Source organism: Aeromonas sp. FDAARGOS 1402, from assembly GCF_019046925.1.
Lineage (GTDB): Bacteria > Pseudomonadota > Gammaproteobacteria > Enterobacterales > Aeromonadaceae > Aeromonas > Aeromonas caviae.
In genome coordinates this window covers 2,948,883-3,005,191 of the sequence record NZ_CP077201.1, presented here as the reverse complement: position 1 = coordinate 3,005,191, position 56,309 = coordinate 2,948,883, and the positions used below count along the sequence as shown (strand labels likewise).

Genomic DNA, 56,309 nt, shown 5'->3' with positions numbered 1-56,309 from the left:
CCGATGGTGGCGACCCCGGCCGCAAACGGGCTGATGTCGATGTAATCGGGCAGCAGGGAGACCCACTCCTGGTTCGGGTTGCTCGCCAGCAGGTGGTTGTTGTAGGCCTCGTTGACCCAGGTGCAGATCCCGTTGATGAGCACCTGGCCACCGAAGAAGAGCAACATCATCAGCACCAGATCCGGGATGCCGCGAATGACGGTGGTGTAGGCCGCCGCGATGCCGCGTGCCCACTTGTAGGGAGAGAGCTTGGCCAGGGCCCCCAGCATGCCGAGCACCAGGGCCAGCAGCAGGGAGGCAAGCGCCACCTCCAGGGTGATCCAGGCCCCCTCCAGCAGAGAGGTTTCGTATCCTTTCAAATCAAACATATGCAATGCAGCTCCATCGCAATCGGGCCCGTCACTCCCAGCGGAAGGCAACGGGCCCGATGACTACTGACGGGATCAACCTGTCGTTGTTCGCCTGACGTCGGCTTACTCGCCGTACACGTCGAAGTCGAAGTACTTGTCGTTGATTTCCTTGTACTTGCCATTGGCACGCAGGGCCAGGATGGCGGCATTGAATTTCTCTTTCAGATCCTTGTCGGCCTTGCGCACCGCGATGCCGGCACCCTCGCCAAACCACTTGGGATCGGTCAGTTTCGGGCCGATGAACTCGAAGGCATCGCCCCCTTCCTTCTTCAGCAGGCCGTCGCTGATGGCGGCGGAGTCGGCCATCACGTAGTCGACACGGCCGGATTTCAGATCGAGGTAGGCTTCATCCGCAGTGCCGTAGCGCTTGATGGTGGCGTTGGGGAAGTTGTCGGTGATGTAGGTGTCCATGGAGGTGGCACGCTGCACGGCGATGGTCTTGCCGTCCATGAAGGCCTTGTCGAGCTGGATCTCGGTCCCTTTCTTGGCGGCGAAGCGCGCCGGGATGTGCTGGTACTTCTGGGTGAAGTCCACCTTCTTCTTGCGCTCTTCGGTGATGTCCATGGTGGCGATGATAGCGTCATACTTGCGCGACAGCAGCGCCGGAATGATGCCGTCCCAGTCCTGCTTGATCAGGGTGCACTTCACCTTCATCTCTTCGCACAGGGCGTTGGCGATGTCGATGTCGAAGCCTTTCACCTCGCCGCTCGGCTCGGTCCAGGAGAAGGGGGGATAGGCCCCTTCCACCCCGATCCGGACCTCTTTCCACTCCTTGGCCATCAGGCTACCGGAACACAGGGCCGTCATCACGGCAGTCGCCAGCATCAGCTTGTTCATGTATCTCTCCTTGATAAACACGTCGATCGTTGAAAGTACGGATGGTTGAAATTGAATCCCGTCCATCAATAGATGGACGAGATGAATTGCTTGAATCGCTCCGACTTGGGATGGGCGAAGATCTCCTTGGGATTGCCCTCCTCCTCCACGCGCCCCTGGTGCAGGAACATCACCTTGTTCGACACGTCGCGGGCGAAGGACATCTCGTGGGTCACCACCATCATGGTACGCCCCTCTTCCGCCAGCTCGCGCATCAGGCCAAGGACCTCCCCCACCAGTTCAGGGTCGAGGGCCGAGGTAGGCTCGTCAAACAGCATCACCTCGGGCTCCACCGCCAACGCCCGGGCGATGGCAGCCCGCTGCTGCTGCCCGCCGGAGAGGTGACCGGGATAATAGTCGCGACGCTCCCACAGCCCCACCCGGTTGAGCAGGTGCTCCGCCTTGGCGATGGCCTCGGCACGGGGCACCTTGAGTACCTGGATGGGCACTTCGATGATGTTCTGCATGATGGTCATGTGGGACCAGAGATTGAAGCTTTGAAACACCATGGCCAGTCGGCTGCGGATACGCTCCACTTGGCGCATGTCTTCCGGCAGGCGTTCGCCGGAACGGCTGGTTTTCATCCGGATCAGCTCCCCGTGGAGGGAGACGCTGCCCGATGAGGGGGTTTCAAGCAGATTGATACAGCGTAGAAAGGTCGACTTCCCCGAACCCGAGGAGCCGATGAGGGAGATCACATCCCCCTTGTGGGCCGTCATATCGATGCCCTTGAGCACTTCGTGGGTGCCAAAATACTTGTGCAGATCACGAACTTCCAGTGCGGCAACGTCGCTCATCCATTACAACCTTGTCTGTCCCTAGACGCCGCTTCGGCGTGACTCCACCATCGTCCATTTAACAAAACGTTAACCGATGGCAACCTTCAGCGAAAATATCATTGAGGTAGTGAAAAAACAATACAGAACCGAGGTATTTGGTGTTTTATCTGTATTTTTATTGGCCTATTGAGTATTTTTCAGCACTTTGTCTGCATAAAATCCATTTTTTGTCGCACCTTCCCTACCGCTCTTTTATACCCGCAGCGCACTGGTAGCAAGCATATTTCACCATATCCGCCAGATGTCACCCCAAAGGACTTTATTCACCCGGGCAGATTCCCCTTCTCTCGTCATTTCATGGGGATGAAATTGATTTTTCAGGTGATGTGGCCCTCTTTCCCCGTTTGCATACAGAGCCGACTGTCATCAAAAAACACAACAATATGATAAAAAAGTCCCGTATGGGCCATGCTGATGCACAGATCCGTGACACAGGTGCAACAAGTCGTGATAAGGTGCCGTTTTTCCACGTTTTGTGATCGAGGCCCCGATGTTGCTCAATGTGTTGCTGATCCTGCTGCCGCTCGTGATCGGCTATCTGGTTCCCCTCTCTTCCGCCCGTCTGATCAAACTGGTCAACCAGTCCCTGGGCAAGATGGTCTACCTCATCCTGTTCCTGATGGGGCTGGGGCTGGCCTATGTGGAGAACCTGGGCAGCAACCTGGCAGTGATCTTCAAGGTGGCAGGGGTGATGCTCGCCGCCATTACCCTCTGCAACCTGCTGGCCCTGTGGTGGCTGGACAAGCGCAGCCCCCCCACCCACGAGGCCAGTGACGGCAAGATGCCGAGCAAGCTGCACCTGTTATGGGAATCCCTCCAACTCTGTTTCGTGGTGCTGGGGGGCGTCTTGCTGGGGCTGGTGGTAGACCTGCGCGCCCTGCCCATCGACAAGTTGAGCGAGTGGGCCCTGATGCTGCTGCTCTTGCTCATCGGCATCCAGATGCGCAACTCCGGCATGCGCCTGCGCCAGATCCTGCTCAACCCCTGGGGCATGAAGATCGCGCTCACCGTCATCCTCAGCAGCTGGCTCGGCAGCCTGCTGGCCGCCCAGCTGCTCGGCATGCCCTTTGCCCATGGCCTCGCGATGAGCTCCAGTTTTGGCTGGTATTCGCTCTCCGGCATCCTGGTAGCGGACAAGCTGGGCCCGGTGCTGGGCTCCGCCGCCTTCATCAATGATCTGGGGCGCGAGCTTATCGCCATCCTCATCATCCCGGTGCTGATGCGCCGCCACCCCAGCGCCGCCATCGGCTACGGCGGCGCCACGGCGCTGGACTTCACCCTGCCTGTCATCCAGAAATCCGGCGGCATCCAGGTGGTGCCGGTGGCCATCGTCTCCGGCTTTATCCTGAGCCTGCTCGGCCCCATTCTGATCCTGGGGTTCCTGGCCATCTGAACCCCATGGCACGACAAAGCCCGGCACTGCTGCCGGGCTTTTTTTGATGAACTGAGCAGGCTGGATGACAAGCGCCGGTATTCAGGTGCGCCACCGCCCCCCACTCATCACCCGCTCGATGGCGAACGTATCAGGATCGATCAGCAGCAGATCCGCATCCTGCCCCACCCCCAGGGTACCCTTGCTCGCAAGCCCCAGCGCCCTGGCCGGATTGGCCGTCACTACCGCCAGTGCCGTCTCCAGTGCCACCCCCTTGCCGCAGGCCGCCACCACCTCCTGCCACAGGCTCCCTATCTGGCCACAGCGCAGCTCGATGAGCCGCCCCTCGCCGTCAAAGCGCGGCAGACTGGCGTTGGCGTCCGAGCTGAAGCTGATGCGATCCACGGGCACGCCCGCCGCCAGCAACGCCACCAGGGCGTCGGCCGCGAGCCGCTCCCCGTCATCCAGCAGATCCGGGAAGCTCGACGTGGTGAGGTCGACCCAGCCGCCTGCCCGACCCCACTCGATGGCCTCGGCAAAGAGCCAGGGGTTGCGGTTGCAGTGGGTGGGGTAGAGCTGGCGTTGCGGGATGTCGGTGCCGTCCCGCAACGCCCGCAGGGGCGCCAGCGCCCCGCGGCCATCCCCCAGGTGAAAGAAGCTGACGCCACTTTTACCCGACAACAGCCCGGCCACCCGCGCCTCGCTCGCCAGCCGCGCCAGCTCGTCGTGGGTGGGGGCGCTGGACCTGTGATCGCTGATGGCCACCTCCCCCACCCCCAGCACCTCGGGGATCAGCATGATGTCCGACTCCACCGTGCCGGTGAGGGTCTTGACCGGCAGGTGGTAAGAGCCGGTGTACATGAAGGCGCTCACCCCGGCGGCGCGAAACTCGCGTACCTTGCCGAGCACCTGGGCCGGGCTGCGGGTCAGGCTGTCGGTGCCGAGGGCCGCCACGAGCGTGGTAACCCCCGCCGCCAGAGCTTCCCTTGCCGAGAGCTCCGGCGTGCGAAAGCCGAAGCCTCCCTCGCCTCCCCCTCCCGTGATATGGGCGAGCGGGTCTACCAGTCCGGGCACCAGATAGCGGCCGCCAGCGTCCACCCGCGTCAGTGGCCAGTCGACCGGAACCGTCAGTCCCTTGCCCATCCAGGCGATGCGGCCATCCGCCACCAGCAGATCCTGCTGGCCGAGCGGGGCCGGACTATGGATCTGTGCACCCTCGATCAGGGTCAACATGGGGTCTCTCCTTGCTGCATGAAAAAGGAGGGAGCAGGCTCCCTCCGACTGTTACCCATCAACCGCCATAGATATCGTACTTGAAGTACTTCCGGTTGATCTCCTGATACTTGCCGTTGGCGCGCAGGGCCTTGATGGCGTCGTTCAGCTTAGCCCTGAGATCCGGATCCCCCTTGCGCACCGCGATCCCCATGCCGTCGCCAAACCATTGACGGTCGGTCAGGGCCGGCCCCACATAGTCGTACTTGTCGCCCCCTTCCTTGCCAAGCAACCCCTGTTCGATGGCCGAGGCGTCGGCCAGCAGGGCCAGCACCCGTCCCGCCTTCAGGTCGAGGTAGGCTTCATCGGCACTGCCGTAACGCACTATGGTGACGCTGGAGCCGAAGTTGTCGGTCAGGTACTTGTCGTGGGTGGTGGCCCGCTGCACGCCGATGCGCTTGCCCGCCATCCCTTCCGGCGTCAGCGTCAGTTCGGTGCCCCTGGCCGCCACGAAGCGGTTGGGAATGTGAGCATATTTCTCGGTGAAGTCGACCTTCTTGCGCCGCTCGTCGGTGATCGACATGGCAGCGATGATGGCGTCGTACTTGCGCGACAGCAGGGCCGGGATCATGCCGTCCCAATCCTGGGCCACCAGCTCGCACCTGACGGCCATCTGCTGGCACAGGGCGTTGGCAAGATCGATGTCAAATCCCTTGATCTCTCCGGACGCATCGGTCCATGAGAAGGGGGGATAGGCCCCCTCCACGCCAAAGCGCACCGTCTTCCACTCCTTGGCGGTGACGGGGGTGGCGAGCAGACAGGCAGCAACAAGGGCTGACAGGGTCAGTGTGGTCTTCATCGTGAGTACTCCATTACATAAAAAGCGCACAGGCGCGGTCAAGGCATCGCAGGCAGAGGCAAGCGATGGCCAACAAACGGCAAATTGCAGATGAGCGGGATTACGCCGCCATGGGCGTCAATGAACTGCTCCGGGGCCTCGACCTATTCGTCGAACCACTCGGAGAGATAGAAAGGCTTGAAGTAGAAGGCCAGAAAAAAGCCTCTGGCTTTGCGCATCATGGTGATTTGTCGCGTCCTGTGACAAAGATGGCAAGCACCTTACCACGCCTCAAATTTGCCCGGCAAGGGGACTTGGGGATGAAACATCCTGCCCATGGTCAATCCGGCCACGATTCGTTAGGCTCGGATCACCCGTTCACGCCCAGGCACGCGAGCCCCATCCCATGAATTTTCTCGCCCACCTCCATCTGGCGGCCCATACCGGCAGCTCCCTCACCGGCAACCTGCTGGGGGACTTCATCAAGGGCCCGCTGCCGACGGGTCTGGCTGACCACTTCGACGAGGGGATCTGGCTGCACCGCAGGATAGACGCCTTCACCGATGCCCACCCGGCCCATCGGGCCGCCGTGGCGAGCTTCGACCCCCCCTGGCGCCGCTTCGGCGGCATTGTGGTGGACATGCTCTACGATCACTGGCTCAGCCAGCACTGGCAGAGGTTCAGCGCAGCCCCCCTGCCCCACTTTCTGGCGCAGAGCTATGGTCAACTTCTCCTGGATCATCACAGCCTGCCACAGGGCCTGCCGATGGCCCTGCGGCACATGGCCGAGCAGGACTGGCTGGCCTCCTACCTGTACCGGGAAGGGGTGGGGGCGGCCCTCAACGGCATCGGTCGTCGGCTGCGCCGCCCCGTGCCGCTCGGGGAGGCGCTCCACGCCCTGGATCAGGCTCGCTGGACCGAGGCCGAGCACGCCTTCCTGCACTTCTACCCGGAGCTGATGCGCTTTTGCGAGGCGCAGATCGCCGCCCACCGCACTGCCACCTCATCCCCACCATAAAAAACGCCCCGAGCGGGGCGTTGTCATCGGGGGAATGCTCAGGCCTTGGGGCTGGCCGGCAGGAAGCGAAACGCCTTGGCCGGGACGAATTTCTCCGCCGTCTCCCCCGCATAGAGCTGCTGCTCGGTCAGGGGCAACTTGCGCACCGGGGCCCCCGCGGCGAGATCCAGTTTGTCCATGCTCACCCAGAAGGTGTTGGGCAGATGGGTCAGCTCGAAGAAATAGCGGCGATGCTGCTGATCCGCCACGCTGCGCCACAGGGTGGTGGAGATGTTGGGCTGATCCGGGGTGCTGATCCCCATGGGTACCGAGACATTGCGCATCACGCTCATCACCCCGGCCACCGCCTCGTTGGCCTGGTCGGTCTTTGGCAGGGTCTTGATATAGAAGGAGGCGCGGGCAAAACGATCCGCCGAGCGGTTGGTGCCGGGCAGCATGGTGAGACCGCCAATCTCCTCCCAGTAGTCGTTGAGAGCCAGTTGCTTGTCAAAGGTCGGCGAGTTGGTCATCACCTGATAACTGCGGTCGTGGTAGATCTGCAGCTTGCCCCCCACGTACTGGAAGATGGCGGAATCGCCGCTCGCATCCGAGAGGGAGAGGTGTAGCTGGCCCGGCTTGCCATCCGGGGTCAGGGTGGTCACCACATAGAACTCATCTCTGGAGAGGGCCTCGACCGCATCGGCCACGGTGGCGAAGTTGTCCAGCGCGTACTGGGCCCAGAGCGAGATGGAGAGAGTCTTGCGCGGATCCTTGTCGCTCGGGGTCACATACTCGGACTCGGTCAGATAGAGGAGGTTGGCCACCAGCCCCTTCTCGTTCATGCCGTCGGCGGTGCCCGCATCGAAGCCTGCCGCCACCACGGAGCCGTAGCGCGACGTCCACGTCATGGAGTGCGCACCGGCCTCCCCTTCCCGCGCGATGCCACGGGGCAGCGCCCAGAGATTGGTCGGCATGGCGCTGCGCCAGTCCATGGTACGACCGGTCACCACCAGCGCTCCCTCCCCCTGATAGACGGCGCGGGTACAGGCATCAGCGAGGGAACTGACGGAGAGGGAGACGGTCAGGGCCAGCAGGGTCTTGTGCAACAGGGGGGAACGCAGGATTGTCATATGGATCACTCGAGTCTGTTGAAAACACAAGCATACCCCTTTTTGCATAACAGGGGCTGACTGAGGCTGGCAAACCAGGTGACAGATCTGTCAACAGAGGTGCTACCCTGCCAATCAGCGATCAATATCCATAAATTAATCAAAGAGATAAGCAAGCCACTTCGGGGCGATACCGCCAGATGCCAATCGCTGGCTTGCGTCGGTTTCAGACACATACCCTGCCCGCCAGCAGGCGGACAGGGAGGGGCTCAGCCTTCCTTCTTGCGGATACTCAGCCCCAGCTCGCGGCCGCGCAGGCGGGCATAATAGATGGTGCCCACAAACGCCAGGGTGGTGAGCACCAGCTCCACCACCGCCAGCCACCGCTCCCCCTCATCCGTGGTGATCAGGGTCAGGGCGTGCAGGAAGTAGGGCATCAGCACGAAATTGCCCCAGGCGTGGGTGTAGGGATTGCCCTGCACTATGCCCTTGAGGGGGAAGAGCAGCGGCACCGTCCAGATCACCGGCAACAGCCAGGGATTGAGGTCCGGGTGAGGCGAGAGCCACAGATGCCAGAGCAGCACCCAGGCCAGCAGGCCGAAAAAACCGGCCAGGGTCAGCAGGCGAGCGAAGCGGGTGCTCACTTGAGGATCTCCAGCACCTGCTCGGGCGGACGACCGATGCGGGCCTGCCCGTTCTTGATGACGATGGGGCGCTCGATGAGCTTGGGGTGCTGGTGCATGGCACGAATGAGGTCATCGCCGCTCACCTCGCCGAGCCCCAGCTCCTTGTAGAGATCTTCCTTGGTGCGCATCAGCTGTCGGGGATCCGTGAAGCCAAGCTGACTCAGGAGGGTGCGGATCTGTGCCTCGCTCGGTGCCTGCTCCAGATAGAGCACCACCTCGGGGGCGACCCCGTGCTGTTCCAGCAAGGCCAGGGTTTCACGGCTCTTGGAGCAGCGCGGATTGTGGTAGATTTGGGTCTCGCTCATGATAACTCCCTGATTAATCGCAAGATGGGACAAGAAATGGCGCTATTGTAGGGGAAACGGATGGTCAGGGTAAGCGGGAAGGCTATGGAAATGAAACGGATCTGTTGGCTGATTGTGGCAACCCTGATGGGGGCCTGCAGCCCGGCACCCGACTTCACCGACGGCGCGGGAAAGAAGGTCAGCCTCGCGGATCTCGGTGGCAAGCCGCTGCTGGTCAACTACTTCGCCCCCTGGTGCGCCCCCTGCCTGCGGGAGATGCCCCTGCTGGCAACATTGCACCAGGAAGGCCAGATCCGGGTGATCGCCATCAACTATGACCCCGCCTCCCCCACCGAACTGACCGAGCTGGCACAGCGCCACGCCATCAGGGTTCCCCTGATGATCCCGGATGACGACGCCCGCCTCCCGTTCCCAAGGCCCGGGGCGCTGCCCACCAGCTATCTGCTCGATGCCAGGGGCACGCTGCTGGAGACCCTGGTGGGGGAGCTGGACGAGCAGAAGATAGGCGAGATAAAACGCCGCCTGGCGAGCGCCCAATAGCAGAGCCATCCATCACATTCATTTCTTCATCATCAAGATGCGTTGAAACCGATGAAAGGCCCTATTTTAGCCTGCAAAACAAGGCGGGGTGCCCCCAAAGGAGCACCCCGCCTGCCATCAACCCGCTCCGGACTCAGCCCTTGAGGCTGTCCAGATCCTTCTTGGCCCGCTCCAGCTGGGTGATGCGCGCCTCGATGCGGGCCAGGGTCAGCTTGTCGCTGGTGGTGCCCCGCGCCACGATCAGTTCGTCGATGGCCGCCTGATAGTCACCGCGCAGGGAAAGGGTCTCCGCCCGTGCCATGTGCAGGTCCGTCATCCTGCCCGCCTTGCGGTAGGCGTCCGACAGCAGGCTCCAGGCCAGGCTGTTCTCGTCGTGCTCCCGGGCATAAGGGTCCAGGATGGCGATGGACTTCTTGTAGTTGCCCCCCTCCAGATAGGCGTTGCCGAGGTTCACCACCACCACCTCGTTGTCCGGCATCCGGGTGCGGAAGCGCTCCAGTCTGGCGATGGCCTGGGCGCTGCGCCCCTTGGCGAGATCGATGTCGGTCAGGGCATCCACCACGAAGAGATCCTCCGGGTGACGGGTCGCCAGCTCCTGCATCAGGGTGTCGGCCTCGTCGGTGCGCTTGAGCTGCAACAGGGCCAGCGCCTTGCCATAGATGGCGGCATCCTTGAGGGGGTAATCCCCCTTCTGCAGGCGGCTGTCGAAGTAGGTGAGCAGCGCCTGGGGCGTCTCGGTGCCATAGCGCACCTGGATGCGCACCTTGGCCAGCCAGAAGTCCAGGCTCGGCGGCAGGGCGCGCGCGCCATAACTCCCGGCCCGGGCACGGGCTTCGCTGATCCGGGTCTCCGGCAGGGGGTGAGTCAGCAGCATCTCCGGCGGCTTGCTGGCGTAGCGGTACTCCGCCGCCAGCTTCTGGAAGAAGTTGGCCATGCCCATGGGATCGAACCCGGCGTCATACAGCGTCTTCATGCCGATGCGATCCGCCTCGTATTCGTTGTCCCGGGTGTAGTTGATGGCCGACTGCATCGACAAGCCAAGCGTGGTCTGCAAGGCCGCGATGCCGGCGGTGGGGTTGATCACCGCGAGTGCAATGGAGCCCACCAGGCCGGCCAGGGTCATGGCGGAGCTGCTCGCCTGTGCCTCCATGTAACGGGCGATGTGACGCTGGGTCACGTGGGTGATTTCGTGGGCCAGTACCGAGGCCAGCTCGCTCTCGCTCTCGGCGTAGAGGAAGAGGCCGGTGTGCACCTTGACCCGGCCACCGAGGAAGGCCGCCGCGTTGATGCTGGGATCGTTGATGAGGAAGAAGGTGAACGGGAAGCGCACCCCGTCGGCATTGGTCAGCAGCCGCTGGCCCAGATCGTCGATGTATTCGTTCAGCACGGGGTCATCGATGATGGGCAGGCCCGCCCGGGCAAAACGCATGAAGGCGTTGCCGTAGCGCACCTCCTGCTCGATGGGCAGTGCGGCGACCCCGGCGGTACCGATGTCGGGCAACTGGTTGCTCCCCTGGGCGTGGAAGGTCGCCCCCATCAGGGTGACCAACAGGGGAAGCGATGCTATCAGGGGGGAAAAACGTGCCACGTTATCTCTATCTCCAATCAGACCCCAGCGGGCATCGGCAGAATACCCTTGCCATTCAAGGCCCACAAGCGTTGTTTCATCCTCTCATCACGGCCATAATGACCGCCACGCACGCGATGGAGTTCTCATGGAACAGCTCGACCTGACCCCCTGGCGTTGTCCCGAGCCCCTCATCCGGCTCAAGCTCTGGTTGCGCCAGGCCCGGCCCGGTCAATCCGTGTGCATCCAGCTCGGGGATGCAGGCTCCCGGCAGGACATTCCCGCCTATCTGCGCCGTCAGGGTCACCATGTCCAGACCCGGGAAGAGTCAGCTGCCCGCCTCTCCCTGCTGCTCGTCGTTGCCCGTCCCCCCCGGGACGCCCTGCTCGCCCCCGAGCCCATGCCACCCACCCCGTGAGCCGCCATTCAAGGAAGCCTCGATGTTAGATGTATTGAAGCGCTGGTATCAGACCCGTTTTTCCGACCCCGATGCCGTCACCCTCTTCCTGCTGCTGGTCTTCTGCTTTGCCGTGCTCTGGCTGTTTGGGGATCTGCTGGCACCGCTGCTGGTGGCCCTGGTGATGGCCTATCTGCTGGAGTGGCCGGTGAGTCGCCTGCAACGAGGCGGCCTCTCTCGCACCGTCGCTACCAGCCTGGTCCTGCTGTTGTTCATCACGGTGACGACCCTGATGCTGCTGGGCCTCATCCCGACGCTGGTGAGCCAGGGGGTCAACCTGGCCAAGGAGGCCCCCGCCATGCTGGCCCATGCCCAGGACTATGTGCGCACCCTGCCGGAAAAATACCCCGAGATCATCGACGTCAGCCTGGTGGAAACCATCATCGACAACATTCGCCAGCGCATCCTGACCGGCGGCGAACAACTGGTGAGCGCCTCTTTGAGCTCCCTCATCAACGTGGTGGCCATCCTCATCTACGCCATCCTGGTGCCCCTGATGGTCTTCTTCATGCTCAAGGACAAACAGGTGCTGATGGGGGGCCTGCGCCGCTTCCTGCCCCGCAACCGCACCCTGGTGAACCGGGTCTGGGTGGAGATGAACGACCAGATCATCAACTACATCCGCGGCAAGGTGATCGAGATCGTCATCGTCGGCATCGCCACCTATGTGCCCTTCGCCCTGATGGGATTGCGCTACTCCGCCCTGCTGGCGGTCGCGGTGGGCTTCTCCGTGCTCATCCCCTATATCGGTGCCGCCGCGGTGACCGTGCCGGTGGCCATGGTGGCCCTGTTCCAGTGGGGGCTGACCCCCGACTTCGCCTGGCTGATGGTGGCCTATTTCGTGATCCAGGCCCTCGACGGCAACCTGCTGGTCCCCCTGCTCTTCTCCGAGGCGGTCAACCTGCACCCGGTGGCCATCATCATCGCCGTGCTGGTGTTTGGCGGTCTGTGGGGCTTTTGGGGCGTCTTCTTCGCCATTCCCCTCGCCACCCTGGTCAAAGCGGTGCTCAACGCCTGGCCCAAGCGGGAAGATCTCCCCCGCCCCGCCCCCTGACCCTGGCAAGGGGCGAGGCCGGGTCTCGCCCCTTCCAGATACCGGCCACCAGCAGCACCTCCGTGACGCTGGCTCATGCTTGCCTTGTCGGGTTTAATTGAAAACCGACATCCGTTTTGACTTGCTACGCCGGTCTGATTCGTTCCCACTGCCCACCCACCGACAAGGATCTGTCATGTCCCCAGTCCCTGCCCTGCGCCATGCCTCTCTGGGTGCCTTTCTGGCACTGCTGTTCTGTTCTCCCGTCCGGGCAGACCTCGATATAGGGGCCCTCAGCGCCTTCTCCAGCGACAGCCCTGACAGCCCCATTCCCAAGGGGCTGGTGCTGGGCGGGGCCGTCATCGGCGGTCAGGCCCTTTACCAGCACCAGGACGACACCCTGATGCCCATCCCGGGGGCCCTCTATTTTGGTGACAACCTGATGTATTTGGGGGATCGGGCCCGCTACTACCTCAGCCGCAATGGCAACCTCTCGACCTATGCCTTCGGCCGGATGCGCTTTGGCAACCTGGACCCGGACGACGATCCCTTCCTCCATGGCATGGAGAAGCGCAAGGGGCAGTTCGAGGCCGGTGTTGGGGCCGATCTCATCACTCCCTACGCCCTCTGGAGCGTGCGGGCCACCACGGATGTGACCGGCACCAGCAACGGTCAGGAGCTGATGCTGTGGGCCAACTTCCCCATCATCCGCGGTCCCCTGCTGCTGATGCCGGGAGCCGGCGTCATGCTGCGCAGCCACAACCTCGCCAACTACTACTTCGGCGGTGTCTCGCAAGACGAAGCGAGGGCGGACAGGCCGGCGTGGAACACGGGCACCACCCTCTCCCCCATGGTCTCCCTCATCGGCAGCTATCGCTTCAGCGCCAACTGGATTGGCGGCTTTGGCATCAACTACGAGCGCTACGACGACGACATCGCGGACAGCCCCATCGTCCAGCATCAGGGAGAACTCTATGCAGGCTTCGGGGTGGGCTACATCTGGTAGCCCCGACTGGGCAACAAAAAAGGAGCCCATGGCTCCTTTTTTACGGCTATCCGGCGCAGCGTCACCCTGCCACTTCGGCGAGAAATTCGGCGAGCGCCCGGTTGATGAACGCGGGGTTCTCCAGGGTCGAGATGTGACCGGCCCCCGGGATCTCCCTGAACGGGCACCCCAGCACCTCGGCCATCAGATACCCCTCCAGCACAGGGCGAGCCTTGTCCTCGCACCCCGTCATCACCAGTGCGGGCAGCCTCATCTCTTCGAGCCAGTCGATGCGATCCTCCCGGGTCACGAAGCTGCGCCCCACCGCCACCAGGCTCGCCACCTTGTCGGCGGGCCATTGGGCCAGCCGGGCCTTGAAACCGGCCATCAGGGCCGCGTCCGGTTGATGGGCAAAGAAGAGCGGCGCCACCTGATCGGCGATGGGCGCAGGCACGGCGCCGACCTGTTCGATCATCGCCAGCATGCCGAGATAGCGCTCGCAGGTAATCTGGGGTTCAAGGCCGACGAAGCTGTCCATCAGCACCAGGCCCTTGAGGCGAGCAGGCGCCATGCGCGCCAGCTCCACGCCCCACATGCCACCGATGGAGAGCCCCACCAGCACGCACTCGTCGATGCCGAGGGCATCGAGCAGCGCCAGATGATCCCGGGCCAGGGCCGCCAGGGTGCAGGGCCCCTCGGGCAGCACATCGGAATCCCCGTGACCCCAGAGCTCGGGCACGATGCAGCGATAATGCTCCTTGAGGGCCTCGATTTGCGGTGCCCACATGGCACTGTCCCACAGGTAGCTGTGGCCAAAGAGCAGTGCCGGACCCTGCCCCTCGTCCAGATAGGCCATGCGGCGGCCCGCTATCTCCATAAACTGCTTCATGTTTTCTCCTGTTGCCAGCGGCGATGAAACTGGCTTTCCTGTTTTTCTGTTGCCAGCGGCTGATGAGGCGGCAGTGTAACACGCCACCCTTGGCAGGGGTGCCCGCCTGGTGCAAGCTGGAGAGACTCACAACGAGGAGTCACCAAGGAGAGGATGATGGCCAAGGAAAAGAGCAAGAAACGCCCCCGTCTGGACAAGAAGACCTACGAACATCACCTCGCCCACCTGCAGGAGGAGCTGGTCAAGTTGCAGGAGTGGGTCAAGCAGGAGGGGCTCAAAGTGGTGGTGCTGTTCGAGGGGCGCGACGCCGCGGGCAAGGGGGGCGTCATCAAGGCGATCACCGAACCCCTCAACCCCCGGGTCTGCCGGGTCACCGCCCTGCCCGCCCCCTCGGATCGGGAGCGCACCCAGTGGTACTTCCAGCGCTACGTGGCGCACCTGCCCTCGGCGGGCGAGATGGTGCTGTTTGACCGCTCCTGGTACAACCGGGCCGGGGTCGAACGGGTGATGGGCTTTTGCAGTGACGACGAGTATCGCGAATTCCTGCGCGCCTGCCCCGAATTCGAGCGGATGTTGATCCGCTCCGGCATCACCCTCATCAAATACTGGTTCTCGGTCAGCGACGAAGAGCAGGAGAAACGCTTCAAGGAGCGCATCAACACTCCCATCAAGCGCTGGAAATTCAGCCCCATGGATCTGCAATCCCGCTCCCGCTGGGTCGAGTATTCCCGCGCCAAGGATGACATGTTCACCTACACGGATACCGAGGATTGCCCCTGGTTCGTGGTGGACGCCGACGACAAGCGCCGCGCCCGCCTCAACTGCATCTCCCACCTCCTTGGCAAGGTGCCCTACGAGGCGATCCACTACGAGCCCATCACCCTGCCTCCCATCAAGACCGAAGGGTATGAGCGCCCTCCGCTCACCAGCCAGCACTTCGTGCCGGACGTCACCGCCGCCCTCGAGTCAGACAAGCACGGACAGTGACGGGCCCCGGCCAGCCGCACCCGCTGGCCGGAACCCGGGCCTCGGATGACGGGCAATAAAAAGCCGGTCTTGCGACCGGCAAAAGGCATTGAACGTATAGAAAGGAAAACCTGGCACTCTCGCCCTCTCAGGCGCGGATATATTTGGCCGTGCGCGGGAACGCCTGCTCTTTGGCATCGAACAGGTAGCAGGCTTCGGCCGGGATGCCGACGCTGTACTCCTGGCCGGTGGCCACGTCGATGTCGGAGCTCGCCTTGACGGTGAAGTCATGACCATCCACGTCCATGTAGACGAAGGATTCTGCCCCCAGGTGTTCGGCTACCTGCACCACGCCGCTCACGCGGCTGTCGGCATGGGCATGACCCAGCGGCACCAGGTGCTCGGGGCGAATGCCCAGCTCCACCTTGTCGCCCACCGCGCCGCGACGGGCATCCACCCGGGCACGCACGGTATCGCCGGAGGTGAGCTTGACCACGCACTCCTGCTCCCCGATCTCCACCAGCTCGCCCGCCAGGAAGTTCATCTTGGGGGAGCCGATGAAGCCTGCCACGAACTTGTTGTCCGGGTTGTGGTAGAGCTCGAGGGGGGTGCCGAACTGCTCCAGGTTGGTGGCCGCCTCGCCCTTGAGCGGGCTCAGCACCACGATGCGGTTGGCTAGCGTCATGGCCTCCACCTGGTCGTGGGTCACGTAGATGATGGTGGAGTTGAGCTCCTTGTGCAGCTTGGCGATCTCGATGCGCATCTTGACCCGCAGAGCGGCGTCGAGGTTCGACAGGGGTTCGTCAAACAGGAACACCTGCGGCTGCTGCACGATGGAGCGGCCGATGGCCACCCGCTGACGCTGACCGCCAGAAAGGGCCTTGGGCTTTCTGTCCAGCAAAGGCTCGAGACCCAGGATCTCGGCGGCGCGCATCACCCGCTTGTGGATGTTCTCCTTGTCCATCTTCTTGAGCTTGAGGCCAAAAGCCATGTTCTCGTAGATGTTCATGTGCGGGTAGAGGGCGTAGGACTGGAACACCATGCCCACGTTGCGCTCCACCGGCGGCACGTCGTTCATGTAGCGCCCGCCGATGGTCAGCTCGCCGCTGGTGATGTCTTCCAGACCCGCGATCATCCGAAGCAGGGTGGACTTGCCGCAGCCGGACGGGCCGACGAAGACGATGAACTCCCCTTCCTTGATGTCGAGGTTGATGCTGCGCAGGGTGTCCTTGTGGACAGCCGGGTCGTAATTTTTGCGAACGTTGTTGAGTACTACTTCAGCCATGTCGAGCTCCGCTCTTGAATCTTTGCAAATCGTGATGACGGGGGGAGCCAGCTCCCCCGGCCATGAACCGTTAACCTTTCACGCCGCCTGCGGTCAGACCGCCCACCAGCCAGCGCTGGGCGAGCAGGAAGACGACCGTGATGGGGAAGCCTGACAGCACGGCGGCTGCGGCGAAGTCACCCCACAGGTAGTTCTGCGGATAGAGGTACTGCTGGGCCCCGACCGCCAGGGTCAGATTGTTCACATCCTGCAACAGGATGGAGGCCATGGGCACCTCGGTGATGGAGCCGATGAAGGCCAGGATGAACACCACCGCCAGAATGGGCACCGACAGGGGCAGCAGGATCAGGCGGAACGCCTGCCACGGAGTAGCGCCATCGATGGCCGCCGCCTCCTCCAGGGAAGAGTCGATGGTCTCGAAGTAGCCCTTGATGGTCCAGACGTGCAGGGCAATGCCCCCCATGTAGGCCAGGATCAGGCCGCCGTGGGTGTTGAGACCCAGCCAGGGGATGTAGTCACCGATCTTGTTGAAGAGCGCGTAGATGGCCACCAGTGCCAGCACCGCCGGGAACATCTGGAAGATCAGCATGCCCTGCAGGATGGTGGACTTGCCACGGAACCGCAGACGGGCGAAGGCGTAGGCACAGGTGGTGGAGAGCACCACTATCATCAGGGCGGTGATGCCCGCCACCTTGATGGAGTTCCACAGCCAGGTCAGCACCGGGAACGGCGGCGGCGTGATGCTGCCATCGGCGTTGGTGATGGACATGCCGAGCGCCAGCTTCCAGTGATCCAGGGTCGGATTGGTGGGGATGATCTCCCCCACCGAGAAGTTGCCGTTACGGAACGAGATGGCGATGACCATGATCAGCGGGAAGATGATCAGTGCCAGGAAGCCCCACATCACCAGGTGGGTTGCCCACACCCGGTATTTGACTGATTTGGGTTGTACGATTGCCATGTTGAAGCCTCCTTACAGTTGCTTGTCGGCTTTGGACAATTTCAGGTTGAGCAAGGCCAGCGCACCCACGATGAGGAAGATGGCGGTGGCGATGGCACTGGCCAGACCGTAGTCCTGACCACCCGAGCCCTGGAACGCGATCCGGTAGGTGTAGCTCACCAGCAAGTCGGTGGTCCCGGCCGGCGTGGTGGCCCCGATGATGTCCGGCGCCCCGTTCGTCAACAACTGGATAAGTACGAAGTTGTTGAAGTTGAAGGCAAAGGATGCAATCAACAGCGGTGTCAGCGGCTTCATCAAGAGCGGTACGGTGATCTTGAAGAAGTTCTGTACCGGCCCCGCCCCGTCCATGGCAGACGCCTCGTAGAGATCTTCCGGAATCGCCTTGAGCAGGCCCATGCAGAGGATCATCATGTAGGGGTAACCGAGCCAGGTGTTGACGATGAGGATCATCACCTTGGCCAGGAAGGGATTGGTGTACCAGTCCGGCTTGATGCCGAAGGCCGCTTCCAGGAACAGGTTGATTTCACCGAAGTTCTGGTTGAACAAGCCCTTGAACACCAGGATGGAGATGAACGCCGGTATCGCATAGGGCAGGATCAGCATGACCCGGTAGAAACCACGCCCCCTGAGCTGCTCCCACTGCACCAGACACGCCAACACCATGCCAATCGCCAGGGTGAACGCCACCGAACAGGCGGAGAAGATCACGGTCCAGACGAAGATCTGCATGAAGGGACTCTGGATACCCGGGTCCGTCATGATGCGCATGAAGTTTTTCCAACCCACGCTCACCACGAAACCGGGGGCAATGCCCTTGCCGACGAAGTGACCTTCCGCATCGATGTACTGGTAGAAGCCGGTGTCACCGTTGGGCTGCATCAGCTCGCCGCTCTGGTTGTCACGCAGCAGGTTGCTGTCCTTGATCATGACGCCGGACTTGAGCACGGCGCCGTCGACCAGCTGGGTATAGAGCTGTTTCTGGGCGGCGAACTTGCGCAGGCTGCTCAGGGTCAGATGGATATTGCCTTCGGGCAGTACCACATCCAGGGCACTCAGGTGGGTGCGGTGATCGACGATGGCACGAATGGGTGCCGCCTTGTCGGTCGCCTCCCCGGCCAGGGGTTGCAACTGAACAACCTGGGGCTCGTCACGGACCCGTCCTTCACGGACGGCCAGGGTACGCGCCTTGTTGTTCAGCAAGGTAAGGGGTTGACTGATAAAGGATTGGTCGTCCTGTTTCAGCAGCAGCTGAAACTGATTGTTCTCACCACCCAGGAGGGTGAAATCGAATTCACCGCCGGTCACCTTGTAGGTTTTTTTCAGATGGTAATCCCGTGCCTGCTCAAGGGAGAGCAAGTTGGATCCCGAATAGTTGGTGAAGGCGATGCCGATCGTGTAGGCAAGAGGGAAGATGATAAAAACAACCATGCCTGCCACACCGGGGAAAATATAACGGTGGGCATAGGTCTTCTTGTTCATGAAGACATAGAGACCGACGGAGACGACCACCAGATCGAGCAGGGCAAATACCCACTCGCCGCTGGCATACATCATCACGGCCGCATAACCATTAAGCACTGCGATCAGTGCCGCCATGGTCCATTTCAGCCAGACGTACTTGTCTTTCTTCGGACCGGCATAGGATTCGATAGAAGGTACTACTTCCATGCCAATTAACCTTTATTGCGCCAAGAGAGATTGAGAGAGTGGGAGGCCCGAAGGCCTCCCGGGTAGTGCATGCTTACTGGACGATACGCTTGGCAGCGGTATCCAGGGCTTCGTCAACACCCTGACGGCCAGAGGTGATGTTCTTGAGGGCGGTTTCGAAGGAGGACCAGAAACGGCTCATCTCGGGCACGGACGGCATCGGTTCGCCGTTCTGGGCGTTCAGCATGGTGGCCTTGATGTTGGGGTCGGCTTCCAGGGTCTTCTGGAAGGACTTCAGGGCCACGGCACCCAGCGGCTTGTCGGCGTTCATCGGCGCCAGACCGGCATCGGTCAGCAGGTAGTTCTCGAGGAACTCGATGGCCAGATCCTTGTTCGGGCTGGCGGCGTTGATGGTGGCACCCAGTACGCCAACGAAGGCCTTGGCGGGCTTGCCTTTCAGGGTCGGCAGCTGGGCTACGCCATACTTGATGCCGCTCTTGTCCAGGTTGCTCCAAGCCCAGGGACCGTTGATCATCATGGCCACTTCGCCCTTGTTGAACTTGGCGTCCATCACACCGTAGTCAATGCCCTTCTCCAGGTGACCGGATTTGATCATCTCGGAGATGTAGCCGACGCCGGCCTTGGCACCTGCGTTGTTCACGCCGGTGTCTTTGACGTCATAGCCGGTGGCGGTCTTCTTGAAGGCGTAACCACCGTTGGCAGCCACCAGGGGGTAGCTGAAGTAGGGGGTGTCATAGGCCCACATGATGGCGCGCTTGCCATTTTTCTTCAGGTCTTCGTCGATCTTGGCGATCTCTTCGAAGGTCTTCGGCGGGTTGGGCAACAGATCCTTGTTGTAAATCAGGCTGACGGCTTCTACCGCGACCGGGTAGCCATAGGTCTTGCCATCGACGGTCATGGCATCCCAGGCGAATTGCTCGAACTTGGCCTTGGTGGCGGTATTCGGGGTCACGGGAACCAGCAGACCGGACTTGACCCACTCACCGTAACGGTCGTGAGCCCAGAAGAAGATGTCCGGGCCGTTGCCGGTGGCGGCGGCTTGCTGGAATTTGACTTCAACCTGATCCGGGTGGGCGACGGTGACCTTGATGCCGGTTTCGGCTTCAAACTTCTTGCCGACTTCGGCCAGGCCGTTGTAGCCCTTGTCACCGTTGATCCAGATGGTCAGCTGACCTTCATCAATGGCAGCAGTGGCAGAGCAGGCCACGCCCAGGGTAGCCAGACCGATCAGGGATGACAGCAATTTCTTTTTCATGAGCCTTTCCTTGTATTAGTTCCGCGCTGTAAGAGCATTGTGTGCAGATGCATATTATCCCAAGCAGTCAATGCCTCACATGACACGCCTCGCATTTTTGAAATGCAATTACGTATTTTCTTCCAGAAAGTTATGAAAACATTTTCTTATTTCAGCGACTTAGGAAGGGATATCCCCATATTTTTGCCAAGATATGGAAATTAAATTACAGAAAGGAAATCAATTTACGTCATTGAAAGGGATTTCACCCCACTGAAAACCCTTTCATTCCCGATATTTTGTTCAATGTGTTAACAAAAGTACTGAGGTGGTTTCCATCTACATCACCCCCTTAAATAAAAAGGCACCGGAGCGGACTCCGGTGCCTTTTTGCAAGAAATGACGGCTGGATCACATTACGACTGGCGCAGCAATTGATCCTTGAGATTGGGCGGGACTCCCCTGATGGTCAGGGTGTCGGTCTGGGGATCGTAAAAGACCCGGCTGTTGAGCAACTTCTGCTCGAAGCTCAGAGTCAGGCCGCCACCGGAGCCCACAAACTTGGTCAAGCCCCGCAGGGTGGAACGGTCCGCCGGGAAGCGCTCCTCCAGCTCGTACTCCTGACCGATGAAGCTGTAAAAATCGAGGTCCCCATCACCGGGCAATTCCGCCGACAGCTCCTTGATCTCGATCTCCTCGCCGGCGCTGGCCTGCTCGGTGCAATATTTGAAGACCTGCTTCTTGTAGTCATTGCGTTCGGCCGGTTCGAGTTGGCGGCTGTCGCAGTAATCGTCCACCGCCTGCAGCAACCCCTTGTTCTGGATCTTGGCATCCATGCCCTCCCGGGCCCCCAGCAGATCCATGAAGAAATCCCCCAGCTTGCGACCGACCCGGCCCTTGCTGAAGGTGATATAACGACGCGAATCCCCCTGGGTTTTCCACTCGGTGAGATCGATGCGGGCCACCAGATTGAGTTTGCCGATATCCAGGTACTGGATGTGGCGCAGCTCCAGCGCCTCGCTCACGGTGACGCTCTCCTTGCCTTCCAGCAGGGCGATCATCAGGTAATCCACCCCCACATAGTTGTACTTGGCAATCAGCAACACCCCTTGCTCGTCCAGGGCATGCTCCACCAGCTGCTTGACCAGCATCTGGGTCAGGTTGACGGAAAAGGGGACGAACTCGGTCTGCTCCGCCAGCAGCTGCTCCAGGGCGATGCGAAAGGCGGGGGAAGGCTGCTTGGGGGCGTCTTCCCCCTCCGCCAGCTCGGCGACGGCGGCCTCGGGATCGGCGAAGAAGCCAAAGCCCTTTCCCCCCTTGCCGTTGTAGATGCGATGCAGCTCCGCCATCAGCCCTTGTACCGCCTCGTCGGCAGGCAGGGTCTGGCTGCGGGTATCGGCGTGGGGCTGGCCATCGTTGCCCGCCCGCAGGGAGTGAAGAATGATCTTGTCGATATCGAGACTCATGTCACAAAGCCATAGTGTTAGCCGAAAGGGTGAAGTATTATAAGGCGCTTTGAACCGAGGTGAACCCAAGATTATGCCGATCGTATCAAAGTACAATAACGAGCAGTTTGACGCCCTGATGAACGACCTGATCACCGCCCTGGAGAAACACAAGGCACCGGTGGATCTCAGTCTGATGGTCCTTGGCAACCTGACCACCAACATCATCAACGGCATGGCCCCGGCCCAGCGCCAGGCGATCACCGAGAAGTTCATCCAGGCACTCACCGCCTCGGTGGGCCATCGCCACGATGCGCACTGAGTTTCTTCGCATTCTTTGATGTTTTTCAAGCAGATGGATCATTATGGTCGAAACCGGCAACCCCTATCGCGATAATGTCTCTCGCCTGATCACCTGGGGGCATTGGTTCTCCTTCTTCAACATCATCCTGGCCATGCTGATCTCGACCCGTTACCTGGGCGCCATCAGCTGGCCGTCGACCACGCTCGGCGTGACCTATCTCGTCATCAGCTGGATAGGTCATTTCTCGTTCCTGAGCTTCGTCACCTATCTGCTGACCATCTTCCCCTTGAGCTTCATCCTGCCCAGGGAGAAGCCGCTGCGCTTCATTTCATCCATCATCGCCACCCTGGCTCTGGTGCTGCTGCTTATCGACACCCAGGTGTTCCAGCTGTTCAAGTTCCACTTGAATGGCCAGGTGTGGCAACTGCTGCTGGATCAGGCGCAGACCGAAGAGGGCTCTATCTGGAGCATCATCTTCGTGGCGGTGCCCGCCATCTTCCTGCTGCAACTGCTGCTGTCGGCCTATGTGTGGCGCAAGATCAACAAGCGCAAACGCCGCCAGTACGGCAATCAGGTGGGACTGGCCCTGCTGGTCTGCTTCATCCTGACCCATCTGGTCAACAGCTGGGCGGATGCGACCCTGTATCAACCCATCACCATGCAGCGGGCCAACTTCCCCCTCTCCTACCCCATGACCGCCAGGAGCTTCCTGGCCAAGCATGGCTGGCTCGACCTCGAGCAGTATGAGAAGAAGGCCGAAGATCAGGGAAGCGCTGAGCACCGTCTGCTCTATCCCTTGCGCCCCCTCAGCGTGAGCGCACCCAGCGATCACAAGAACCTGCTGGTGGTGGTGGTCGACTCCCTGCGAGCCGACATGCTCAACAACATCAACATGCCCAATCTGCAACGCTACGCGGACAACCACTTCAATTTCCGCCAGCACATGAGTGGTGGCAATGATGAAGCCATGGGGATGTTCAGCCTCTTCTACGGGCTGCCCGGCCACTATTACGGGGACATCCGGGCCGACAAGCGCCCCCCTGTGCTGTTCGACGAGATGCTGCGTCAGGACTACCAGTTCGGCCTGTTCGGTGCACTGGAAGATGCCAAGCAGTATCGCCAAAGTCTGCTTGCGGGTCTGCGCAAGCAGGTCTTCGTCTCCCGCCAGACCGATGACCGCAGGCTCATCGATGACTGGCAGCAGTGGCTTGGCACGCGCACCGCGGACAGACCCTGGTTCTCTCTGGTCTATCTCTCTAGCCCGGGGGATTATCAGGTGCCAGCCAGCATCAAGGGCCCCTTCCAGCCCGAGTTGACCCGCTTCAACCCGGCCACTGCCTATCGGCCCGAGAACCTGCAGAAGCTGGAGAACCGCTACAAGAACGCGGTCTTCTATACCGATCAACTGCTGGAGCAGATGCTGACCCAACTGCAATTGCAGGGGCTTGATGATCAGACCATCGTCGTGGTCACCTCCAACCACGGTCAGGAGTTCAACGAGACCCAGAGCAACAGCTGGGGCTATGGCAGCAATTACTCGACCTATCAGGTGCAGGTCCCCCTGGTGCTGGCCTGGCCTGGTGCCGAACCTGCGCCCCAGGCGCAGGCGAGCAGCCACCTGGATCTGGTACCGACCCTGATGAAGAACATGCTGGGTGTACGCAACCCCTATCGTGACTACAGCACGGGGCGCAACCTGTTCGAAGCCAGTACACGCACCTGGCTGCTGGCGGGGGATCAGAATGACTTCGCCATCTATCAGGGCAACACCATCACCCAGTTCAACAAGCAGGGGGACTTCGAGCTGCTGGACCGTGACACCTATCGCCCCATCAAGCACGGCACCCCGGACATGGGCACCCTGATCCAGGTGATGAACGAGCTCAATCGCTTCTATCGCGCCCCCTGATCTGCGCCAGTCCACCTCCTTGAGCCCGCCCCTATGGCGGGCTTTTTCTTGCCCGCACCACACCCGTCCTCCTGTTTCTCATGGCGTCATTCGCAAACGTATGCCACCACCTTACTGATTTAACTCTCAAAAAATTCAATTCGATCAATATCATAAAAACAAAATGATAATGATTGTCATTTATTGATCTGCTTGACTCCCTCTGCAATAATCCGCGCCCTCAGGCTTAAATAATAATTATTCTCAAATATGAAAATTCGACTTCTTCACTACTGGCCCATGCTGCTGTCCGGTACGGCGCTGGCTGCCAGCGATCCCGCCGGGGTCGACACAACGGACATGCCCCCCGAACTCAAGGGGCGCGAAACCATCGTGGTCAAGGGACAGCGCATCGAGCAGAAGCTCTCCGACGTGTCGGGTTCCATCACCGTCATCACGGAGGAGGATCTGGATCGCCAGGTTGCCACCGAGCTCACCGATGTGTTCAAGAACGAACCCGGCGTCTCGGTGACCGGCTCCGCCGGCCGCCCCCAGAACATCATCATCCGCGGCATGGGCGGCAACCGGGTGCTCATCATCAAGGACGGGGTGCGGGTCAGCGACGGTTTTGGCGCCGACGACCTCAACGACAAGGTGGGCCGCTTCAGCTTCGATCTCGAGGACGTCAAACAGATAGAGGTGGCCAAGGGAGCCGGTTCCTCCCTCCATGGCTCCGATGCCATCGGCGGCACCATCGTCATCAGCACCAAGCAGCCGGAAGATTACCTTCAGGGCCAGGATGCCTATCTCAGCAGCAAGGTGCTGCACGATGGCAGCAGTGACAAGCAGAAGCTGAGCGCCACCGGCGCCGCCCGGATACGGGATACCGAACACCTGCTGCGCCTCTCCGGCTGGCAGGGACATGAGACCGCCAACTACGACGAGAGCCGCATCCCGGCGGTTCTGGATGGCCTCAGCGCCTCCACCAGCTCTCGCATCCAGCTGAACGAACATCATCTGCTGCGCCTCGAACTCGACTACTTCGAGGACAACGCCGAGCGGGATCAGGGGCCGCGCGAAGTGCCCCAGCCCGATGGCAAGTGGCAGGTGCGCCAGTACCACGAGCAGGGCAGCCAACGCACCCAGGGGGGCAAGCTGGCCTGGGAGGCGAGCAACCTCGACACAATACTGGCCGACAGCCTCACCTGGAGTGCCTACGGCAATCACTCGAAAAACACCGCCAACAAGCGCAGCCTGCTGCAAAACGATCTGCTGAGCGGTTATCCGCGCTATCGCAGCGAACGGGAACTCGCCACCTTCACCGAAGACAGGATCGGTACCGAGCTGGATGTGCGCCGGGATCTCGCCACCGGGCATATCTCCCATCAGCTCAGTTACGGCATCGAGCTGGAGCGCACCACCCACGAGCGGCCGGTGGAGAAGCTGAGTCTGGAGGCCGGCATTCCCCAACCCGGCCAGTCCGCCCCCTTCAGCCGCGCCCGTACCGACAGGGCCGGAGTCTGGCTCGGCGACGTGGCCAGCCTGGGCCAGTGGCAGTTCACCCCCACCCTGCGCATGGATCACCAGTGGCTCACGCCGCTGGACGGCAGCCACGACAGCAACCACAGCTGGCACCTCTCCCCGAGCCTGGCCACCAGCTACCGCTTCAACGACCAGTGGCGCAGCTGGCTCAGCTATGCCAACGGGTTCCGAGCGCCTTCCTACGACAAGGTGTACGGCAACATCCCCCACTACTTTGCTCTGCCGCCCTTCGAGATCATCGCCAACACAGGGCTCAAGGAGGAAACCAGCCACAGCATCGAGTGGGGGCTGAGTGGCGAGGGGGACAACTGGAGCATCAAGCCAGCGCTCTTCTACAACCGTTACTACAACTTCATCGACTGGCGCGAGGTGGGGCTGCGCCTGAGCGATGGCGTCATCCTGCGCCAATATCGCAACGTCGCCAAGGCCGAAACCTGGGGGGCCGAACTCGCCGCCAGCTACTGGCTGACCCAGGAGTGGGAGCTCGCCACCAAGCTCGGCTGGGTCGATGGCGAGGACAACAAAGGTGAAGCGCTGCGCACCCTGACGCCCCTCGAGGGCAACACCCGTCTGAGCTATCAGGCCAATGAGTGGAGTCTGGGCATTCAGGCGGACTATGCCGCCGCCATGAACCGGGTGCCCACCTGCGGCAACAGCCTGACCGGCCGCCAGGGGGACTGCCTCGAAAGTGCCGGCTGGCTCAGTTTCGCCCTGACGGCCGACTGGCTGGTCACCGACTCCCTCAAGGTCAACCTCAAGCTCGACAACCTGTTCGACACCCGCTATACCCGCTATCAGGATGTGGCCGGGCTGGAAGCCGGGACCGATGCTTCCCTCTTCACCCAGAGCGGCCGCACCCTGAGTGCCAGCCTGCGCTACACCTTCGTGGGGATCTGATGCACAGCCTATTGATCCTGGCCAGCCTGCTGGCCACGCTGGCCCCCGCCTCTCCCCTGCCTGAGGCAACCCTGGAGGCCGCGCCCCTCATCCCCGAGCGCCCGCAACTGATGAAGGGGGAGATAGCCCGTCTCGATCCCTATGGTGGCTGGCGTGACGACAGCCGCCAGGATCCCGCCCTCCTGACGCTGCTGCGCGAGCAGAACCGCTGGACCGAGCAGCAGCTCGCCGGCCAGGCGCCACTGGTGCAGCGCCTGCAGACGGAGTGGCAGGGCCGGGAGCGGGGCGAACCAGTGCCGGACGACTGGCTGAGCCAGGCTGGCAGCCAGTGGCGCATGGAGGCGGACGGCAGCCTGTGGCAACGCAGCGACGCCAATGACGCTCCCCGAAAGCGGCTGGCTCCCCGCCAACCTGCCGAGGGGTATTACGAGCTCGCCGCCTGGGCCCTGCACCCGGACGGGCAACTGCTTGCCCTGGCCGAAGACCGCAGGGGAGATCGGGACTACCGCATCACCCTGCTGGATCTGGCGAGTGGCGAGACACTGGCCTCTTTGCCTCACCGCGCCGGCGATCTGCTCTGGAGTCTGGATGGCAAGACCCTCTACACCCTCGCCAACGAGCGCCAGACCCTGCGCCCCTGGCAACTGCTGGCCTGGCAGGATGGCAAGGAGACCCTGGTGTATGAGGAGCGCGATCCCGCCTGGCTGCTCGGCCTCTATCACACCACGGATCGCCGCCACCTGGTGCTGCAAAGCAACAACCACGACAGCTCCGAGCAATACCTGCTGGACGCGGGTCGGGCCGACCTGCTCAAGGGGCGCGAGCGCGGCCTCGAGTACTACCTGGATACCCAGGGGGACAGGGTGCTGCTCAAGAGCAACCGGGACGGCGCCCTCGGCCTCTATCAGGTGGCCGACTTGAGCCTGGTGGCGAAGGGAGAGTGGCAACGGCTCTGGTCCGGCGAGGGCCGGGAACTCGAGAAGTGGCGCCTCTTTGCCCGGCACACCGTGCTGCAATACCGCAAGGAAGGGGATGACTGGCTCGATGTGCTGGATGCCAAGGGTGCGTTGACCCACAGCCTGCCGCTCACCGATGGCGCAGGCACGGCCTGGATCCAGGGCAGCCAGCAACCGGCCAGCGACAAGGTGCTCATTCGCCGCCAGGGGATGGCCGAGCCACCTCACCAGCGCTGGCTGGATCTCGCCTCCGGCGCCTGGGAGGGGACACCCGAGAGCAGGGACACCTCCCCCTATCAGAGCGAGCGACGCTGGATCGCGGGCAAGGATGGGGTCAAGGTGCCTGTCTCCCTGGTCTGGCGCAAGGGCATTACCCACCCCAGGGCACTGCTGCTCTACGGCTATGGGGCCTACGGCACCCCCATGCGTCCCTACTACCAGCCCCGGGTGCTGAGCCTGCTGGATCGCGGCTTTGTCTACGCCATCGCCCATGTGCGCGGGGGCGGTTTGCTCGGCGAACCCTGGTACCGGGAGGGTCGTGGCCGTGACAAACAGCACAGCGTGGATGATTTTCTCGCCGTGGCCGATGCCCTGGCACGGGATCCCGCCATCGATCCCGCCCGGCTGTTTGCCATGGGCGGCAGCGCCGGCGGCCTGCTGGTGGCAGCGGCACTCAACCAGGCGCCCACCCGTTTCGCCGGGGCCGTGCTGCAAGTTCCCTTCGTCGACCTGCTGGGCACCATGCAGGATCCCGAGCTACCCCTCACCCGGCAGGAGTACGCCGAGTGGGGCAATCCGGCCATCCCGGGTGACTATGCCGCGATGCGCCGCCTAAGCCCCTACGACAACCTGCACAAGGCCCCTTATCCCCCCGTCTATGTGACGGGCGGCCTGCACGACAGTCAGGTGCCCTACTGGGAACCCCTCAAGTGGATAGCCCGCCTGCGATCCCATAGCACGGGAACAGGCCCCTATCTGCTGCGCACCGAACTCGACGGCGGCCATCTGGGCGCCCCCCGAACGGCGGCGCTGCGTGCGGCGCAGGAGTTTGCCTTCCTGCTCACCCTGGCGGGCGTCAATCACTGACACCTTGCCCTCTTTTTCTGGAGTGAACCATGAAACCCTCTTCTCTGGCCCTCTGGCTGGTGGCAACCCTGATCTCATCACCGCTGCTGGCGGCCGATCTGCAGTTTGTCGATGAACCACCCCTGACCACGACGCCGAAGCGCTGGCTCGAGCAGCGCCTCGGTGTGCTCCTCGCCCCCGATTACGACAGGGCCAGCCTGCTCGGCCACCATTACAGCTTTCGCCAGCTGGTGAACGGCCTGCCGGTGGCCGCCACCCAGGCCGCAGTCAGTGTCGACGGGGACGGCCGCCCCTGGCGCCTCTACCACAACCTGCGCCCCTTGCAGAGCACAGCGCCCGGCTGCGATGCCAGCGGCACCCTGGATCCCCTGCTCGCCACCCTGCGCACCGACGGCAACCAGATAGAGACGCTGGGGCCGGTTGAAGCCTGGTACTGGCGAGACGGTGATACCCTGGTGCCTGCCCTGCGCCAGCGGGTGCGCGAGCACAAGGCAGGCAATGCCAAGGCCAGCCAGGTGCAGCTGTTTGCCCGTTGCGACGGGGAGCAGGAGCTTGGCCGTCTCGGGGATCAGGCAACTACCCACCCTCTGCATGTCGCCGACGCTGGCGATATGCAGGTTCAGGCCAGGGTGTTCGACCCCGATCCCCGCACCCGCCTGCAGGACGCCAGCCTGGTCTGGCACGACACGCTGGTGCTGGCAGAGGCCGCCTATCAGGATCCGGTTCCCCTGCCGGTGAGCCTGCAAGCCGGGCAGTATCGCCTGAGCGGCCCCCATGCCAGGGTGGTGGATGCCATGGCCCCCGAATCGGCCCCCTACAGCAGCAGTGACGTGCAGGGTTTTCGCCTGACCCGGGACGATCGCGGCTTTGCGGACATCAACGCCTACTACCATCTGGATCTCGCCCAGCGCCACCTCAAGGCGCTCGGCTTCACCGATCTCATCCCCGGGGCACTCGGCATCGACACGGACGCGGGCTATCAGGACAACTCCCTCTACGATCCGTTCGAACGCAGGCTGGAGCTGGGTCGCAGCGGCGTGCCCGATGCCGAGGATCCCATGGTCATCTGGCACGAGTTCGGCCACGGGGTGCAGCACCACATCCTGCCGGATCTCGGGGAAGAGGGAGACTGGGGGGCCATTGGCGAGGGCTTTGGCGACTACCTGGCCGCCAGTCATCGCCAGCGCAGCGAAGCCGGTCGCCAGTTCGAACCCGCCATGGTGTTCAACTGGGATGCCCGCTTCACCGACCGCACCCCGCGCCAGCTCGACGATCTGCGCGCCCGCTACCATCCGGACTACCGCTACCCCGCCCACCGCACCATCAACGGCAGCAACGGGGATCAGCTCTGGGGCACCCCGCTGTTCCAGGCCCTGCTGACGGCGGTGGCCGAGCACGGCGAGGCGGCTAGGGACGAGTTTGATCGCGTCATCATCGAATCCCACTTCGGCCTGGGGCCGGCCATTCGCATGCCGCAACTGGCCCGGATCACCGTGGATACCGCCGCCCGTCTCTACCCGACGCGAGCCTATGCCCGTCTGCTTGAGCAGGCATTTCGTCAGCACGGGCTGCTGCAAGCTCCCGTCTATATCGCCCTCGCCGAGGGGAGCGCCATCCCGCTGGGGCAGCGCCAGTCGGTGCAGCTGACCCTCAGCAACCCGGGCAAAGGGGAAGTGACCCTCAACGAGCTGGCCCTCACCCTGCCAACCGGGTTGCAGGCCGATCCTGACAACTGGCAACCAGCAACCCTGGCCGCCGGTGCCAGCATGACCACCACCCTGCGCCTGCTGGCCCAGAGCCCGCTCGCCTGCGGCGACGAGGCGAGCCTCTCGGTGAATCTCGCCATGAGCGGTACCAGCCCCACCGAGCGCCAGTGGCAGCAATCCCTGACCCTGCCCATCGGCACCCCCGTCATCAGCCGGGCCAGTGGTCGGTCACAGCGACTGAACGATGCCCAGAGCGAGGAGGTGCGCGGCTTGAGCGAAACCAGCCTACTGCTGGAGAAGAGCGATGCCCGTGTGAGCGACAGGCTGCAACTGAGCCTGGATCTGCAGCACGAGGCGCTGGATGAGCTGGAGATCTGGCTCAGCTCCCCCGCCGGCACCCGGGTCCAGATCTGGGACAAGGGTTACAGCCCCCTGCCGAGCCTGAAAGGGGTCTTCCCCACCGAGTTGCAGTCCCTGCAACCCTTCAGCGCCTTCGAAGGAGAACCCCTGGCCGGTCGCTGGACCCTGGAGGTGGTGGACAGCAAACCGGGCAATCAGGGTTTCCTGAACGGGTGGAGCATCAGCCAGCGTACCGGCGCCCAGTGCGGCAACACCGTGCCCGTGCCGGATGACGGCATCATCCGCTTCGATACCTCGGACAGCAGTGGCGGGGGGACCTTCTCCCTGCTCTGGCTGCTGCCGCTGGCCCTGTGGCGCCGTCTGCGTCGCCTCTGACTCTCCCTATATAAAGAAGAGAGGGGCCAAGGCCCCTCCAAGGACACACCATGACCATGAGAATGACCCCGATCGTCTGCCTGCTGGCCCCCCTGCTCAGCGCCTGTGGCGGCGGTTCGGACGAGGCTCCCCTGACCGCGCCGGACTACCGCCTGACGGTCAGCCTGCCCGCTGCGGGCACCCTGTGCATCAACCTGAACCAGAACGACGACTGCGAAGCCAATGAGCCCGCCGTCAGCGGCGAGGCCGGTGCCCACACTCTGACCCGGCGCCACCCTGATCTGCTCACCACTCCCCTGCTGTTCATTCCGGCGGATCCCGCCGCCCTGCCCCTGGCCCACCCGGCGGCGCGTCAGGACAACCAGCACCTCACCCCCAGCCCCCTCAGCACCCTGCTGCAGACGCGTATCTCGGACGGGCTGCCACCGGCTCAGGCCCTGACGGACGTGCTGTTCGCCCTGGCGCCCCTTCACCCCGGCCCAGATCTGGCGGCCCTAGCGCAGCTGGGCGACTTCAACCGCGCCCTCGCCGAGCTGGCCCTCGCCGCCTTCGATGACGAGGCCACCCTGCCCGCCAGCGAACGCCGTCAGCAGATCTGGCAAGGCCTTGTCACCCTGCTGCCCGAGCTCGCCCGGCACTTTGCCGCCAGCCCCGAGCTACTGAGCCAGCAGGCCAGACTCGCCGCCGTGCTGATGCAGCAGCAACCCCGGGCGTTGGTGACCGCCAGCGGCGTCACCACCTACACGGACGGGGTGGATTATCTGCTCGACCAGGAGCCTGCGGATCACCCGGGCCAGGAGGCGAGCCTGGACCAGGCGCCCCTGCGCTATCGCAAGCTGGATGGCAAGGGGCAGCCCCTGGCGGACAACGCCCCCAACTGGGAGTGCGTGGAGGATCTCAATACCGGCCTCGTCTGGGAGAAGAAGCTGGCGGATCCGGACAGTCCGAGGGATCTGCACCGCACCTTCGCCTGGGAGTTCGACGAATATCACCCGACCCAGGAGGAGCGGGATTACGCCTGCCCCGAAGGGGAGGCCATCTGCACCACGGAGCAGTACCGTCAGTGGCTCAATGCACAGCAACTGTGCGGCATCACCCACTGGCGCCTGCCCCACGCCCGTGAGCTGATGAGTTTGCAGCACTACGGCTCCCTCGCCCGCCAGGATGGCCAGCTCGTCACCCTGGATGTGCGCTACTTCCCCGATGTCGGCACCGGACTCAATGGCTTCGATGGCTATTACTGGAGCCAGACCCTGACCCCGTCCCGCCGGCTGGAGAGCGCGCCTCTGAGCGCCATCGCCCACATCTTCCTCGGCGAGGACGCCGGTGCCGACTATCCCACCCCAGTTCAAAACAGCAATGACGCCAACGGTCTGCAACTGCGCCTGGTGGCCGAGGTAACCCGATGAACAAGTATCTTCTGACCCTGCTGCTCACCCTGTGCAGCCCCCTGGCACTGGCCATCGCCATCTGCGACGACGCCCTACCCCGTACCAGCCCCACCGCCCGTTTCCAGGATCACGGCAACGGCACCGTCACCGACAGGGGCACCGGTCTGACCTGGATGCGCTGCCAGCTCGGCCAGACCTGGCGCAACCAGAGCTGCGAGGGGGAACCCACCCGCCTCTACTGGCAACAGGCACTGCAGACGGCGGAACGGATCCGTACCGAACCGAGCCATGCCCTGTATGGCTTTGGTGGTCATCACGACTGGCGCCTGCCCACCATCAAGGAGCTCGCCAGCATTCTGGAGTCCGCCTGTTACAAACCGGCATTGAACGAAACCATCTTCCCCCGCGCCATGGCCGGGGATGGCAAGGAGGTGAATGACGGCTATGTCTATCTCTGGTCTTCTACCCCGGTGCCGGCCCTTCAGGGCGTCGCCTACCTGGACATCACCAGCGGCTCCGTCGCCCAGCGCGCCCCCCGCTCTTGGGCGAAACAGGTTCTGCTGGTGAGGTGACAGCCTGACCATGGGGGCCACCCGGCCCCCTGCTTGACACGAGGCAAGAAGCGCCAGGGTGACCCTGGCCGTCAAAAAAGCATCAAATTGCGTCATGTGATGCCTGTTCAGAGCGGTTTTGCACGCCGCAGCGCTGGCATGAAACCGGCAGAGCGGTTAGTCTAGCGGCGTTGAACCAATCCCAAGAGGTACAGATGAAAACCGTGTTGCGTTTTAGCCTGCTGGGCGCCTTGTTATTGGGTGGCCATGCCTTCGCCGCCGAACCGAAAAAATTTGATATCAGCATGTTCCCCGCCGCCGAAGTGAACCAGGAACGTGTCGTGATCCGTCTGCCGGAAGTCGAGAACGAAGCCGACATGATGGTCGAACTGCAAGTCGGCAAGAAGATGCTGGTCGACTGCAACCTGCCCCGCTTCGCGGGCAATCTGGAACAGCACAGCGTCAAGGGCTGGGGTTACAACTACCTGACCCTGGGCCAAGTCACCGGCCCCGTCAGCACCCTGATGGCCTGCCCAGACGGCCAGAAGAAGGAGAGTTTCGTCCAGATCTACGGTCAGGGCTTCTTCGTGAACTACAACTCCAAGCTGCCCTTCGTCATCTATGTGCCCCAGGAGTACGAGGTGCGCTATCGTCTGTGGCGTGCCGACAACCTGGCACAGCCAGCCATGATTGAGTGAGTGCCGCGCACTCGGGTTCAGCTCAGTCATGATGATAAAAAGGCGCCATACGGCGCCTTATTTTTAGCTTCCGAGCCCGTTCTTGAGCGGTTTTTCCTGTACAAAATCTGACATAACTCCACTATTTTTCAGGCTTTTTTGTGCAGCGCACCGCAAAATGCCCCCTCGGGATGCGACAAACCCTGTTCGATAAAAGATATTTATTAACATAGTAAGAAAATTGATTTTGCACTCTGCGACGGCCTGATGATACTTGCCCGCAAAGGTCAAACTAACCAGAACAAGAGCACTATGAGCTTCGAATCAGACAAGCGTTTCAACGACTTCAAACATTTTCCCCGTGGCCTGCGTCGCAGTGGCGAATTCACCGTGGCCGAAGCGGACAGTCTGGAAAAATATGGCACCGTGATGCTGGCGCTCTATCAGGGCAACCTGGCCCCGCGCGATGACGTAGAAAGTGCCTTTATCGAACAGGTCAAATCCGGCGCAGCCGGCAACAACCCCCACGCCAAGGTGTGGTTCAAATACCTGAAGGTGATTGGTCCCAAGCGCGTGCACCGTCTGTGCACCGTCGCAGGCGGCGCCAATGAAGATGCGGGTGGCAGCTTTGAAGGCGGCGGTGGCGGCAGCGACGAGTCCCTCGATTAATGGATACCGAGCTGCTTCGGACCTTCATCGAGGTCAGCAAGACCCGGCACTTTGGCCGGGCGGCTGAAAATCTCTACCTGACCCAGTCGGCGGTGAGCTTCCGGATCCGCCAGCTCGAGCAGCAACTCGGGGTCAGCCTGTTTGCCCGTCATCGCAACAACATCCGCCTGACTGCCTCCGGTGAGCGTCTGCTGCCCTACGCAGACGCCATTCTGCATACTTTGGGGCGCGCCAAGCAGGACGTGGCCCTCTCCCCCGGTTTCAGCCAGCAGCTTGCCATCGGCGCCCCCGCCGTCTTCTGGGAGCTCGACTTCAACGACTGGCTCAACCATGTCTATGCCCTGGCCCCCGGCCTCGCGGTGCGCCTCGAAACGGCCTCCCGCGAGCACCTCTGTCGCCAGTTGCTGGAGCGCTCCCTCGATCTGGCCCTGCTCTCCGAGCCGACCAAGATCGACGAGATTGCCCTGCACCCCATCGGCGAGCTGGTATTCGAACTGGTGAGCCGGGAGCCAGCCGCAAACGCCGACAGCCTGATGCAGATGCCCCACATTCATCTCGACTGGGGCACCAGCTTCGAACCGCCATCGAGCCGGTTGCAGAGCCTGCAGAAGACCCCCGTGCTGCATTCGAGCTCCGCCAGCATGGCCCTGCAATTCGTGCTGGCCAACGGCGGCGCCGCCTACCTGCCAAGGCGCATGGTGAGCCCCTTCCTGGAGCAGGGGCAGCTTCATCTGGTGGAAGGGGGCCAATCCCTGAGCCGCCCGCTCTACCTCGCCTATCTGGAGAAATCCGACCGCCGGGAGCTGATCGATCAGCTGCTGACCCTGCCGCTGGGCTGGCATGACGCCGACTTGCGTCAACCGCCTGCCGAATGAAACAGGGCGATTTCACGCCCAGACCTGTGTTTTCATCTGCCGTGGTTATCGGTGCAGCACAAACAACATGAAAAAGGGGCCATCAGGCCCCTTTTGTATGGATGTCTTTGTGCATCAGCCGTGATGGCGACGGTCGTTGGCCTGGGCCAGCAGGGTGCGGCTCTCGCGCAGGAACTCCTCCGCCCGCTCGCCGAAGAAGCCGGAGACCTGGCTGAAGGCCTCGATGAAGCCCTCCCTGTCCCCCCGCTCCAGCAGACCCAGCGCCTCGCCGAAGTTCTGGTAATAGCGGCGGATCATCGCCAGATTCTGCGGCGACGACAGAATGATGTCGGCATAGAGGTGGGGATCCTGGGCGAACAGCCGTCCCACCATGGCCAGCTCCAGCCGGTAGATGGGAGAGCTTAAGGCAAGCAGGCGGTCGATGTTGGCCTGCTCCCGGGAGAGGTGCCAGCCGTAGGCGAAGGTAGCAAAGTGGCGCAGCGCCTGAATGAAGGTCATCGCCTCGTCGTGGGCCCTGGCCTCCACCTGCTGCAAACGCGCCCCCCAGATGGTCATCTGCTCCAACAGCCACTGACTGGCGGCGGGCTCGCGCCCCTGACAGCAGACGATCACCTGCTTGGCGAGGCTCGCCACGTCCGGCCCGAACATGGGGTGCAGCCCCAGCACCGGCCCCTGGTGTACCGCCAGCATATGGGCAAGCGGTTCACTCTTGACGCTGGTCACGTCCACCAGCAGGCAGTCCGCCGGCAGGTTGCCGAGCCGGTCGATCACCTGGCAGGTGACGTCGATGGGCACCGCCACCATCACCAGCCCGGCGCCGTGCAGGATCTCGTCGGCGCGTGGCCAATCGGCCTGACCCAGGGTTTCGACCCGGTAGCCCGAGAGGCTGAACAGGTTGCCGAACAGGCGGCCAAGCTGCCCCTGGCCACCGATGATCACCACCTTGCCGAGCTCAGGCTTCATGCACTTGAAGTGGTGCTCCTTGTCGCTGGCGGACTCCAGAATATAGGACTCGCGCATCACCCGGCGCAGCACATCCTCGATAAGGTCCCCCGGCACCCCCAGTGCCTCGGCCTCGGCGCGGCGGCGGGCCAGCATGCTCGCCTCCCGATCCGGCGCGTAGATGGGCAGGCCGTGCCGGCTCTTCACTTCCCCCACTTCCCCCACCAGGGCGAGACGGGCAGCCAGCAGATCAATCAGCTGCTTGTCCACCGCATCTATCTTGTCCCTGAGGGCATTCAACTCTTCCGCCATGTCCAGTCCCTGCTGGCGCCGCCCGCAGCGACGCCCTGTCATTCAAGAGGCAACAAGGTATCACTGCGTGGGCAGTGATACCTCGATGGTTCAATCAGTTACAACAAGATACCACGGCTTATGCCGATGTTCTGGCCAAAAGTGGTGCCGCCAGCTGGCTGTGGCAGCGGGCCAGCAGCGCATCCGTGGTCTCCCAGTCGATGCAGGCATCGGTGATGGAGACGCCGTAGCGCATCTCGCACTTGGGCTGCTCGCTGGACTGGTTGCCTTCGAACAGGTTGGATTCGAGCATCACCCCGATGATGGAGCGGTTGCCCTCCTGGATCTGGTGAATGACGTTGTCGGCCACCTTGGGCTGCAGCCGGTGATCCTTGCTGGAGTTGCCGTGGCTGCAATCCACCACCAGACCGGGCAGCAGGCCCGCCTTCTCCAGCGCCTCTTCCGCCAGCGATACATTGACCGAGTCGTAGTTCGGGTGCTTGCCGCCGCGCAGGATCACGTGACCATCCGGGTTGCCCTGGGTCTGCAGCAGCGCGACCTGACCCTGCTGGTTGATCCCCATGAAGGCATGAGGACTGGAAGCGGCCTGCAGCGCATTGATGGCGGTGCCGAGGTTGCCGTCGGTGCCGTTCTTGAAGCCGACCGGCATGGAGAGGCCGGAGGCCATCTCCCTGTGGGTCTGGGATTCGGTGGTGCGGGCACCGATGGCCGACCAAGAGAAGAGCTCCGCCAGGTATTGCGGGCTGATGGGGTCGAGCGCCTCGGTCGCCAGCGGCAACTCCAGCTCGGCCAGCCAGCAGAGCAGCTCGCGGGCGCGGTGCAGACCCAGCTCCACGTCAAAGGTGCCGTCCAGGTTCGGATCGTTGATAAAGCCCTTCCAGCCGACCGTGGTGCGTGGCTTCTCAAAGTAGACCCGCATGACAATGTAGAGAGAGTCCTGATAGGCGTCATGCAGCGCTTTGAGTCTGGTTGCGAACTCTTTGGCGGCGTCCATGTCGTGGATGGAGCAGGGACCACAGATCACCAGCAAGCGGTGATCGCGACGGTGGATGATGTCGGCGATGGTATTGCGGGCCCCTTGCACGAATGCCAGCGCGCGATCGGAGATGGGCAGTTTCTCCTTGAGCTGGGCAGGCGTGATCATCACTTGTTCGGACTGGATATGGATGTTGTTCAGGGGATCTCTTTGCATCTTCTCATTCTCTCTACTGTTTAAAGCCAAGGGCGCTGACCGTTCATTTTTATTTACACAAGTCAGCGCTTTGTTACGCAACCGCCCCCACCTTACCAAGGAAAAACAAACAATCAAGTGAAACTAGCGTCTTAGCACGCTGATAGATGGATAAATGACCAAGAATGCAGAGTGAAACAACTCAAAAGTAGCGACTCGCGAGGCAAAACCAGCCCCAAATCGTAAACATTAGATTACACTCATCCATTTCAATATCATCTCTCTGCCCCCTCTCATGGCCCCTTATCCGGCCCCTCATCCCGGCGATGACGCCGGGCACAAAAAAGCGGGGCACCTGGCCCCGCTTGCATTCCCGTGTTGCTCTTCTTTTATTCTTTGCCGTGGGCCTTGATAGCCTCGACCGCCTTGTCGGGGAAGTCGCTGAATACCCCATCCACATCGGCCTGGTAGAGGAAGATGTTGAGCAGGTCGGTGAAGTCTTTCGCATAGGCCGGGATCTGCCCCTCATCCTGACGGAAGGTATAAGGATGCACCTTGAGACCGGCCGCGTGGGCCTCTTTCACCATGCCGGTGAAGACCGGCTTGCCGGGAGTGCCCGGCTCGGTCACCACCATGGGTTTCCAGGGACCGATTCCCTCGGCATAGGTGGCGATGGTCTTCATGGCCCCCGGCTTGAACATCCAGTCGTAGTCATAGGGGGTTGCCTTGCCCTTGGCATCGTAGACCATGGTCTCGTTCCAGTCGGTCTCGGCCATCAGCTGCACCAGCTTGAGATCCATGCCCATGGCGGGCATCAGCTCGCCGTTGATGCGCTTGAGCTCGTTGGCATCGAAACACTGCAGATAGACCTTGTCACTCTTGCTGGTGTAGCCGTACTCCTTGAGCACGTTCAGCACCGCCCTGGAGATGTCCTTGCCTTCGTGGCGAAACAGCCAGGGAGCCTTGATCTCCGGGTAGATACCGATGTGCTTGCCGGTGCTCTTGTTGAGCCCCTGGATCATCTCGATCTCTTCCTGGAAGGTGTGGATCCTGAAGCTGGACTTCCACAACGGGAAGCGCGCCGGATAGACCGGCACCTGCTTGCCGTCCACCAGCTGGAACGGCTCGGTCATGCGCAGGGAGCGCACCTCGTCCAGGGTGAAATCCACCACATAGTAGCGTCCGTCCGGGCGGGCCCGGCCGGGGAAGCGCTCGGCCACGTCCGTGATGCCATCGAGGAAGTGATCGTGCATCACCACCAGCTGATCATCCTTGGTCATCACCAGGTCCTGCTCCAGATAGTCGGCCCCCATGCCATAGGCCAGGGCCTTGGACTCCAGGGTGTGTTCCGGCAGGTAACCGGAGGCGCCACGGTGGGCGATCACGATTTTGCCTTCGTCGGCCGCCAGTGCGGGCAGCGCCAGGGCGACCCCGAGGCCAAGGGCTATCAGGGTACGGTGAGGTTGCTTCATCAAGAGGTCTCGTTGTTATGGTGTGTAGGATGCAGGTAATTGTTATAGCAGGGGTTTATTGCAGTTTGACGGCGGGCGGCAAAGGCCGCCCGCCATGGGTCATCAGCAGGCTTCGGGCAGGGCGTGGTGGTGCTCGAGCAGCCAGGCACCGAGCTGCTGCTGTTCGGACTCCGACAGGCGCAGCCCCAGCTTGCTGCGGCGCCACAGGATGTCCTCCAGGGAGTGAGCCCATTCGCGCGCGATGAGATAGCGTACTTCGGATTCATACAGCCCGGCGCCAAAGTGCTGGCCGCGCTCCTCCTTCAGCCAGAGGCGGGCATGAGCGCCATAGGCTTCGGCGATGCGCAGGGCGCTGCGATCGTCAAGCCAGTCGAATTCCAGCGCAAAGGCTCGCGCCAGTTCACGCACCGAGCAGTCGAACTCGCCACCGGGCAGCCGGCAGGAGGCGGTCCAGTCATCTCCCATCTGGCTGAACCAGGGCTTGAGCTTGTTGCAGGCGGCCTGGGCCAGCTTGCGGTAGGTGGTGAGCTTGCCGCCAAACACCGACAACAGCGGCGCGCCGTCGGATTCACCACTGAGCTCGAGCGTGTAGTCTCGGGTCACCGCCTGGGGTGAATCGGACTCGTCGTCACACAGGGGGCGCACCCCGGCATAGGTCCACACCACGTCTGCCGGGCTTATCTGCCTGGTGAAGTGGGCATTGACCACCTTGCACAGGTAGTTGATCTCGGCATCGCTGATCTTGGCTTCCCGCGGGCTGCCCTTGTGCTCCACGTCCGTGGTGCCGATGAGGGAATAGTCCTGCTGGTAGGGGATGACGAAGACGATACGGTTGTCCTCGTTTTGCAGGATGTAAGCCTCTTCGCGCTCATGGATGCGCGGCACTATCATGTGGCTCCCCTTGATGAGGCGAATGCCGCGGGGGGATTTCTCGCTCAGGCTCTCGTCATAGAAGGTCTTGACCCAGGGGCCCGCCGCATTGACCAGACCACGGCAGCTGACGGTGAACTGCTCGCCCCCTTCCCGCTCCAGCGTCAGGGTCCAGTGCTTGGATCCGCGCACCGCCTTGACGCAGCGGGTACGGGTCTGCACATCGGCGCCCTTGTCCCGCGCCAGCATGGCATTGAGCACCACCAGCCGGGCGTCGTCGACCCAGGCGTCCGAGTATTCAAAGCCCTTGTTGATACCGCTCTTGAGACCGTCCTGCGGCAGGAAGCGCAGGCCGCAACTCCCCTTGAGCTTGTCCCGCTTGGCCAGGTTGTCATAAAGGAAGAGACCGGCTCGGATCATCCAGGCCGGACGCAGGTGCGGGCGATGGGGCAGACGAAAACGCATGGGACGGGCGATGTGGGGAGCCATACCGAGCAGGACCTCCCGCTCCGCCAGCGCCTCTTTCACCAGCCGGAATTCGTAATGTTCGAGATAGCGCAGGCCGCCGTGGATCAGCTTGCTGGAGTTGGACGAGGTGGCAGAGGCGAGATCGCTCGCCTCGAACAGCGCCACCTTCAGCCCCCGCCCCGCCGCATCTGCCGCGATGCCGACCCCGTTGATGCCGCCGCCGACGACGACCAGATCATAATGTTCGCTCATGTTCACCTACTTTCTTATTTTGTGTTTGCCATGACAGCAATGTTTGATTTCGCTCATATTAGAACATGAAAAACCAATAAACGAACATTTCGTGAGAGAAATGTGATCGCGATTGTTTTCACAATGCTAAAAATGCTGCCAGTCGGTGACGGCCTAGCCAGGCTAAGGTCTGCCGGAAACAGCCATTTCGGGCAGGGAGGAGAACAAAGAGTCCCGGATGGGGGCGCCCATGGGGCAAGGTGATGAACGCGATGGCGTGAATCCCTCGCAGGCGCCTGGCGTCGGTGCAAACCGGGTGCCCGAGTGCGGGGACAACATCAGGGGTCAAAGAAGGTGTGTCAGCGCCAGGAACTGGCCGCTTAGGCGCCGCAAGGGAGACGCCGCAGGCCGGGAGGGGGCAGAAAAAAAAGCGGCCGCCCCGAGGCGGCCTGATGCCTGTACGGGGAAGCTCAGCAGATATGGCAGGCGATCTGATGCTGGGACATCAGTCGCATCAGCTTCTCCGGCGGCTCCTGATCCGTGAACAGGGCGTGGATCTGGTTGAGGTTGCCGAGGTTGACCATGGCGTTGCGGCCAAACTTGGTGTGGTCGGCGGCAAGGAACACCTGGCGGGAGTGGGCGATGATGGCCTGGGCGATCTTCACCTCGTGATAGTCGAAATCGAGCAGGGAGCCGTCGCTGTCGATGCCCGAGATGCCGATGACGCCGTAGTCCATGCGAAACTGGCCGATGAAGTCGCGGGTCGCCTCCCCGACGATGCCGCCATCCCGGTTGCGAATTTCACCGCCGGCGATGATGACGGTGAAGTCATCCTTGGCGGTCAGGATGCTGGCGACGTTCAGGTTGTTGGTGACCACGCGCAGCTCCCGGTGGTCGAGCAGGGCCCGGGCGATGGCCTCGGTGGTGGTGCCGATGTCGATAAAGAGCGACGAGCCGTCGGGGATGTTGGCAGCCACTTCCCGGGCGATGCGCTCCTTCTCCTTGAGCTGCATCACCTTGCGGGCACTGTAGGCGGTGTTGACGGTGCTCGAATGCAGTGAGGCCCCGCCGTGATGGCGCCGGATCTTGTTCTGTTCGGCGAGATCGTTGAGATCCCGGCGAATGGTCTGGGGGCTGACGTCAAAATGGGTCACCAGATCGTCGGTCGAGACGAAACCCTGCCGGGTCAGGACGTCCAGGATCTCCAGATGTCGTTGGGTTTGCTTCACGCTTGCACTCCGCAGATGAGACGAAAAAAGGCCCCGGCAGGTGCGGGGCCTTTGGCAGTGTACCTGATCCCTTTTCCAATCGATAAGGTCAGGATCACGTTTTATGCCTTATGGGCAGCCGCCTTGGCGGCAATCGACTCGTTCTCGTGCTTGAGGGTCATGGCCAGCAGGATGATGGAGAGCACGCAGGAGACGGTGAGAACCATGAAGCCGCCGTCCCAGCCGAAGTGGTCAACGGTGTAGCCCAGCATGGCGTTGGCCGCGACCGCGCCACCCAGATAACCGAACAGGCCGGTGAAGCCCGCCGCGGTACCGGCCGCCTTCTTGGGCGCCAGCTCCAGGGCGTAGAGGCCGATCAGCATGACGGGGCCATAGATGAGGAAGCCGATGGCGACCAGGGCCATCATGTCGATGGTCGGGTTGCCCGCCGGGTTGAACCAGTAGACCAACACGGAGAGGGTCACCAGCACCATGAACAGGATGCCTGCCGGGGCGCGGCGGCCGTTGAACATCTTGTCGGAGATCCAGCCGCACAGCAGGGTGCCCGGGATCCCCGCCCACTCATAGAGGAAGTAGGCCCAGGAGGAGTGATCCACGCTGAAGTCCTTGGCCTCTTTCAGATAGGTGGGCGCCCAGTCCAGCACGCCGTAACGGATGAGGTAGACGAAGGCGTTGGCGATGGCGATGTACCAGAGCAGCTTGTTGTGCAGCACGTACTTCATGAAGATCTCCTTGGCGGAGAACTCCTGCTCGTGGCTTTCGTTGTAATCCTTCGGGTAGTCGTTCTTGTACTCCTCGATGGGAGGCAGACCGACCGACTGCGGGGTATCGCGCATCACGAAGAAGGCGATCACCGCGATGGCCGCCGCCGCCGCCGCAGGCACATAGAAGGCGCTGCGCCAGTCGTTGAACCAGCCCATGCCGAGGATGAACAGGGGGCCTATCATGCCGCCGCCCACGTTGTGGGCCACGTTCCAGACCGAGACGATCTCACCCCGCTCCTTCTGCGACCACCAGTGCACCATGGTACGGCCGCAGGGGGGCCAGCCCATGCCCTGTGCCCAGCCGTTCAGGAACAGGAGCACGAACATGATGCCAATGCTGGAGGTAGCCCAATGCATGGTCCCCATCATGAACATGATGCCTGCCGAGAGCAGCAGACCGGCGGAGAGGAAGTAGCGCGCGTTGGATCTGTCCGACACGTTCCCCATCAGGAATTTGGAGAGACCGTAGGCGATGGAGACGCCGGAGAGGGCCAGACCCAGATCCCCGCGGGAGAAGCCCTGCTCGATGAGGTAGGGCATCGCCAGACTGAAGTTTTTCCGTACCAGGTAGTAACCCGCATACCCGAAGAAGATCCCGAAGAACACCTGCCAACGCATGCGTTTGTAGAAGGGATCCACCTTGTCGGCCGGCAGCCGGTCGATATGGGGTGCAGGCCTGAAGAGACTAAGCATGTTCTGCTTCCTTTTATTGTTGTTCTGGGCGGTTGAGGACGCCCCGCTCATGCCGGCGATCAGACGCGTCTTAATTCGCAAGCGAGCCTATTGTGCTCATTTGTGAACATTTAATCTGTGATGAGCGCTAAATTATTGCAGTTTTATTACAAAAATTGTGACGCAGTGAGTGAACGCGCATCCAGGGTCAGCCCACGCATGGCGTGGCTTTTGGCTACTCACTAAGGAGTAATATGGCCGACAACTGTTGCTTTTCGTCACATTTTCTTAGCAATGAATGGGATCTTGCCCACATTTCCGGTGGCGGGGGTATGGTGAATTGACGCAGAAGGTTTATTTTCTCTCTCGTCCAAGAACGAGCGCAAACGAGCATAACGTTTGCGCAAGCTCAAAAAACAAGAAGAAACGTTTTCGGGCGCAATGAATGGGAATGAAAGATAACAAAACGGAACATCAAACCTACTGTGGGTGGATATAAGGAATAACAACTATGAGCATACAAAGACCCAATACCCTGCTTGGCGAGTGCCTCGCCGAGTTTATCGGCACCGGCCTGCTGATCTTCTTCGGTGTCGGCTGCGTGGCCGCCCTGGTGCTGGCTGGCGCCAACTTCGGGCAATGGGAAATCTCCATTACCTGGGGCCTGGGTGTCGCCATCGCCATCTATGTCAGCGGTGGCATCTCCGGTGCCCACCTCAACCCTGCCGTGACCCTGGCACTGATGACCTTCTGCGGCTTTGACAAGCGCAAGGTGGTGCCCTTCATCATCGCCCAGATAGCCGGGGCATTCGCCTCCGCCGCCCTGGTCTACGCCCTCTACAGCAACCTGTTCACCCAGTGGGAGCTGACCCACAACGTGGTGCGCGGCAGCGTCGAGAGCCTCGGCACCGCAGGCATCTTCTCCACCTACCCCAATGCCCTGCTCTCCAACATGCAGGCTTTCGCGGTCGAGATGGTGATCACCGCCGTCCTGATGCTGGGCATCATGGCACTGGGTGACAACAACAACGGCGCCCCCAAAGGCTTCGCCGCCGCCCTGCTCATCGGCATCCTGATCGCGGTGATCGGCGCCTCCCTCGGCCCCTTGACCGGCTTTGCCATGAACCCGGCCCGTGATTTCGGCCCCAAACTGTTCGCCTTCGTGGCTGGCTGGGGTGACGTGGCCCTGACCGGTGGTCGTGACAACCCCTACTTCTGGGTCCCCATCCTTGGCCCCATCGTCGGCGCCCAGATCGGTACCGCCCTGTATGTGAAAGTGCTGGCTCCCTGCGTCCCGGGCAACCGCGTCGCCACCGAAGAAGCCTCCAAGCTGTCTAACAAAGAAGAGGCCGCCGCCTGAGAGCGGCCCTCCCCAACGTGTAACAACGTGGAAAATAAAAACGTGGAGAACATCATGTCTGCTGAAAAGAAATTTGTCGTTGCGCTGGACCAGGGCACCACCTCCTCCCGTGCCATTGTCTTCGATCAGGACGCCAACATCGTCGCGACCTCCCAGCGCGAATTCACCCAGCACTACCCGAAAGCGGGCTGGGTCGAGCACGACCCCATGGAGATCTGGGCGACCCAGTCCTCCGTCTTCACCGAAGTGCTGGCCAAGAGCGGCCTGCACAGCGAGCAGATCGCCGCCATCGGCATCACCAACCAGCGTGAAACCACCGTCGTCTGGGAAAAGGCCACCGGCAAGCCCATCTACAACGCCATCGTCTGGCAGTGCCGCCGCACCGCGGCCATCTGTGAAGAACTCAAGGCCCGGGGCCTTGAAGAGTACGTTCGCGAAAACACCGGCCTGGTGCTGGATGCCTACTTCTCCGGTACCAAGGTGAAGTGGATCCTGGACAACGTGGAAGGGGCCCGGGAGAAGGCAATGAACGGCGAGCTGCTGTTCGGCACCATCGACACCTGGCTGGTGTGGAAGATGACCAACGGCGAGGTGCACGTCACCGACCCGACCAACGCCTCGCGCACCATGCTCTACAACATCCGCGACCTGAAGTGGGATGAGCGCATGCTGGACGAGCTGGGCATCCCCGCCTCCATGCTGCCGCAAGTCAAACCCTCCTCCGAGGTCTATGGCTACACCACCCGTGGCGGCGGCGCCCGCATCCCCATCGCCGGTATCGCCGGTGACCAGCAGTCCGCCCTGTTCGGCCAGCTCTGCTTCGAAAAAGGGATGGCCAAGAACACCTACGGTACCGGCTGCTTCATGCTGATGAACACCGGCACCGAGCCGGTTCGCTCCAGCAACGGCCTGCTGACCACGGTCGCCATCGGCCCGAAAGGGGAAGTGAATTATGCCCTCGAGGGTGCGGTATTTATGGGTGGCGCCACCATCCAGTGGCTGCGCGATGAGCTCAAGATCATCCACGATGCCCGCGATACCGACTACTTCGCGAGCAAGGTAGGCGACACCAACGGCGTCTACCTGGTGCCGGCCTTCGTGGGCCTGGGCGCCCCCTACTGGGATCCGTATGCTCGCGGCACCATGGTCGGCCTGACCCGTGGCGCCAACCGCAACCACATCATCCGCGCTGCGCTGGAATCCATCGCCTACCAGAGCCGCGACGTACTGGATGCCATGCAGCAGGACTCCGGCATCAAGCTGGCGGCCCTCAAGGTGGACGGCGGCGCCGTGGCCAACGACTTCCTGATGCAGTTCCAGGCTGACATGATGCACACCCCTGTGGTGCGTCCGACCCGCATCGAGACCACCGCCATGGGCGCCGCCTTCCTGGCCGGCCTCGCCGTGGGCTTCTGGAAGAGCTCCGAAGAGCTGGAAGACAAGTTCAGCGTGGACCGCGAGTTCATTCCGCAGATGGACCGCGACGATCGCGCCAAGCGCTACAGCGGCTGGAAGAAGGCGGTGGAACGCTCACGCCGCTGGGCCGAAGAGGAGTGATGGGGTAACCGACGCATCCTTGAGATGAAAAAAGCAAAGAGGCCGACAGCGATGTCGGCCTCTTTATATTGGCGCTCGCAAGCCCCTCGGCCCCCTCCCCTTGAGGAGTGGGAAAAGATGGCCCCTCCCTCTCGTGGAGGGGAAGGGCGGGAGGGGATTGGCCCTGTCGGAACACGCCTAGAGCGCGTGGTTGCCGAGCTGCTCTTTCAGGAAATCGAGCCAGACCCGCAGCCGGATGTCCCGCTGGGCATCGGAGTAGAAGACCGCATGGATGGGGCGCGAAGCGCCGCTGTTGCTGCGGGCCAGCACCTCCACCAGCGCCCCGCTCGCCCTGTCATCCCCTGTCATGAAGTCCGACAGGCAGACGATCCCCTGCCCCGCCAGCGCCAGCTGACGCAAGGTTTCCCCGCTGCTGGCCCGCAGGGTCGGGGTGATGGCGAACCTGTCCCCCTGCTCCTCGCTCAATAGGGGCCAATGATTGAGGTGATCGGGGTGCAAAAAACCGAGCAGCTCGTGGCCAGCCAGCAAGTCAGCCGGCTGGCGCGGGGTACCGCGTGCCTTCAGATAGTCGGGGGAAGCCAGCAGCCGCAGCCGCGAGCGGCCCAGCGGCAGGGCCCGCAGGGAGGAGTCCGTCAGCTCGCCGATGCGAATGGCCATGTCCACCCGCCGCTCCATCAGGTTGATGAAGCCCTCGGAGCTGTGCAGTTGCAGCTCGATGGCGGGGTAGCGGCGGCGAAACTCGCCGATGATGGGCACCAATCTATGCAGGATGAAGGGGGTGGCGGCGTCCACCCGCAATATGCCCTCCGGCTGCTCCCGGCGCATCAGCAGCAACCCTTCCGCCTCGCTCATCTCGGTCAGGATCTTCACCGCCCGCTGATAGAACCAGCTCCCCTCCTCGGTCAGGCTGACCCGGCGGGTGGTGCGGTTGAGGAGCACGGTGGCGAGCTTCTCTTCGAGACGCTTGATGCCGCGGCTCACCACGGAATTATCCATGCCGAGATTCTCCGCCGCCTGGCGAAAGCTGCCCGCCTCCACCACCGCCACAAACAGGGTCAATTCATCGGAATGGGTCTTCATTGTTGTCATCCTGGCAAGAGTAATGGGTCTTTATAGGTGCAATGGCCGGGAGTTGGCAAGACAGGCGTCGCTTCGTATCGTGACGCACCACCTGTTTTATCTGCGCCCTTGCCAGTACAATGCCGCCAACCGGCACCGTATGGCGCCACACTATGACAGGGACGATCCATGACATTCGACAACAGGCTGGCCGCCGCCCATCGGGAGCTGGCCGAGAAGGGCGTGCAAACGCTCAACTACAACCCGCCGATCATCTGGCTGCTGCGAAAGGCGGGGTTCACCATCAGGCCGCCCCACTACGAACGCTTTCTGATCAACGTTCTTGCCCTGGGACTCCCCATCGGCGCTATCTGGGGGGTGTTGATGTGGTGCCTCGGCTGGCAGGATGAGGTGAGCTCGGGGTTTGCCCTGCGCCAGAGCCTGCTGTTTGGCATCGGGCTCGGTCTGCTGATGGGGACCTGGTTCTGGTTTAGGCGCAAGCAGCTCAAGCTGACCCCCTGGGACGCCTTGCCGCACTCCACGATCCGCCCGCAAAAACGCTGACAACCGAAATAATCACCGACAAGGAGAGCCCATGACCAAGGCCCATGAAAAACTGAACTATGTGGAGTTTGCGGCCAGGGATCTTGCCGCCACCAAGGCCTTCTTCACCGCCGCCTTTGGCTGGCAGTTTGCCGACTACGGCCCCGATTATTGCGCCTTCGAGGGAGAAGGGCTGGATGGCGGTTTCTATCGCGCGGATCTCTGCAGCCACACGGAGCAGGGGGGCGCCCTGCTGGTGTTCTACAGCGCCGATATCGAGGCGACCCAGAGCAAGGTAGCCGGCGCAGGGGGCACCATAGTGCGCCCCCTGTTCGACTTCCCCGGTGGCCGCCGCTTTCACTTTGTCGAGCCCAGCGGCAATGAATTTGCGGTCTGGTCCGAACTGGCTGTCTGTCTCTGATAGCGAGGGGCAGACATGCACAGTCTCTCGCTCCCAGTCATATACAAAGCTTACCTTTATCTTTTTTAGCTTTAAATTCACGGATAAAACACCTATTTTATGATCGCGAAGCTGTCAGATTAAGGGAGAATGACCTACTACTATACGGCCAGCGCCTATTTATATTGCCACCAATAAAACAAAATATATTATCTAAATGAACTTCATTGGAAGAATAATATGTCAAAAGCAATTCAAGGATTTGAATACGCAATAAAAGATGCTGAAGAGTTATTGGCTCATTTTGATAGTATCAATGCTAATCCCCCACCTACGAATAGTGAAGTATTAAAACGAGCTGGCCTAGTGATGGCTCTCACAGCATGGGAAACATATGTAGAGGATCGCCTAGTCGAAGAAATGCACAAAAAATTGACTGTTGTACAAGGCAGCTACCTAGGCGATTTTATCCTCAAGAAACTGCATGCAGACTTAAAAACGTTCCATAATCCAAGTTCTGACAAAACCAAACGAATATTTCAAGACTATCTAGGTTTTGATGTTACAGAGGGATGGCGATGGTCTAACTATGAACCAGATAAAGCCAGAACCACTCTAAATCAATGGATTAAAAAACGCGGTGATGCTGCACATCGTTCAAAACCAATAAATTCTGGAATACCATCTGCGCATCTTATAAAACGTGATGAACTTGAAAAGGTGATTCGCTTTATAAAAGATCTCGTTAAGGTCACCGACAATTACGTCAACGTTAAAATTGATCAGCATCATGCCTCCGTACTTGAAAGGCAACACCAGCTATCTGGCTAAATTTTGTAATGAGCATTAATGTAAATAGTACAGTTCCTATTATCATCAGAGACCGGTGTTTATCCGGTCTCCTTATCAACTCCAGTTTATGAGATCTCCCCATTGCTGCACTCACCTCAATAGTGTTTTGCGACTGCTGCCCTGTATCCCCCAGTCTGGGGCGGGCATACTGACTCCCGTCTTAACGAGGAGGTTCAGATGCCATCCCCCCTGATTGTGATTGCCCAGCTTGACGCCAAACCCGAATTCGCAGCCCAGTTTCGCGCTGCCCTCGAGCCGCTGATCGCCGCTACCCTGCAAGAGCCGGGGTGCCTTCGCTACCAGTTGCATCAGAGCCTGGAGAGCCCCCACGGCTGGATGCTGTACGAGGAGTGGGAGAGTGAAGCAGCCCTCAGCGCCCACCAGCAGCAGCCCCATTTTCTCGCCTTCGTGGCCGACCCCCAGGAGTGGTTTGCCAGCAGCCTGGTGCGCCGCTATCACAGGGTCTGAGGCTGCCGGCGCCCTCCCCGCCGGATCTGCACCGCAGGCCCGGCAAACAGACAAAGCATTGAGCGTAGAAACACTAACCTGAGGAATTTGATGATGAAGATGCCCAACCTGGGTCTTGGAACCTTCCGCCTGAAAGATCAGCCCCTTCGCGACTCCCTGCTCCAGGGGCTGGAACTTGGCTACCGCCATATCGATACCGCCCAGATCTATGACAACGAGGCCGAAGTCGGCCAGTTGATGAGCGAGAGTGGCGTGCCCCGCCAGGATATCTACCTGACCACCAAGGTGTGGACCAGCGAGTTCGGTCCGGGCAAGGTGATCCCGAGCCTGGAAGTGAGCCTGGAAAAACTCGGCACCGACTATCTGGATCTGGCGCTCATTCACTGGCCCTCCCCCCTGGATGAGGTGCCGATGGCGGTCTATCTGGAGCAGCTCGCCGAGGCCAAAGCCCGGGGCCTGACCCGGGAGATCGGGGTCTCCAACTTCACCGTGGCCCAGCTTAAACAGGCGGTCGAGATCCTGGGGCCGGGCGCCATCGCCCACCAGCAGGTGGAGATCCACCCCCTGCTGCAAAACCGCAAGGTGGTCGAATTCTGCCAGGCCCACGGTATCGCCATCACCGCCTACATGCCGCTCGCCTATGGCAAGGTGCTCGCCGAGCCGCTGCTGATGGAGATCGGCAAGCGCCACGGCGTCTCGGCGGCCCAGGTGTCGCTGGCCTGGCTGCTGGCCCAGGGCATGACGGTGATCCCGAGTTCCACCAAGCGGGAGAATCTGGCCGCCAACCTGGCCGCGCTGAAGGTACGGCTTAGCAGCGACGAGATGGCGCAGATTGCCACCCTGGATCGGGGTGAGCGCTGCGCCAACCCGGACTTTGCGCCGAATTGGGATTGATCCCCCTCATCCCCAGCCCTTCTCCCGCCAGGGGAGAAGGGAGCAAATAAGGCTCAATGACATTCTTCAGCACCAGCGGGAGGCACAATGCCTCCCGCTTTTTTTGTCCCCAATACCGCGCGTCACTGCCACCCGCGCCGCTGGCCCCCTCCCCTGGAACCTTCCGCTGCCCTTCCCTCTTTATTCCCAGTTCGGTCTGTACGCTTTGCCTCTGCATTCAAACTTGTGCTGCATGGCCGCGCTTGTCCTCGCGGCCTCGGCCACTCCCACTTTCACGGCCCCATTGCTGCTGATTTGGCAAAAGTAATTTGACGTTGCCGTCATTTTTACCAACAAACACCCTCGGCATACTGGCGCCATTCTCCCGTCGGGAGTCCCAATCGAAGGAGTTGTTATGCCACTGGCGTTATTTGCCCTCACTTTAAGTGCCTTTGCTATAGGCACCACCGAATTCGTGATCGTAGGGCTCATCCCCACCATCGCCGAGCAGCTCAATGTCTCGCTCCCCTCGGCGGGCCTCCTGGTCAGCCTCTATGCCCTTGGGGTGGCCATCGGCGCCCCCGTGCTCACGGCGCTCACCGGCAAGCTGCCGCGCAAGTGGCTGCTGGTGGGGCTGATGGCGCTGTTCACCGTCGGCAACCTGCTGGCCTGGCAGGCCCCCGGGTACGAGAGCCTGATTGTGGCCCGCATCCTCACCGGGCTGGCCCACGGGGTCTTCTTCTCGGTAGGCAGCACCATCGCCACGGGTCTCGTGGCCAAAGAGAAGGCGGCCAGCGCCATCGCCATCATGTTCAGCGGCCTCACGGTCGCCCTGGTGACCGGCGTCCCGCTTGGCACCTGGATTGGTCAGGTCTTTGGCTGGCGCGAAACCTTCCTGGTGGTGAGCCTGCTCGGCCTCGTCGCCATGGTGGGCAGCATGCTGCTGGTACCGGGGAACCTGCCGAAGGGGGCCGCCTCCAGCGTTCGCGAGCAGCTCTCGGTGCTCACCAGGAAGCCCTTGCTGCTGGTCTACGCCAAGACGGCGCTCGGTTACGGCGGTGCCTTCACGGCGTTTACCTTCCTCGCCCCCATCCTGCAACAGGTGAGCGGCTTTAGCGCCGGCGCGGTGAGCCTCATTCTGCTGGTGTACGGGGTATCGGTCGCCGTCGGCAATATCTGGGGCGGCAAGCTCGCTGACCGGATGGGCCCGCTGCCTGCGCTGAAGCTGCTGTTTGCCGGGCTCGCCGTGGTGCTGCTGGTGCTCACCTTCACCGCGCCGCACCCGGTGCTGGCGGTACTGACCGTGCTGGTGTGGGGCGCCTTCGCCTTTGGCAACGTACCGGGTCTTCAGGTACTGGTGGTGAAACAGGCCGAGCGCCACACCCCCAATGCCGTGGATGTGGCCTCCGGTCTCAACATCGCCGCCTTCAACGTCGGCATTGCGCTGGGCTCCGTGGTCGGCGGTTTCGTGGTGGAGCACCTCGGCCTGATGCACACCCCCTGGATTGGCGCCCTCATCGTGCTGCTGGCCTACGGCCTCACCCATGTCAGCGAAGCGGGCGAGCGCCGCGCCGCCCTTGCCTGACCCCCGGGCAAGCAAAAGGCCGACACCCTGTGTCGGCCTTTTTCATGGGCAAGATGCGAGACTCAGGGCTCCTTGAGATCCTCATCGGCAGCCCAGCGCGCCTCCAGCCAGAGCAGGTTGACCAGCCCGCAGAGCAAGGCGAACCCCAGCCCCAGCAACCAGGTGAAATACCACATATCGCGTTGATCCTTGTGTTGAAGCGGATTAGTAGAGGCTGTGGCCGTGCTGGCGCACCTGCTCGGCGCTGACCCTGCCGCGCACCACCCGGTATACCCAGAGGGTGTAGCCGATGTTGACCGGCATCAGTACTCCGACGATCCCCAGCATGATAAGCAGGGTGCGCTCGCTGGAGGTGCTGTCCCACAGGGTCAGGCTGCTGGCCGGCTCCAGGGACGAGGGCAGCACGAAGGGGAAGAGCGCGATGGCCACGGTCAGCATCATGGCGGCGCAGGCACCGCCGCTGGCAACGAGCGCCAGCCCGGACTTGCCGAAGCGGCTTGCCAGCGCGCACACCAGGGGCAGCAGGAGCCCGAGCACAGGCACGGCCCAGAGCACCGGATGGGCGACAAAGTTGCCAAGCCAGCCCGCCGGCACCGCCACCACCTCTTTCATCAGCGGAGTGAGGGCGCCGTTGAGATCGCCGATGGCCGTGATGCGATACCCCGCCATCTCTCCAAGCCAGACGCCGCCAAGGGCAAAGAGGGCGCTCGCCAGGGGGCCGAGCCAGAGGGCGAGGCGGGCGCTGCGCGCCGCTATGGCTCCCTGGGTCTTGCACTGCAGGAAGCTGGCACCGTGCAGCAAGAGCAGCGCCAGCGCCGTCCCCATGGCGGTCAACAGCAGCGGCCAGTGGAACGCAAAGGCGCCATAGTGGATGCGAAGGGCCGCATCGAAGCGAAACGGCAGTCCTTGCAGCACCAGGCCAAGGGTGGCACCAAACACCAGGGTCGGCAGCAGACCGCCCACCACCAGGGCGCGGTCCCACCAGCGGCGCCAGACCGGGTCCGGCAGCTTGCTGCGATAGTCAAAGCCCACCGGGCGCAAAAAGAGACCGAACAGCAGGAACATGAAGGGCACGTAAAGCGCCGAGAAGGCGGCGGCATAGACCAGGGGCCAGGCGGCAAACAGGGTGCCGGCACCGGCGATGAGCCACACCTGGTTGCCCTCCCACACCGGCCCCACGCTGTTGAGCAGCACCCGCCGCTCGTCATCCGTCTTGCCGACCACGGGCAGCAGCATGCCGACCCCGAGATCGAAGCCATCCATCACCACGAAGCCGACCAGCAGGAAGAGCACCAGCCCCCACCAGATCACTTTCAGGGTTTCGTAATCCATCAGGCAGGACTCCCGTTTTGCAACACTTCACCTTGATAACGACCCGTCTGCAGGCTGGCAGGCCCTTTGCGGATCACATGACGCAACAAGAACAACTCCACCACCAGCAGACTGCTGTAGATGAGGAAGATGGCGATGAGGCTGAACCAGAGCTGCCCCGGTTGCAGCAGGGAGACGGAGGCCGACACCGGCAGCACGTCGCTGATGGTCCAGGGCTGGCGACCGAACTCCGCCACGAACCAGCCCGCCTCGATGGCAATCCAGGGCAGCGGAATAGACCAGAGCAGGGCCCTGAGCAGCCGCGGGGATTGCACCAGCCTGCCCCGGCACAGCTGCAGGAAGGCGGCGGCAAAGAGCGCCAGCAGCGCCACGCCGATGCCCACCATCAGGCGAAAGCTCCAGAACAGCGGCGCCACCTGGGGGATGGAGTCCTCCACCGCCTTGGCGATGGCCCCCTCGTCCGCCTTGCCAATCTCCTTGGCATAGGGGGTGAGCAAGAGGCCGTAGCCCAGATCGCTGCGGTGGCGCTCGAAGGTGGCTCGCGCCGCCTGGTTGCTGCCGTCTGCCCGCATCGCTTCGAGCGCCTCGTGGGCCAGCATGCCGCTGCGAATGCGCGCCTCGTGCTGCGCTTTCAGATCTTTGAGGCCCGTCACCTGCTCATCCAGGGAGCGGGTGGCGATGATGCCCATCAGATAGGGTATCTTGATGGCCGCGTGGGTGGTCTCGGCACGCTGATCCGGCAGGCCGAACAGGGTGAAAGAAGCCGGGGCGGGCTCCGTCTCCCACTCCGCCTCGATGGCGGCGAGCTTGACCTTCTGCACCTCCCCCGAGCGATAGCCCGACTCGTCCCCGAGCACGATGACCGAGAGGATGGCCGCGAGGCCAAAGCCCGAGGCGATGGCAAAGGATCGCAGGGCGAAGCGCACCTCCATGCCGCGCAGCAGATACCAGCTGCTCACCCCCATCACGAACAGAGAGGCCGCCACATAGCCCGCCGCCACCGTGTGGACGAACTTGACCTGGGCCACCGGGTTGAAGATGACCGCGGCCACATCCACCAGCTCCATGCGCATGGTCATGGGGTTGAACTCGGCGCCGACCGGGTTTTGCATCCAGCCGTTGGCGATGAGGATCCAGAGGGCGGAGAGGTTGGAGCCGAGCGCCACCAGCATGGTCACCAGCAGGTGCTGACCGCGGGAGAGCTTGTCCCAGCCGAAGAAGAAAAGGCCCACCAATGTAGACTCGAGGAAGAAGGCCATCAGCCCCTCCACCGCCAGCGGCGTGCCGAAGATATCGCCGACATAGTGGGAGTAATAGGCCCAGTTGGTCCCGAACTGGAACTCCAGGGTGATCCCGGTGGTCACCCCCATCACGAAGTTGATGCCAAACAGCTTGCCCCAGAAACGGGTGATGTCCTTGTAGATCACCTTGCCGGTCATCACGTAGGCCGACTCGGCGATCACCAGGATCCAGGACAGCCCCAGGGTGAGGGGCACAAACAGAAAGTGGAACATCGCCGTCGCGCCGAACTGTATTCGGGAGAGGCTGACCACATCATCCAGGCTTATCATGCATGACTCTCTATGTTGCATTTAACGGACAGGTTTTCGCCCGCCAAGTACACCATGGTCCATGACACCTATAACAGATGCAGTTATAGTGAAAAACACCTATAACAGTTTGGGCCCACCATGTCCCGCTACGGCCAGTTGGCAGACCAGCTGCAACAGCAGATCACGAGCGGCCTCTGGCAGCCGGGAGAGCGCATCCCCTCCATCCGCCAGAGCTGCAAGACCCACGGCCTCAGCCCCATGACGGTGCTCCAGGCCTATCAGTTGCTCGAAAGCCGGGGCCTCATCCTGGCGCGGCCCCAGTCCGGCTACTACGTCAAGGCCGCGAGCACGGCCCGGCGGGAGAGCCAGCCCCAGCAGGCCCGCTACAGCGGCTCGGTGGACATCAACGATCTGGTGTTCGAAGTGCTGCAGGCGAGCAAGTCACGGGAGCTGGTGCCCCTTGGCATGGCGGTGGCGGACCCGACACTCTTCCCCCACCCCCAACTCGGTCGGGCCCTCGGCAGTTGCATGCGCCGCCTCGACCCCTTCAGCACGGTGGCAGATCTGCCCCCCGGCAACGAGGCACTGCGCCGCGCCATCGCCCGGCGCTATGCCGGCGAGGGGATGGCGGTGGATCCCCAGCAGATCATCATCACCACGGGGGCCATGGAGGCGCTCTCCCTCAGCCTTCAGGTGCTGACCGAGCCCGGGGACTGGGTGGTGGTGGAGTCCCCCACCTTCTACGGCGCCCTGCAGGCCATCGAGCGGCTCAAGCTCAAGGTGGTGGAGATCCCGGTGATCCCCGGGGTGGGCATCGATCTCGCCCTGCTGGAGGAGGCCCTCGCCCAGCGCCCCGTCAAGGCGTGCTGGCTGATGGGCAATGTGCAGCACCCCCTCGGCCACACCATGCCCGATGAGCACAAGCAGGCGCTGATGGCGCTGCTCAACCGCCATCAGGTCCCCCTGGTGGAGGATGACGTCTATGCGGAGCTCTATGTCGGGCGCGAGCGGCCAAGGCCCATCACCCATTGGGATGCGCGGGGAGAGAGCCTGCTGTGCGGCTCCTGGACCAAGTGTCTGGCGCCCGGCTTTCGGGTCGGCTGGGTGGTGGCGAAGCGCCACGCTGAGCGCATCCAGCGGCTGCAACTGATGTCGACGCTCTCGACCAATGTGCCCAGTCAGCTGGCGCTGGCCGACATGCTGCGCCAGGGCGGGGTGGACGCCCACTTTCGCCGCCTGCGCCACACCCTGGCCCAGCGCCAGCAGCAGATGCGGGCAGCCCTGATGCGCCTCTTCCCCGAGGCGCGCATCTCCTCCCCGGACGGGGGCTACTTTCTCTGGCTCGAATTTGACGCCCGCCTCGATGGCCGGGCGCTCTATGCCAGCGCCATCGAGCAGGGGGTCTCCATCGCCCCCGGGGCCCTCTTCTCCAGCCAGGGCCAGCACAACCACTGCCTGCGCCTCAACAGCTCCCATCCCTGGAGCCCGCAGCTGGACGCGGCGCTCAACCAGCTTGCGGGCCTCATCGCCCGGCAACGGGAAACCTGGCAGAGCCCCCCTGACGCCTCACGCGACAAGGGCCCGTAACGGGCCCTTTTGCAAGCGAATGCGCCTTACCTGGCCATGGTCTGTGACTGGGCCTTGA

At 62.2% G+C, this 56,309-nt stretch carries 53 protein-coding genes (2 of these 53 cut by a window edge); 27 read left to right on the top strand and 26 right to left on the bottom strand.

The features are described 5' to 3' along the window. The 3 genes from I6L32_RS14425 to I6L32_RS14415 all read right to left on the bottom strand — a co-directional run. On the bottom strand, positions 1-368 hold the 5' end (the start) of the coding sequence (locus tag I6L32_RS14425; protein ID WP_010674269.1) for an ABC transporter permease. The gene continues 373 nt to the left of window position 1, outside the view; the window shows 368 of its 741 coding nt (coding positions 1-368); it begins with the start codon at positions 366-368; the stop codon falls past the left edge of the window. 105 nt (positions 369-473) lie between these two features. Next, positions 474-1,247, bottom strand: coding sequence for an ABC transporter substrate-binding protein (locus tag I6L32_RS14420; protein WP_010674268.1), 774 nt, complete (start codon positions 1,245-1,247; stop codon positions 474-476). A gap of 65 nt (positions 1,248-1,312) precedes the next feature. Continuing rightward, complete coding sequence (locus I6L32_RS14415) at positions 1,313-2,083, bottom strand: ABC transporter ATP-binding protein (RefSeq protein ID WP_010674267.1); 771 nt, start codon at positions 2,081-2,083, stop codon at positions 1,313-1,315. 532 nt (positions 2,084-2,615) lie between these two features. Between I6L32_RS14415 and I6L32_RS14410 the strand changes: the two genes are divergently transcribed. Then, positions 2,616-3,518, top strand: coding sequence for a lysine exporter LysO family protein (locus I6L32_RS14410; RefSeq protein WP_041215456.1), 903 nt, complete (start codon positions 2,616-2,618; stop codon positions 3,516-3,518). A gap of 81 nt (positions 3,519-3,599) precedes the next feature. Here I6L32_RS14410 and iadA read toward each other — a convergent pair whose 3' ends face one another. Beyond that, positions 3,600-4,730 (bottom strand): beta-aspartyl-peptidase, encoded by a 1,131-nt coding sequence (gene iadA / locus I6L32_RS14405; protein WP_041215457.1) that lies wholly within the window; start codon positions 4,728-4,730, stop codon positions 3,600-3,602. Positions 4,731-4,788: 58 nt separating this feature from the next. Next, a complete protein-coding gene (locus I6L32_RS14400) occupies positions 4,789-5,568 on the bottom strand; it encodes an ABC transporter substrate-binding protein (protein ID WP_048207371.1) in 780 nt (259 codons plus the stop codon). 65 nt (positions 5,569-5,633) lie between these two features. Between I6L32_RS14400 and I6L32_RS14395 the strand changes: the two genes are divergently transcribed. Both I6L32_RS14395 and I6L32_RS14390 read left to right on the top strand, forming a co-directional pair. Further along, the gene (locus I6L32_RS14395; protein WP_029314324.1) at positions 5,634-5,957 is read left to right on the top strand and encodes a hypothetical protein; all 324 of its coding nucleotides are present in this window, start codon (positions 5,634-5,636) and stop codon (positions 5,955-5,957) included. After that, positions 5,954-6,565 carry an ACP phosphodiesterase gene (locus tag I6L32_RS14390; RefSeq protein ID WP_216944031.1) on the top strand — a complete coding sequence of 204 codons (612 nt, stop codon included), beginning with the start codon at positions 5,954-5,956 and terminating at the stop codon, positions 6,563-6,565. Before I6L32_RS14395 ends, I6L32_RS14390 begins: the two co-directional genes overlap by 4 nt. Before the next feature lie 38 nt (positions 6,566-6,603). On the opposite strand, the gene I6L32_RS14385 is transcribed toward I6L32_RS14390, so the two are convergent. The 3 genes from I6L32_RS14385 to arsC all read right to left on the bottom strand — a co-directional run bounded on the left by I6L32_RS14385 (position 6,604) and on the right by arsC (position 8,644). After that, entirely contained in the window at positions 6,604-7,674 is a 1,071-nt protein-coding gene (locus I6L32_RS14385) for a linear amide C-N hydrolase (RefSeq protein ID WP_216944030.1), read from the bottom strand. A gap of 248 nt (positions 7,675-7,922) precedes the next feature. Beyond that, the gene (locus I6L32_RS14380) at positions 7,923-8,297 is read right to left on the bottom strand and encodes a DUF2069 domain-containing protein (protein ID WP_010674261.1); all 375 of its coding nucleotides are present in this window, start codon (positions 8,295-8,297) and stop codon (positions 7,923-7,925) included. After that, entirely contained in the window at positions 8,294-8,644 is a 351-nt protein-coding gene (gene arsC, locus I6L32_RS14375) for an arsenate reductase (glutaredoxin) (RefSeq protein WP_010674260.1), read from the bottom strand. The genes I6L32_RS14380 and arsC overlap by 4 nt, the downstream gene beginning before the upstream one ends. 60 nt (positions 8,645-8,704) lie before the next feature. Here arsC and I6L32_RS14370 point away from each other — a divergent pair, with 60 nt between their 5' ends. After that, positions 8,705-9,184, top strand: coding sequence for a TlpA disulfide reductase family protein (locus I6L32_RS14370; protein ID WP_216944029.1), 480 nt, complete (start codon positions 8,705-8,707; stop codon positions 9,182-9,184). A 133-nt stretch (positions 9,185-9,317) separates the two neighbouring features. Here I6L32_RS14370 and I6L32_RS14365 read toward each other — a convergent pair whose 3' ends face one another. Next, a complete protein-coding gene (locus tag I6L32_RS14365) occupies positions 9,318-10,772 on the bottom strand; it encodes a M48 family metalloprotease (RefSeq protein ID WP_223918331.1) in 1,455 nt (484 codons plus the stop codon). A gap of 127 nt (positions 10,773-10,899) precedes the next feature. On the opposite strand from I6L32_RS14365, the gene I6L32_RS14360 reads away from it, so the two are divergent. The 3 genes from I6L32_RS14360 (at position 10,900) to I6L32_RS14350 (ending at position 13,247) form a co-directional block, all read left to right on the top strand. Further along, the gene (locus tag I6L32_RS14360) at positions 10,900-11,169 is read left to right on the top strand and encodes a sulfurtransferase TusA family protein (RefSeq protein WP_042880621.1); all 270 of its coding nucleotides are present in this window, start codon (positions 10,900-10,902) and stop codon (positions 11,167-11,169) included. A gap of 22 nt (positions 11,170-11,191) precedes the next feature. After that, a complete protein-coding gene (locus I6L32_RS14355; protein WP_029314318.1) occupies positions 11,192-12,262 on the top strand; it encodes an AI-2E family transporter in 1,071 nt (356 codons plus the stop codon). 175 nt (positions 12,263-12,437) lie between these two features. Continuing rightward, complete coding sequence (locus I6L32_RS14350; protein WP_254203826.1) at positions 12,438-13,247, top strand: MipA/OmpV family protein; 810 nt, start codon at positions 12,438-12,440, stop codon at positions 13,245-13,247. Positions 13,248-13,308: 61 nt separating this feature from the next. Here the strand turns inward: I6L32_RS14350 and I6L32_RS14345 are convergent, their stop codons facing one another. After that, positions 13,309-14,115 (bottom strand): alpha/beta fold hydrolase, encoded by an 807-nt coding sequence (locus tag I6L32_RS14345; RefSeq protein ID WP_161646972.1) that lies wholly within the window; start codon positions 14,113-14,115, stop codon positions 13,309-13,311. A 156-nt stretch (positions 14,116-14,271) separates the two neighbouring features. On the opposite strand from I6L32_RS14345, the gene ppk2 reads away from it, so the two are divergent. Next, positions 14,272-15,102: a polyphosphate kinase 2 gene (gene ppk2, locus I6L32_RS14340; RefSeq protein WP_010674253.1), complete on the top strand. Its 831-nt coding sequence runs from the start codon at positions 14,272-14,274 to the stop codon at positions 15,100-15,102. Positions 15,103-15,229: 127 nt separating this feature from the next. Here the strand turns inward: ppk2 and I6L32_RS14335 are convergent, their stop codons facing one another. The 5 genes from I6L32_RS14335 to yejK all read right to left on the bottom strand — a co-directional run bounded on the left by I6L32_RS14335 (position 15,230) and on the right by yejK (position 21,695). Beyond that, positions 15,230-16,366, bottom strand: coding sequence for an ABC transporter ATP-binding protein (locus tag I6L32_RS14335; RefSeq protein ID WP_010674252.1), 1,137 nt, complete (start codon positions 16,364-16,366; stop codon positions 15,230-15,232). Between the two features lie 70 nt (positions 16,367-16,436). Continuing rightward, positions 16,437-17,327 carry a maltose ABC transporter permease MalG gene (malG, locus tag I6L32_RS14330; RefSeq protein WP_010674251.1) on the bottom strand — a complete coding sequence of 297 codons (891 nt, stop codon included), beginning with the start codon at positions 17,325-17,327 and terminating at the stop codon, positions 16,437-16,439. A 12-nt stretch (positions 17,328-17,339) separates the two neighbouring features. Beyond that, a complete protein-coding gene (malF, locus tag I6L32_RS14325) occupies positions 17,340-18,995 on the bottom strand; it encodes a maltose ABC transporter permease MalF (protein WP_049637099.1) in 1,656 nt (551 codons plus the stop codon). A 73-nt stretch (positions 18,996-19,068) separates the two neighbouring features. After that, the gene (malE, locus tag I6L32_RS14320) at positions 19,069-20,250 is read right to left on the bottom strand and encodes a maltose/maltodextrin ABC transporter substrate-binding protein MalE (protein WP_041212786.1); all 1,182 of its coding nucleotides are present in this window, start codon (positions 20,248-20,250) and stop codon (positions 19,069-19,071) included. Between the two features lie 395 nt (positions 20,251-20,645). Further along, complete coding sequence (gene yejK, locus I6L32_RS14315; protein ID WP_039038628.1) at positions 20,646-21,695, bottom strand: nucleoid-associated protein YejK; 1,050 nt, start codon at positions 21,693-21,695, stop codon at positions 20,646-20,648. Positions 21,696-21,768: 73 nt separating this feature from the next. Between yejK and I6L32_RS14310 the strand changes: the two genes are divergently transcribed. The 10 genes from I6L32_RS14310 (at position 21,769) to hdfR (ending at position 34,951) form a co-directional block, all read left to right on the top strand. Further along, positions 21,769-21,996 carry a YejL family protein gene (locus tag I6L32_RS14310; protein WP_039038627.1) on the top strand — a complete coding sequence of 76 codons (228 nt, stop codon included), beginning with the start codon at positions 21,769-21,771 and terminating at the stop codon, positions 21,994-21,996. Between the two features lie 43 nt (positions 21,997-22,039). Next, on the top strand, positions 22,040-23,887 hold the full coding sequence (locus tag I6L32_RS14305) for a DUF3413 domain-containing protein (protein WP_010674246.1): 1,848 nt from the start codon (positions 22,040-22,042) through the stop codon (positions 23,885-23,887). Between the two features lie 249 nt (positions 23,888-24,136). Next, a complete protein-coding gene (locus tag I6L32_RS14300; protein ID WP_216944028.1) occupies positions 24,137-26,305 on the top strand; it encodes a TonB-dependent hemoglobin/transferrin/lactoferrin family receptor in 2,169 nt (722 codons plus the stop codon). Then, complete coding sequence (locus I6L32_RS14295) at positions 26,305-28,347, top strand: prolyl oligopeptidase family serine peptidase (protein WP_134996784.1); 2,043 nt, start codon at positions 26,305-26,307, stop codon at positions 28,345-28,347. Before I6L32_RS14300 ends, I6L32_RS14295 begins: the two co-directional genes overlap by 1 nt. A gap of 29 nt (positions 28,348-28,376) precedes the next feature. Next, the gene (locus I6L32_RS14290; RefSeq protein WP_216944027.1) at positions 28,377-30,788 is read left to right on the top strand and encodes a proprotein convertase P-domain-containing protein; all 2,412 of its coding nucleotides are present in this window, start codon (positions 28,377-28,379) and stop codon (positions 30,786-30,788) included. 50 nt (positions 30,789-30,838) lie between these two features. After that, positions 30,839-32,197: a DUF1566 domain-containing protein gene (locus I6L32_RS14285; protein ID WP_216944026.1), complete on the top strand. Its 1,359-nt coding sequence runs from the start codon at positions 30,839-30,841 to the stop codon at positions 32,195-32,197. Further along, on the top strand, positions 32,194-32,751 hold the full coding sequence (locus tag I6L32_RS14280) for a DUF1566 domain-containing protein (protein ID WP_010674241.1): 558 nt from the start codon (positions 32,194-32,196) through the stop codon (positions 32,749-32,751). Before I6L32_RS14285 ends, I6L32_RS14280 begins: the two co-directional genes overlap by 4 nt. A 194-nt stretch (positions 32,752-32,945) precedes the next feature. Continuing rightward, the gene (eco, locus tag I6L32_RS14275) at positions 32,946-33,428 is read left to right on the top strand and encodes a serine protease inhibitor ecotin (RefSeq protein ID WP_010674240.1); all 483 of its coding nucleotides are present in this window, start codon (positions 32,946-32,948) and stop codon (positions 33,426-33,428) included. A gap of 291 nt (positions 33,429-33,719) precedes the next feature. Next, complete coding sequence (locus I6L32_RS14270; protein ID WP_010674239.1) at positions 33,720-34,076, top strand: DUF413 domain-containing protein; 357 nt, start codon at positions 33,720-33,722, stop codon at positions 34,074-34,076. Then, positions 34,076-34,951, top strand: a complete 876-nt coding sequence (gene hdfR, locus I6L32_RS14265) for an HTH-type transcriptional regulator HdfR (protein ID WP_039038620.1) — start codon at positions 34,076-34,078, stop codon at positions 34,949-34,951. Before I6L32_RS14270 ends, hdfR begins: the two co-directional genes overlap by 1 nt. A gap of 114 nt (positions 34,952-35,065) precedes the next feature. Here the strand turns inward: hdfR and tyrA are convergent, their stop codons facing one another. The 6 genes from tyrA to glpT form a co-directional block, all read right to left on the bottom strand. Further along, on the bottom strand, positions 35,066-36,205 hold the full coding sequence (gene tyrA / locus I6L32_RS14260; protein WP_010674237.1) for a bifunctional chorismate mutase/prephenate dehydrogenase: 1,140 nt from the start codon (positions 36,203-36,205) through the stop codon (positions 35,066-35,068). Positions 36,206-36,323: 118 nt separating this feature from the next. Further along, entirely contained in the window at positions 36,324-37,397 is a 1,074-nt protein-coding gene (locus tag I6L32_RS14255) for a 3-deoxy-7-phosphoheptulonate synthase (RefSeq protein WP_216944025.1), read from the bottom strand. 368 nt (positions 37,398-37,765) lie between these two features. Further along, positions 37,766-38,848, bottom strand: a complete 1,083-nt coding sequence (glpQ, locus tag I6L32_RS14250) for a glycerophosphodiester phosphodiesterase (RefSeq protein WP_216944024.1) — start codon at positions 38,846-38,848, stop codon at positions 37,766-37,768. A gap of 102 nt (positions 38,849-38,950) precedes the next feature. Next, the gene (gene glpD / locus I6L32_RS14245; protein WP_042865239.1) at positions 38,951-40,438 is read right to left on the bottom strand and encodes a glycerol-3-phosphate dehydrogenase; all 1,488 of its coding nucleotides are present in this window, start codon (positions 40,436-40,438) and stop codon (positions 38,951-38,953) included. 449 nt (positions 40,439-40,887) lie between these two features. Further along, positions 40,888-41,646 (bottom strand): DeoR/GlpR family transcriptional regulator, encoded by a 759-nt coding sequence (locus I6L32_RS14240; RefSeq protein ID WP_010674233.1) that lies wholly within the window; start codon positions 41,644-41,646, stop codon positions 40,888-40,890. 101 nt (positions 41,647-41,747) lie between these two features. Next, positions 41,748-43,103, bottom strand: coding sequence for a glycerol-3-phosphate transporter (gene glpT / locus I6L32_RS14235; RefSeq protein ID WP_010674232.1), 1,356 nt, complete (start codon positions 43,101-43,103; stop codon positions 41,748-41,750). Positions 43,104-43,593: 490 nt separating this feature from the next. On the opposite strand from glpT, the gene I6L32_RS14230 reads away from it, so the two are divergent. After that, positions 43,594-44,442: an MIP/aquaporin family protein gene (locus I6L32_RS14230; protein ID WP_049636802.1), complete on the top strand. Its 849-nt coding sequence runs from the start codon at positions 43,594-43,596 to the stop codon at positions 44,440-44,442. Positions 44,443-44,496: 54 nt separating this feature from the next. Continuing rightward, on the top strand, positions 44,497-45,999 hold the full coding sequence (gene glpK, locus I6L32_RS14225) for a glycerol kinase GlpK (RefSeq protein WP_010674229.1): 1,503 nt from the start codon (positions 44,497-44,499) through the stop codon (positions 45,997-45,999). Positions 46,000-46,176: 177 nt separating this feature from the next. Here glpK and I6L32_RS14220 read toward each other — a convergent pair whose 3' ends face one another. Beyond that, positions 46,177-47,079 (bottom strand): LysR family transcriptional regulator, encoded by a 903-nt coding sequence (locus tag I6L32_RS14220; protein ID WP_069652739.1) that lies wholly within the window; start codon positions 47,077-47,079, stop codon positions 46,177-46,179. 168 nt (positions 47,080-47,247) lie between these two features. Between I6L32_RS14220 and I6L32_RS14215 the strand changes: the two genes are divergently transcribed. From I6L32_RS14215 to I6L32_RS14190, 6 genes are all read left to right on the top strand, one after another. Beyond that, on the top strand, positions 47,248-47,622 hold the full coding sequence (locus I6L32_RS14215; protein WP_109112898.1) for a DUF6404 family protein: 375 nt from the start codon (positions 47,248-47,250) through the stop codon (positions 47,620-47,622). A 31-nt stretch (positions 47,623-47,653) separates the two neighbouring features. Continuing rightward, positions 47,654-48,022, top strand: coding sequence for a VOC family protein (locus I6L32_RS14210; RefSeq protein ID WP_216944023.1), 369 nt, complete (start codon positions 47,654-47,656; stop codon positions 48,020-48,022). A gap of 219 nt (positions 48,023-48,241) precedes the next feature. Further along, a complete protein-coding gene (locus I6L32_RS14205; RefSeq protein WP_201996764.1) occupies positions 48,242-48,832 on the top strand; it encodes a HEPN domain-containing protein in 591 nt (196 codons plus the stop codon). A gap of 198 nt (positions 48,833-49,030) precedes the next feature. After that, the gene (locus I6L32_RS14200; protein ID WP_216944022.1) at positions 49,031-49,321 is read left to right on the top strand and encodes a putative quinol monooxygenase; all 291 of its coding nucleotides are present in this window, start codon (positions 49,031-49,033) and stop codon (positions 49,319-49,321) included. Positions 49,322-49,411: 90 nt separating this feature from the next. Continuing rightward, on the top strand, positions 49,412-50,215 hold the full coding sequence (gene dkgB / locus I6L32_RS14195) for a 2,5-didehydrogluconate reductase DkgB (RefSeq protein ID WP_202041020.1): 804 nt from the start codon (positions 49,412-49,414) through the stop codon (positions 50,213-50,215). 394 nt (positions 50,216-50,609) lie between these two features. After that, a complete protein-coding gene (locus tag I6L32_RS14190) occupies positions 50,610-51,779 on the top strand; it encodes an MFS transporter (RefSeq protein ID WP_042865230.1) in 1,170 nt (389 codons plus the stop codon). Between the two features lie 62 nt (positions 51,780-51,841). Here I6L32_RS14190 and I6L32_RS14185 read toward each other — a convergent pair whose 3' ends face one another. The 3 genes from I6L32_RS14185 to I6L32_RS14175 are packed head-to-tail and all read right to left on the bottom strand — an operon-like array spanning position 51,842 to position 54,682. Further along, entirely contained in the window at positions 51,842-51,955 is a 114-nt protein-coding gene (locus I6L32_RS14185; protein WP_010674207.1) for a CydX/CbdX family cytochrome bd oxidase small subunit, read from the bottom strand. Positions 51,956-51,983: 28 nt separating this feature from the next. After that, on the bottom strand, positions 51,984-53,111 hold the full coding sequence (gene cydB / locus I6L32_RS14180; RefSeq protein ID WP_201996767.1) for a cytochrome d ubiquinol oxidase subunit II: 1,128 nt from the start codon (positions 53,109-53,111) through the stop codon (positions 51,984-51,986). Continuing rightward, positions 53,111-54,682, bottom strand: coding sequence for a cytochrome ubiquinol oxidase subunit I (locus I6L32_RS14175; RefSeq protein ID WP_048207353.1), 1,572 nt, complete (start codon positions 54,680-54,682; stop codon positions 53,111-53,113). Before I6L32_RS14175 ends, cydB begins: the two co-directional genes overlap by 1 nt. Before the next feature lie 120 nt (positions 54,683-54,802). Between I6L32_RS14175 and I6L32_RS14170 the strand changes: the two genes are divergently transcribed. After that, positions 54,803-56,251 (top strand): PLP-dependent aminotransferase family protein, encoded by a 1,449-nt coding sequence (locus tag I6L32_RS14170; RefSeq protein ID WP_216944021.1) that lies wholly within the window; start codon positions 54,803-54,805, stop codon positions 56,249-56,251. A gap of 26 nt (positions 56,252-56,277) precedes the next feature. On the opposite strand, the gene I6L32_RS14165 is transcribed toward I6L32_RS14170, so the two are convergent. Then, a protein-coding gene (locus I6L32_RS14165; protein ID WP_039038605.1) for a GNAT family N-acetyltransferase crosses the window boundary here: on the bottom strand, positions 56,278-56,309 show its 3' end. The gene runs 427 nt beyond the window's last position; the window shows 32 of its 459 coding nt (coding positions 428-459); its start codon lies beyond the right edge, outside the window; its stop codon occupies positions 56,278-56,280.

Bases quoted from the DNA above. Each gene is read 5' to 3' on its own strand.
- I6L32_RS14295 (WP_134996784.1), top strand. From the start codon at position 26,305: ATGCACAGCCTATTGATCCTGGCCAGCCTGCTGGCCACGCTGGCCCCC.
- I6L32_RS14210 (WP_216944023.1), top strand. From the start codon at position 47,654: ATGACCAAGGCCCATGAAAAACTGAACTATGTGGAGTTTGCGGCCAGG.
- hdfR (WP_039038620.1), top strand. From the start codon at position 34,076: ATGGATACCGAGCTGCTTCGGACCTTCATCGAGGTCAGCAAGACCCGG.
- I6L32_RS14170 (WP_216944021.1), top strand. From the start codon at position 54,803: ATGTCCCGCTACGGCCAGTTGGCAGACCAGCTGCAACAGCAGATCACG.
- I6L32_RS14310 (WP_039038627.1), top strand. From the start codon at position 21,769: ATGCCGATCGTATCAAAGTACAATAACGAGCAGTTTGACGCCCTGATG.
- glpD (WP_042865239.1), bottom strand. From the start codon at position 40,438: ATGAGCGAACATTATGATCTGGTCGTCGTCGGCGGCGGCATCAACGGG.
- I6L32_RS14285 (WP_216944026.1), top strand. From the start codon at position 30,839: ATGACCATGAGAATGACCCCGATCGTCTGCCTGCTGGCCCCCCTGCTC.
- I6L32_RS14230 (WP_049636802.1), top strand. From the start codon at position 43,594: ATGAGCATACAAAGACCCAATACCCTGCTTGGCGAGTGCCTCGCCGAG.
- yejK (WP_039038628.1), bottom strand. From the start codon at position 21,695: ATGAGTCTCGATATCGACAAGATCATTCTTCACTCCCTGCGGGCGGGC.
- eco (WP_010674240.1), top strand. From the start codon at position 32,946: ATGAAAACCGTGTTGCGTTTTAGCCTGCTGGGCGCCTTGTTATTGGGT.
- glpK (WP_010674229.1), top strand. From the start codon at position 44,497: ATGTCTGCTGAAAAGAAATTTGTCGTTGCGCTGGACCAGGGCACCACC.
- I6L32_RS14220 (WP_069652739.1), bottom strand. From the start codon at position 47,079: ATGAAGACCCATTCCGATGAATTGACCCTGTTTGTGGCGGTGGTGGAG.
- I6L32_RS14385 (WP_216944030.1), bottom strand. From the start codon at position 7,674: ATGACAATCCTGCGTTCCCCCCTGTTGCACAAGACCCTGCTGGCCCTG.
- tyrA (WP_010674237.1), bottom strand. From the start codon at position 36,205: ATGGCGGAAGAGTTGAATGCCCTCAGGGACAAGATAGATGCGGTGGAC.
- I6L32_RS14215 (WP_109112898.1), top strand. From the start codon at position 47,248: ATGACATTCGACAACAGGCTGGCCGCCGCCCATCGGGAGCTGGCCGAG.
- cydB (WP_201996767.1), bottom strand. From the start codon at position 53,111: ATGGATTACGAAACCCTGAAAGTGATCTGGTGGGGGCTGGTGCTCTTC.
- malE (WP_041212786.1), bottom strand. From the start codon at position 20,250: ATGAAAAAGAAATTGCTGTCATCCCTGATCGGTCTGGCTACCCTGGGC.
- dkgB (WP_202041020.1), top strand. From the start codon at position 49,412: ATGATGAAGATGCCCAACCTGGGTCTTGGAACCTTCCGCCTGAAAGAT.
- I6L32_RS14360 (WP_042880621.1), top strand. From the start codon at position 10,900: ATGGAACAGCTCGACCTGACCCCCTGGCGTTGTCCCGAGCCCCTCATC.
- I6L32_RS14415 (WP_010674267.1), bottom strand. From the start codon at position 2,083: ATGAGCGACGTTGCCGCACTGGAAGTTCGTGATCTGCACAAGTATTTT.
- malG (WP_010674251.1), bottom strand. From the start codon at position 17,327: ATGGCAATCGTACAACCCAAATCAGTCAAATACCGGGTGTGGGCAACC.
- I6L32_RS14400 (WP_048207371.1), bottom strand. From the start codon at position 5,568: ATGAAGACCACACTGACCCTGTCAGCCCTTGTTGCTGCCTGTCTGCTC.
- arsC (WP_010674260.1), bottom strand. From the start codon at position 8,644: ATGAGCGAGACCCAAATCTACCACAATCCGCGCTGCTCCAAGAGCCGT.
- I6L32_RS14280 (WP_010674241.1), top strand. From the start codon at position 32,194: ATGAACAAGTATCTTCTGACCCTGCTGCTCACCCTGTGCAGCCCCCTG.
- I6L32_RS14410 (WP_041215456.1), top strand. From the start codon at position 2,616: ATGTTGCTCAATGTGTTGCTGATCCTGCTGCCGCTCGTGATCGGCTAT.
- malF (WP_049637099.1), bottom strand. From the start codon at position 18,995: ATGGAAGTAGTACCTTCTATCGAATCCTATGCCGGTCCGAAGAAAGAC.
- I6L32_RS14290 (WP_216944027.1), top strand. From the start codon at position 28,377: ATGAAACCCTCTTCTCTGGCCCTCTGGCTGGTGGCAACCCTGATCTCA.
- I6L32_RS14355 (WP_029314318.1), top strand. From the start codon at position 11,192: ATGTTAGATGTATTGAAGCGCTGGTATCAGACCCGTTTTTCCGACCCC.
- glpQ (WP_216944024.1), bottom strand. From the start codon at position 38,848: ATGAAGCAACCTCACCGTACCCTGATAGCCCTTGGCCTCGGGGTCGCC.
- I6L32_RS14185 (WP_010674207.1), bottom strand. From the start codon at position 51,955: ATGTGGTATTTCACCTGGTTGCTGGGGCTGGGGTTCGCCTTGCTCTGC.
- ppk2 (WP_010674253.1), top strand. From the start codon at position 14,272: ATGGCCAAGGAAAAGAGCAAGAAACGCCCCCGTCTGGACAAGAAGACC.
- I6L32_RS14305 (WP_010674246.1), top strand. From the start codon at position 22,040: ATGGTCGAAACCGGCAACCCCTATCGCGATAATGTCTCTCGCCTGATC.
- I6L32_RS14370 (WP_216944029.1), top strand. From the start codon at position 8,705: ATGGTCAGGGTAAGCGGGAAGGCTATGGAAATGAAACGGATCTGTTGG.
- I6L32_RS14335 (WP_010674252.1), bottom strand. From the start codon at position 16,366: ATGGCTGAAGTAGTACTCAACAACGTTCGCAAAAATTACGACCCGGCT.
- I6L32_RS14390 (WP_216944031.1), top strand. From the start codon at position 5,954: ATGAATTTTCTCGCCCACCTCCATCTGGCGGCCCATACCGGCAGCTCC.
- I6L32_RS14255 (WP_216944025.1), bottom strand. From the start codon at position 37,397: ATGCAAAGAGATCCCCTGAACAACATCCATATCCAGTCCGAACAAGTG.
- I6L32_RS14345 (WP_161646972.1), bottom strand. From the start codon at position 14,115: ATGAAGCAGTTTATGGAGATAGCGGGCCGCCGCATGGCCTATCTGGAC.
- I6L32_RS14175 (WP_048207353.1), bottom strand. From the start codon at position 54,682: ATGATAAGCCTGGATGATGTGGTCAGCCTCTCCCGAATACAGTTCGGC.
- I6L32_RS14200 (WP_216944022.1), top strand. From the start codon at position 49,031: ATGCCATCCCCCCTGATTGTGATTGCCCAGCTTGACGCCAAACCCGAA.
- I6L32_RS14420 (WP_010674268.1), bottom strand. From the start codon at position 1,247: ATGAACAAGCTGATGCTGGCGACTGCCGTGATGACGGCCCTGTGTTCC.
- glpT (WP_010674232.1), bottom strand. From the start codon at position 43,103: ATGCTTAGTCTCTTCAGGCCTGCACCCCATATCGACCGGCTGCCGGCC.
- I6L32_RS14300 (WP_216944028.1), top strand. From the start codon at position 24,137: ATGAAAATTCGACTTCTTCACTACTGGCCCATGCTGCTGTCCGGTACG.
- I6L32_RS14395 (WP_029314324.1), top strand. From the start codon at position 5,634: ATGGCCAACAAACGGCAAATTGCAGATGAGCGGGATTACGCCGCCATG.
- I6L32_RS14205 (WP_201996764.1), top strand. From the start codon at position 48,242: ATGTCAAAAGCAATTCAAGGATTTGAATACGCAATAAAAGATGCTGAA.
- I6L32_RS14190 (WP_042865230.1), top strand. From the start codon at position 50,610: ATGCCACTGGCGTTATTTGCCCTCACTTTAAGTGCCTTTGCTATAGGC.
- iadA (WP_041215457.1), bottom strand. From the start codon at position 4,730: ATGTTGACCCTGATCGAGGGTGCACAGATCCATAGTCCGGCCCCGCTC.
- I6L32_RS14350 (WP_254203826.1), top strand. From the start codon at position 12,438: ATGTCCCCAGTCCCTGCCCTGCGCCATGCCTCTCTGGGTGCCTTTCTG.
- I6L32_RS14270 (WP_010674239.1), top strand. From the start codon at position 33,720: ATGAGCTTCGAATCAGACAAGCGTTTCAACGACTTCAAACATTTTCCC.